This window comes from Demequina sp. NBRC 110057 (genome assembly GCF_002090175.1).
Lineage (GTDB): Bacteria > Actinomycetota > Actinomycetes > Actinomycetales > Demequinaceae > Demequina.
The window spans coordinates 966142-1021423 of the sequence record NZ_BBRN01000003.1 but is presented as its reverse complement, the minus strand read 5'-3'; the positions used below and the strand labels follow the sequence as shown (position 1 = coordinate 1021423).

The 55282-nt window shown below is 71.2% G+C and carries 57 protein-coding genes and 1 tRNA gene (2 of these 58 running past the window's edge); 33 read left to right on the top strand and 25 right to left on the bottom strand.

Features of this window, described 5'->3' with window-relative positions; translation table 11 throughout:
• From B7K26_RS04740 to B7K26_RS04730, 3 genes are all read left to right on the top strand, one after another.
• A protein-coding gene (locus tag B7K26_RS04740) for a DUF2332 domain-containing protein (RefSeq protein ID WP_084077478.1) crosses the window boundary here: on the top strand, positions 1 to 9 show its end. It extends 1041 nt beyond the left edge of the window; only the last 9 of its 1050 coding nucleotides appear in the window; its start codon lies beyond the left edge, outside the window; its stop codon occupies positions 7 to 9.
• A 3-nt stretch (positions 10 to 12) separates the two neighbouring features.
• Positions 13 to 1860, top strand: a complete 1848-nt coding sequence (locus B7K26_RS04735; RefSeq protein ID WP_084077477.1) for a cytochrome c oxidase assembly protein — start codon at positions 13 to 15, stop codon at positions 1858 to 1860.
• 640 nt (positions 1861 to 2500) lie between these two features.
• Positions 2501 to 3127: a DUF4190 domain-containing protein gene (locus tag B7K26_RS04730; protein WP_143340457.1), complete on the top strand. Its 627-nt coding sequence runs from the start codon at positions 2501 to 2503 to the stop codon at positions 3125 to 3127.
• Positions 3128 to 3193: 66 nt separating this feature from the next.
• Here the strand turns inward: B7K26_RS04730 and B7K26_RS04725 are convergent, their stop codons facing one another.
• The 3 genes from B7K26_RS04725 to B7K26_RS04715 all read right to left on the bottom strand — a co-directional run bounded on the left by B7K26_RS04725 (position 3194) and on the right by B7K26_RS04715 (position 5988).
• Positions 3194 to 4576, bottom strand: coding sequence for a UTP--glucose-1-phosphate uridylyltransferase (locus B7K26_RS04725; RefSeq protein ID WP_084077475.1), 1383 nt, complete (start codon positions 4574 to 4576; stop codon positions 3194 to 3196).
• 80 nt (positions 4577 to 4656) lie between these two features.
• A complete protein-coding gene (locus tag B7K26_RS04720; protein ID WP_159449608.1) occupies positions 4657 to 5463 on the bottom strand; it encodes a DUF2690 domain-containing protein in 807 nt (268 codons plus the stop codon).
• Between the two features lie 451 nt (positions 5464 to 5914).
• A tRNA-Gly gene (locus B7K26_RS04715) sits at positions 5915 to 5988 on the bottom strand.
• 217 nt (positions 5989 to 6205) lie between these two features.
• Here B7K26_RS04715 and B7K26_RS04710 point away from each other — a divergent pair.
• Positions 6206 to 6472, top strand: coding sequence for a DUF6458 family protein (locus B7K26_RS04710; protein ID WP_084077473.1), 267 nt, complete (start codon positions 6206 to 6208; stop codon positions 6470 to 6472).
• Here the strand turns inward: B7K26_RS04710 and B7K26_RS04705 are convergent.
• Together B7K26_RS04705 and B7K26_RS04700 are read right to left on the bottom strand one after the other, a co-directional pair.
• The gene (locus B7K26_RS04705; protein ID WP_084077472.1) at positions 6469 to 7797 is read right to left on the bottom strand and encodes an MFS transporter; all 1329 of its coding nucleotides are present in this window, start codon (positions 7795 to 7797) and stop codon (positions 6469 to 6471) included. The two genes, B7K26_RS04710 and B7K26_RS04705, sit on opposite strands and share 4 nt — an antisense overlap.
• A gap of 68 nt (positions 7798 to 7865) precedes the next feature.
• The gene (locus B7K26_RS04700) at positions 7866 to 8333 is read right to left on the bottom strand and encodes a MarR family winged helix-turn-helix transcriptional regulator (protein ID WP_084077471.1); all 468 of its coding nucleotides are present in this window, start codon (positions 8331 to 8333) and stop codon (positions 7866 to 7868) included.
• Positions 8334 to 8468: 135 nt separating this feature from the next.
• Between B7K26_RS04700 and B7K26_RS04695 the strand changes: the two genes are divergently transcribed.
• The gene (locus B7K26_RS04695) at positions 8469 to 10115 is read left to right on the top strand and encodes an MDR family MFS transporter (RefSeq protein WP_084077470.1); all 1647 of its coding nucleotides are present in this window, start codon (positions 8469 to 8471) and stop codon (positions 10113 to 10115) included.
• 107 nt (positions 10116 to 10222) lie between these two features.
• Complete coding sequence (locus B7K26_RS04690; protein ID WP_084077469.1) at positions 10223 to 10705, top strand: hypothetical protein; 483 nt, start codon at positions 10223 to 10225, stop codon at positions 10703 to 10705.
• Here B7K26_RS04690 and B7K26_RS04685 read toward each other — a convergent pair.
• A complete protein-coding gene (locus B7K26_RS04685) occupies positions 10669 to 10992 on the bottom strand; it encodes a DUF4333 domain-containing protein (protein WP_084077468.1) in 324 nt (107 codons plus the stop codon). The genes B7K26_RS04690 and B7K26_RS04685 overlap by 37 nt on opposite strands.
• 128 nt (positions 10993 to 11120) lie before the next feature.
• Between B7K26_RS04685 and B7K26_RS04680 the strand changes: the two genes are divergently transcribed.
• Together B7K26_RS04680 and B7K26_RS04675 are read left to right on the top strand one after the other, a co-directional pair.
• Positions 11121 to 13118, top strand: coding sequence for a GMC oxidoreductase (locus B7K26_RS04680; RefSeq protein WP_084077467.1), 1998 nt, complete (start codon positions 11121 to 11123; stop codon positions 13116 to 13118).
• A gap of 47 nt (positions 13119 to 13165) precedes the next feature.
• Positions 13166 to 13798, top strand: a complete 633-nt coding sequence (locus B7K26_RS04675; RefSeq protein ID WP_084077466.1) for a DsbA family protein — start codon at positions 13166 to 13168, stop codon at positions 13796 to 13798.
• A 5-nt stretch (positions 13799 to 13803) separates the two neighbouring features.
• Here the strand turns inward: B7K26_RS04675 and B7K26_RS04670 are convergent, their stop codons facing one another.
• Positions 13804 to 15690 carry a sodium:proton antiporter gene (locus B7K26_RS04670; RefSeq protein WP_159449607.1) on the bottom strand — a complete coding sequence of 629 codons (1887 nt, stop codon included), beginning with the start codon at positions 15688 to 15690 and terminating at the stop codon, positions 13804 to 13806.
• Between the two features lie 70 nt (positions 15691 to 15760).
• On the opposite strand from B7K26_RS04670, the gene B7K26_RS04665 reads away from it, so the two are divergent.
• The 6 genes from B7K26_RS04665 to B7K26_RS13165 all read left to right on the top strand — a co-directional run bounded on the left by B7K26_RS04665 (position 15761) and on the right by B7K26_RS13165 (position 18437).
• A complete protein-coding gene (locus tag B7K26_RS04665) occupies positions 15761 to 16267 on the top strand; it encodes an SRPBCC domain-containing protein (protein ID WP_159449606.1) in 507 nt (168 codons plus the stop codon).
• Between the two features lie 45 nt (positions 16268 to 16312).
• Positions 16313 to 16663, top strand: coding sequence for a helix-turn-helix transcriptional regulator (locus tag B7K26_RS04660; RefSeq protein WP_084077464.1), 351 nt, complete (start codon positions 16313 to 16315; stop codon positions 16661 to 16663).
• A 20-nt stretch (positions 16664 to 16683) separates the two neighbouring features.
• Entirely contained in the window at positions 16684 to 17661 is a 978-nt protein-coding gene (locus tag B7K26_RS04655) for an SRPBCC family protein (protein ID WP_084077463.1), read from the top strand.
• A 29-nt stretch (positions 17662 to 17690) separates the two neighbouring features.
• Positions 17691 to 17909, top strand: a complete 219-nt coding sequence (locus B7K26_RS04650; protein WP_143340493.1) for a DUF4287 domain-containing protein — start codon at positions 17691 to 17693, stop codon at positions 17907 to 17909.
• 100 nt (positions 17910 to 18009) lie between these two features.
• Complete coding sequence (locus B7K26_RS04645; protein WP_234998687.1) at positions 18010 to 18306, top strand: hypothetical protein; 297 nt, start codon at positions 18010 to 18012, stop codon at positions 18304 to 18306.
• Positions 18306 to 18437 carry a hypothetical protein gene (locus B7K26_RS13165; protein WP_255376046.1) on the top strand — a complete coding sequence of 44 codons (132 nt, stop codon included), beginning with the start codon at positions 18306 to 18308 and terminating at the stop codon, positions 18435 to 18437. Before B7K26_RS04645 ends, B7K26_RS13165 begins: the two co-directional genes overlap by 1 nt.
• 7 nt (positions 18438 to 18444) lie before the next feature.
• Here B7K26_RS13165 and B7K26_RS04640 read toward each other — a convergent pair whose 3' ends face one another.
• Entirely contained in the window at positions 18445 to 19056 is a 612-nt protein-coding gene (locus tag B7K26_RS04640; RefSeq protein WP_084077461.1) for a DUF6518 family protein, read from the bottom strand.
• Positions 19057 to 19282: 226 nt separating this feature from the next.
• On the opposite strand from B7K26_RS04640, the gene B7K26_RS04635 reads away from it, so the two are divergent.
• Positions 19283 to 20872, top strand: coding sequence for an ABC-F family ATP-binding cassette domain-containing protein (locus B7K26_RS04635; RefSeq protein WP_084077460.1), 1590 nt, complete (start codon positions 19283 to 19285; stop codon positions 20870 to 20872).
• Between the two features lie 149 nt (positions 20873 to 21021).
• Positions 21022 to 21876, top strand: a complete 855-nt coding sequence (locus B7K26_RS04630) for a MerR family transcriptional regulator (RefSeq protein ID WP_159449605.1) — start codon at positions 21022 to 21024, stop codon at positions 21874 to 21876.
• Positions 21877 to 21929: 53 nt separating this feature from the next.
• Here the strand turns inward: B7K26_RS04630 and B7K26_RS04625 are convergent, their stop codons facing one another.
• Positions 21930 to 23366: a cell wall metabolism sensor histidine kinase WalK gene (locus tag B7K26_RS04625; RefSeq protein WP_084077458.1), complete on the bottom strand. Its 1437-nt coding sequence runs from the start codon at positions 23364 to 23366 to the stop codon at positions 21930 to 21932.
• Positions 23363 to 24046 (bottom strand): response regulator transcription factor, encoded by a 684-nt coding sequence (locus B7K26_RS04620; protein WP_084077457.1) that lies wholly within the window; start codon positions 24044 to 24046, stop codon positions 23363 to 23365. Before B7K26_RS04620 ends, B7K26_RS04625 begins: the two co-directional genes overlap by 4 nt.
• Positions 24047 to 24215: 169 nt before the next feature.
• On the opposite strand from B7K26_RS04620, the gene B7K26_RS04615 reads away from it, so the two are divergent.
• The 5 genes from B7K26_RS04615 (at position 24216) to B7K26_RS04595 (ending at position 29452) form a co-directional block, all read left to right on the top strand.
• On the top strand, positions 24216 to 24845 hold the full coding sequence (locus tag B7K26_RS04615; RefSeq protein ID WP_084077597.1) for a DUF4956 domain-containing protein: 630 nt from the start codon (positions 24216 to 24218) through the stop codon (positions 24843 to 24845).
• Entirely contained in the window at positions 24842 to 25651 is an 810-nt protein-coding gene (locus B7K26_RS04610) for a polyphosphate polymerase domain-containing protein (protein WP_084077456.1), read from the top strand. Before B7K26_RS04615 ends, B7K26_RS04610 begins: the two co-directional genes overlap by 4 nt.
• A 13-nt stretch (positions 25652 to 25664) precedes the next feature.
• Positions 25665 to 27308, top strand: a complete 1644-nt coding sequence (locus B7K26_RS04605) for a carbohydrate-binding domain-containing protein (protein ID WP_084077455.1) — start codon at positions 25665 to 25667, stop codon at positions 27306 to 27308.
• Positions 27309 to 27462: 154 nt separating this feature from the next.
• Entirely contained in the window at positions 27463 to 28998 is a 1536-nt protein-coding gene (locus B7K26_RS04600; protein ID WP_084077454.1) for an AlkA N-terminal domain-containing protein, read from the top strand.
• The gene (locus B7K26_RS04595; protein ID WP_084077453.1) at positions 28967 to 29452 is read left to right on the top strand and encodes a methylated-DNA--[protein]-cysteine S-methyltransferase; all 486 of its coding nucleotides are present in this window, start codon (positions 28967 to 28969) and stop codon (positions 29450 to 29452) included. Before B7K26_RS04600 ends, B7K26_RS04595 begins: the two co-directional genes overlap by 32 nt.
• A gap of 3 nt (positions 29453 to 29455) precedes the next feature.
• Here B7K26_RS04595 and B7K26_RS04590 read toward each other — a convergent pair whose 3' ends face one another.
• Positions 29456 to 30325 (bottom strand): LysR substrate-binding domain-containing protein, encoded by an 870-nt coding sequence (locus B7K26_RS04590; protein ID WP_159449604.1) that lies wholly within the window; start codon positions 30323 to 30325, stop codon positions 29456 to 29458.
• A 78-nt stretch (positions 30326 to 30403) separates the two neighbouring features.
• Between B7K26_RS04590 and B7K26_RS04585 the strand changes: the two genes are divergently transcribed.
• From B7K26_RS04585 to B7K26_RS04565, 5 genes are all read left to right on the top strand, one after another.
• On the top strand, positions 30404 to 31441 hold the full coding sequence (locus B7K26_RS04585) for an aminotransferase class V-fold PLP-dependent enzyme (RefSeq protein WP_084077595.1): 1038 nt from the start codon (positions 30404 to 30406) through the stop codon (positions 31439 to 31441).
• 54 nt (positions 31442 to 31495) lie between these two features.
• Positions 31496 to 33361: a glycoside hydrolase family 6 protein gene (locus B7K26_RS04580; RefSeq protein ID WP_084077451.1), complete on the top strand. Its 1866-nt coding sequence runs from the start codon at positions 31496 to 31498 to the stop codon at positions 33359 to 33361.
• 88 nt (positions 33362 to 33449) lie between these two features.
• Positions 33450 to 34136, top strand: a complete 687-nt coding sequence (locus tag B7K26_RS04575) for a 2-C-methyl-D-erythritol 4-phosphate cytidylyltransferase (RefSeq protein ID WP_084077593.1) — start codon at positions 33450 to 33452, stop codon at positions 34134 to 34136.
• Positions 34129 to 34836 carry an SDR family oxidoreductase gene (locus B7K26_RS04570; protein ID WP_084077450.1) on the top strand — a complete coding sequence of 236 codons (708 nt, stop codon included), beginning with the start codon at positions 34129 to 34131 and terminating at the stop codon, positions 34834 to 34836. Before B7K26_RS04575 ends, B7K26_RS04570 begins: the two co-directional genes overlap by 8 nt.
• A gap of 7 nt (positions 34837 to 34843) precedes the next feature.
• On the top strand, positions 34844 to 36565 hold the full coding sequence (locus tag B7K26_RS04565; RefSeq protein WP_084077449.1) for a CDP-glycerol glycerophosphotransferase family protein: 1722 nt from the start codon (positions 34844 to 34846) through the stop codon (positions 36563 to 36565).
• A 4-nt stretch (positions 36566 to 36569) separates the two neighbouring features.
• Here the strand turns inward: B7K26_RS04565 and proC are convergent, their stop codons facing one another.
• On the bottom strand, positions 36570 to 37409 hold the full coding sequence (gene proC, locus B7K26_RS04560) for a pyrroline-5-carboxylate reductase (RefSeq protein WP_084077448.1): 840 nt from the start codon (positions 37407 to 37409) through the stop codon (positions 36570 to 36572).
• Positions 37410 to 37454: 45 nt separating this feature from the next.
• A complete protein-coding gene (locus B7K26_RS04555) occupies positions 37455 to 38627 on the bottom strand; it encodes a hypothetical protein (RefSeq protein WP_084077447.1) in 1173 nt (390 codons plus the stop codon).
• A gap of 81 nt (positions 38628 to 38708) precedes the next feature.
• Between B7K26_RS04555 and radA the strand changes: the two genes are divergently transcribed.
• Positions 38709 to 40079 carry a DNA repair protein RadA gene (gene radA / locus B7K26_RS04550; RefSeq protein WP_084077446.1) on the top strand — a complete coding sequence of 457 codons (1371 nt, stop codon included), beginning with the start codon at positions 38709 to 38711 and terminating at the stop codon, positions 40077 to 40079.
• A gap of 15 nt (positions 40080 to 40094) precedes the next feature.
• Here the strand turns inward: radA and B7K26_RS04545 are convergent, their stop codons facing one another.
• The gene (locus B7K26_RS04545; RefSeq protein ID WP_084077445.1) at positions 40095 to 40697 is read right to left on the bottom strand and encodes a hypothetical protein; all 603 of its coding nucleotides are present in this window, start codon (positions 40695 to 40697) and stop codon (positions 40095 to 40097) included.
• 52 nt (positions 40698 to 40749) lie between these two features.
• On the opposite strand from B7K26_RS04545, the gene B7K26_RS04540 reads away from it, so the two are divergent.
• Positions 40750 to 41649, top strand: a complete 900-nt coding sequence (locus B7K26_RS04540) for an A/G-specific adenine glycosylase (protein WP_375537571.1) — start codon at positions 40750 to 40752, stop codon at positions 41647 to 41649.
• Positions 41650 to 41721: 72 nt separating this feature from the next.
• On the opposite strand, the gene B7K26_RS04535 is transcribed toward B7K26_RS04540, so the two are convergent.
• Complete coding sequence (locus B7K26_RS04535) at positions 41722 to 42738, bottom strand: aldo/keto reductase (RefSeq protein ID WP_084077443.1); 1017 nt, start codon at positions 42736 to 42738, stop codon at positions 41722 to 41724.
• Between the two features lie 135 nt (positions 42739 to 42873).
• Between B7K26_RS04535 and B7K26_RS04530 the strand changes: the two genes are divergently transcribed.
• Both B7K26_RS04530 and B7K26_RS04525 read left to right on the top strand, forming a co-directional pair.
• On the top strand, positions 42874 to 43257 hold the full coding sequence (locus B7K26_RS04530; protein ID WP_084077442.1) for a DoxX family protein: 384 nt from the start codon (positions 42874 to 42876) through the stop codon (positions 43255 to 43257).
• Positions 43258 to 43437: 180 nt separating this feature from the next.
• Positions 43438 to 44352 carry an endonuclease domain-containing protein gene (locus B7K26_RS04525; RefSeq protein ID WP_084077441.1) on the top strand — a complete coding sequence of 305 codons (915 nt, stop codon included), beginning with the start codon at positions 43438 to 43440 and terminating at the stop codon, positions 44350 to 44352.
• A gap of 162 nt (positions 44353 to 44514) precedes the next feature.
• On the opposite strand, the gene B7K26_RS04520 is transcribed toward B7K26_RS04525, so the two are convergent.
• On the bottom strand, positions 44515 to 47139 hold the full coding sequence (locus B7K26_RS04520) for an ATP-dependent Clp protease ATP-binding subunit (RefSeq protein WP_084077440.1): 2625 nt from the start codon (positions 47137 to 47139) through the stop codon (positions 44515 to 44517).
• 120 nt (positions 47140 to 47259) lie between these two features.
• On the opposite strand from B7K26_RS04520, the gene B7K26_RS04515 reads away from it, so the two are divergent.
• Positions 47260 to 47976 carry a hypothetical protein gene (locus B7K26_RS04515; protein ID WP_143340455.1) on the top strand — a complete coding sequence of 239 codons (717 nt, stop codon included), beginning with the start codon at positions 47260 to 47262 and terminating at the stop codon, positions 47974 to 47976.
• Positions 47973 to 48212: a helix-turn-helix transcriptional regulator gene (locus B7K26_RS04510; RefSeq protein WP_084077438.1), complete on the top strand. Its 240-nt coding sequence runs from the start codon at positions 47973 to 47975 to the stop codon at positions 48210 to 48212. Before B7K26_RS04515 ends, B7K26_RS04510 begins: the two co-directional genes overlap by 4 nt.
• Here the strand turns inward: B7K26_RS04510 and B7K26_RS04505 are convergent.
• Both B7K26_RS04505 and B7K26_RS04500 read right to left on the bottom strand, forming a co-directional pair.
• Entirely contained in the window at positions 48202 to 48882 is a 681-nt protein-coding gene (locus B7K26_RS04505; protein ID WP_084077437.1) for a response regulator transcription factor, read from the bottom strand. The genes B7K26_RS04510 and B7K26_RS04505 overlap by 11 nt on opposite strands.
• Positions 48879 to 50129, bottom strand: coding sequence for a sensor histidine kinase (locus tag B7K26_RS04500; RefSeq protein ID WP_084077436.1), 1251 nt, complete (start codon positions 50127 to 50129; stop codon positions 48879 to 48881). The genes B7K26_RS04505 and B7K26_RS04500 overlap by 4 nt, the downstream gene beginning before the upstream one ends.
• A gap of 184 nt (positions 50130 to 50313) precedes the next feature.
• Between B7K26_RS04500 and B7K26_RS04495 the strand changes: the two genes are divergently transcribed.
• Positions 50314 to 51162, top strand: coding sequence for a hypothetical protein (locus tag B7K26_RS04495; protein ID WP_084077435.1), 849 nt, complete (start codon positions 50314 to 50316; stop codon positions 51160 to 51162).
• Between the two features lie 106 nt (positions 51163 to 51268).
• On the opposite strand, the gene dtd is transcribed toward B7K26_RS04495, so the two are convergent.
• The 7 genes from dtd to B7K26_RS04460 all read right to left on the bottom strand — a co-directional run.
• Complete coding sequence (gene dtd / locus B7K26_RS04490; RefSeq protein ID WP_084077434.1) at positions 51269 to 51694, bottom strand: D-aminoacyl-tRNA deacylase; 426 nt, start codon at positions 51692 to 51694, stop codon at positions 51269 to 51271.
• A gap of 10 nt (positions 51695 to 51704) precedes the next feature.
• Positions 51705 to 52028: a DUF2516 family protein gene (locus B7K26_RS04485; RefSeq protein ID WP_159449603.1), complete on the bottom strand. Its 324-nt coding sequence runs from the start codon at positions 52026 to 52028 to the stop codon at positions 51705 to 51707.
• 79 nt (positions 52029 to 52107) lie between these two features.
• Positions 52108 to 53277, bottom strand: a complete 1170-nt coding sequence (locus B7K26_RS04480; RefSeq protein WP_234998685.1) for a folate-binding protein YgfZ — start codon at positions 53275 to 53277, stop codon at positions 52108 to 52110.
• 9 nt (positions 53278 to 53286) lie between these two features.
• Positions 53287 to 53817: an FABP family protein gene (locus B7K26_RS04475; protein ID WP_084077432.1), complete on the bottom strand. Its 531-nt coding sequence runs from the start codon at positions 53815 to 53817 to the stop codon at positions 53287 to 53289.
• Positions 53818 to 53971: 154 nt separating this feature from the next.
• Positions 53972 to 54415, bottom strand: coding sequence for a DUF4395 domain-containing protein (locus tag B7K26_RS04470; RefSeq protein WP_084077431.1), 444 nt, complete (start codon positions 54413 to 54415; stop codon positions 53972 to 53974).
• Positions 54416 to 54436: 21 nt separating this feature from the next.
• The gene (locus B7K26_RS13090; protein WP_084077430.1) at positions 54437 to 54871 is read right to left on the bottom strand and encodes a thioredoxin family protein; all 435 of its coding nucleotides are present in this window, start codon (positions 54869 to 54871) and stop codon (positions 54437 to 54439) included.
• Between the two features lie 31 nt (positions 54872 to 54902).
• Positions 54903 to 55282: the 3' portion of a hypothetical protein gene (locus B7K26_RS04460; RefSeq protein ID WP_084077429.1), read on the bottom strand. Its footprint extends 355 nt past the window's final position; the window shows 380 of its 735 coding nt (coding positions 356-735); its start codon lies beyond the right edge, outside the window; its stop codon occupies positions 54903 to 54905.

Sequence of the window (55282 nt, the reverse complement as noted above, 5' to 3'; positions counted from 1 at the left end):
TACCCTTGACGCATGTCCGTTGACGCCCTCGTCACGATGACGGGCGCCCTCCGCGACGTCTTCCTCGGCCTCACGGCCGGCGCGCTCGTGGTCCTCGCCGCCGTGATCCCCCCGCGCCACCCCGCAGCCGAACGCGCATCGCTCGTCGCGCGCGTCTCGTCGGGCCTGTGGGCGCTGTCCGCCGTCGCCTACATCTTCGTGTCCTACGCCTACATCAGGAACGACGGGGTCGAGGCCGAGCGGTTCGTCGAGGAGGTGTGGTCCTTCGCGACCACCATCGACCTGGGCAAGGCCTACCTGCAGATGGCCGTCGCCGCCATCGTCGTCTCCGTCCTCGCCGGGCTGGTGCGCAGGCCGGCTGCCGCCGCCTGGACGCTCGTGCCGGTCGTGTGGGCGCTCGGCTGGCAGGCGCAGACTGGCCACGCCGCCGGGGCCAGCGACCACCACCTCGCCACGTCGGCGATGTTCCTCCACCTCGCGGGCTCCGCGCTGTGGATGGGAGTGCTCGGCACCCTGTTCCTGATGCGCGGGCCGCTCGGCCTCGAGGCCAAGACCGCCGTGCGTCGCGGGTCGCGGATCATGATCTGGGCGGCGATCGTGCTCATCGTGTCCGGCATCGCCAATGCGTACATCCGCATGGAGGGGCCCGCCGACCTCGTCACCACCACGTACGGGTGGCTGCTACTGCTCAAGATCGCCCTCATGACGCTCGCTATCGTGCTCGCCGCGTGGCACCGGCGCTCCGCTCTGCCGCGCCTGAGCGAGCAGCAGGTGCGCGACAGGTTCTGGCGCGTCATGGCCGTCGACGTCGCTGCCATCGTCGCCGTCATCGTCATCGCGGCGGTGCTGTCCGGCACCGCGCCGCCCCTGCCCATCGTGGCCCTCGAGGACCCGAGCCCCGCCTACTACCTCACGGGCTACGAGCTGCCGCCCGCGCCGTCGTTCCTCAACTGGATCGTGCTGTGGCGCCTCGAGATCATCACCGCCTTCGCCTGTGCCGCTGCCGCGGCCGTCTACCTGCGGTGGGTGGTGCGCCTGCGCCGCCGCGGCGACAGCTGGCCCTGGTACCGCACCGCGTGCTTCATGGTGGGCATCGCGACCATGGTCTGGATCACCCAGGGCGCCCCCATGATCTACGGAATGGTGACGTTCTCCGGCCACATGGTGGAGCACATGATGATCGTGATGCTCGCACCCCTGCCGCTGACCTTCGGCGCTCCCATCACGCTCGCGCTGCGGGCGCTTCCACCGCGCACCGACGGCTCCCGGGGGCCGCGCGAATGGGTGCGCGCCATCGTCGAGTCGCGCTTCATGGGTTTCCTGTCCAACCCCGTCGTGGCCGCGGTCAACTTCGCCGGCTCGCTGTTCATCTTCTACTACTCGCCGCTGTTCGAGTTCGCGCTGCGCAACCACGTGGGCCACCTGGGGATGATCGTCCACTTCACCCTCGCGGGCTACCTGTTCGCGAACGCCCTCGTGGGCATCGACCCCGGCCCCAAGCGGCCCGGCTATCCGCTGCGCGTGGTGCTACTGTTCGCGACGATGGCGTTCCACGCGTTCTTCGGCGTCTCCCTGCTGAGCTCCGAGGTGCTGCTCGCCCCCACCTGGTTTGGGCTCATGGGCCGCACCTGGGGGCCCGATGCGATCTCCGACCAGCAGTACGGCGCCCAGATCGCGTGGGGCCTGGGCGAGCTGCCCGTCCTCGCGCTCGCGATCGGCGTCATCGTGGCCTGGCGCATCGCGGACGACAAGGAAAGCCGACGCAAGGATCGTCAGGCCGAGCGCGACGACGACGCCGAGCTTAAGGCGTACAACGCGATGCTCGCGCAGGCCGCCGAGAACGACCAACGGTTGGGTTGAGTTTCCACAGATTTCATCCACAGGGGTGTGAAGGAACGGTAAACGCGCACCAACAGCTGTGGATAAACCTGGGGGAAACCGGTGGACAAAAAAGGGGCCCCTCGCCGGGTTGCGCCGCGCCCCGCGGGGGAGTACGACTAGTCGCATCGAAACTCCGGCGCAGGCGATGCGTGGCGGCCCTCGCGAGGGGGCGAGAGCCGATCTGGACTGACGGGGGCGACCCGCCGCAAGGCGGAAACCCCTGGTAGATCGAAAGATGGCGAGCATCGTCAGAGCTGGGGTGACGGGCGATCAGGACAACGGGAGACCACGGAAACCGCCGCCGCACCGGCGTCGGGATCCGCCACTGCGGGTGACGTCGCAGGGCCTCGCGGACCCGGTCGTCGGTCGAGAGGTCGTCTGTCCACAGTGGCGGCGAAGCCGGAGCGTCAATCACGGCCGTCGCGCGGGGGAGTTTTCCCCAGGCGCGTAAACTCTCGGTCCACGGCAAGGCCCCCCGGACCCGAATTCCGGGGGGCCTTCGCCTTGCGTGGACCACCCCGCGGGGAGGCCGGCATCCACGCTAGGCGGCGCCGGCATCGGCCCTCCGTACCGACACGCCCTCATTCACCTGTGAGCCGCCGCGGCGTACCGTGGGCGCGTGGACAGCAACCGAGATGACGACGTGGTGCGGGCCGATGCGCAGGCCCCCACCGAGGTCATGGAGCCTGCCGATGCGGATGCCGAGGCTCCCGACGATCCCGCTCTCGGCTCGCCCGGCGCGCAGCCCCAGTCGCGGCTCGGCATCGCGGCCTTCGTCACGGGCGCGCTCGGGGTGTGGGTCGCGGCGATCCCCCTAGGTCACCTGGGGATGAACGCGGCGCGGCGCGGCCGCGAAGAGACGCGGTCCTTCGCGATGGCGGGCACGATCCTCGGTTACCTGGGCCTCGCGCTGACGGCCGTCCTGGTGTGGTTCCTGGTGCGCGGCCCGCAGCCGGAGACGGTCGATGCGTACGCCCACCACGACGTGGTGGAGGTGGGCAACGCCGTCGGCGCCGCGCTCGCGGCCCAGGGCGACCTGCCGGCGGTCGAGGTCGCCGGCGAGGGCTACGCGGTGGGCGACGCGTCCTTGGCCGGAGCGCTCGACACTCAGCGGACCGTGACGCTCACGGAAGTGGGTGACGACGGCTGGTGCCTGGAGCTCGACTACGTGGGTGGAAACGCCGGGTCGTGGTCCTTCGACTCCGCGCAGGGAGTGACCGAGGGCGGGACCTGCGCCGCCGCGTAGAGAGACCTGACATGGGAGGAGCCCCGGGCCGTCATCGGCCCGGGGCTCCTCCCATGTCGGACGGGGTCAGCCGGCGAGCGTCGACCCGTCGCCGAGCGTGCGGGCGTCACCCTCGTCCGCGAGCAACGCATCGCCCGTGACGGTGACATTCGCGCCGAAGGTCCAGTCGCCCTTCACCGTGAGCGAGGAGGCGTCCTTGAGCGACGGCGCGCCGTGCGGGAAGCGCGCGCCGAACTTCGCCATCGTCTTGAAGTGCTTCGAGTCGAGGTCGATCAGCGGGGCCGTCTCGACCGCGAGGCGCAGGCCCGCATCGTCGCCCAGCTCGTAGGCGTCCGAGCGCAGCAGCAGCAGGTCGTTGGTGGTCTTGACCGGCAGGAAGCGCTCGCGGCCCACGACGATGGCGGTGGCGCCCTCGAAGACCTCGATGGCGGCGCCCATGGCGGACTCGAGCTGGTAGACCTTGGGCGAGTTGCCGTCGGTCGGGTCCACGGTCTTCTCGTTACGGATGAGCGGCAGGCCCAGCACGGCGCCGCGCTCGGTCAGCGCCTTCTTGATCGCGACAAGGTCGAACCACAGGTTGTTGGTGTGGAAGAACGGGTGGCGGAACTCGTCGGTGAAGTAGTCCATCTCCTCCGGCGCGGTCTGCGCGGTGTCGCGCAGGATCAGCTGGCCGTCGGCCTTGCGGATGGCCAGGTGGCCGCCCTTGCGGTCGGCGGGGGTGCGGGGGCACAGCTCGGCGGCGTACGGGGCGCCGGACTGCGCAAACCAGCCGGCGATCTGCGCGTTGGGGACGGCGCCGAGGTTGTCCGAGTTGGACACGCTCGCGTAGAGGAAGCCCGCGTCCAGCAGGGCGTCGAGGACGCCGGAGGACAGCAGGGCCGTGTAGATGTCGCCGTGGCCAGGGGGGCACCATTCGAGGCTGGGGTCGGCGGGCCAGTCGACGGGGGTGAGGTCGTCGACGCGGATCTTGGGCTCGCGATTCTGGAGGAAGTCCAGCGGCAGGCCGTCGACCTCGATGCCCGCGTGCTTGCCGAGCTCGGCAAGCGAGTCGTCCTGGGTGCGGAACGAGTTCATCAGCACCAGCGGCAGGCGGGCGCCGTAGGCCTCGCGAGCGTGCAGCACCTGCGCGGCGATGATGTCGAGGAACGACTTGCCGTCGCGCACCGGCAGCAGCGACTTCGCCTTGTCCATGCCCATCGAGGTGCCCAGGCCGCCGTTGAGCTTGATGACGGCGGTCTTCTGGATGGCGGCCGCGGCAGCCTCCTCGGAGATCTCGACGTCCGCGAGCTTGTCGGGGTCGAGCAGCGGCTCGATGGTCTCCTCGAGGACCAGGCCGGTCGCGCCGGCCTCCAACTCCCCGTAGTAGTGGGTGAAGACGTCGATCGCGGCCGGGGCGACGCCCGCCTCACGCATCTTGTCCTGGGCCTGGGCAAGTCCTTCAGCGCTCATGGCGTTCAGCCTAGCCGGGACCGCGCACAGGCGAACCGGGACCCCGTGTTGTGCACCGGGAGTTCACTCGGGGTGCGGTGTCAGATGCACAGGGGGTCGCCGAGGTCGATGCGCTTCCCGTCGACAGTGAAGCTGCCCTCGGCGCACAGCAGGGTGTCGGCGCTCGGGCGCACCAGCAGCGTCGTGTAGGCGCTCTGGACATCGTGCTCGGTGGCCTCCTGGCGGTCGGCGCCGTCGGGGGCAGTCTGCGGGTATAGCGCGATGGTCACGGTGTTGCCATTGCCCAGCCCGTCGTAGCGGGTGATCCGGCCCCACCCGGCGTAGCACTTGTTGGACCACACGATCTCGAGCAGCGAGTTGTCGGCGCGGGTGTCGCCGGTGGCCACCTGGGCGTCCTCCACGCACGTGGTCATCGCGGGGTCCTGGCCATTCGCCACCGCGATCTGGGGTCCCTCGGAGACGCCGGCCGCGGCCAGGCGCTCGTCGATGACGTGGTGGGCGACCAGCGTCGCGGTGACTCCCGCCACGGCCGCGCCGGCGACAAACATCGCCGCACCCACCAGCGCCAGGCGTGTGCGGGCGGAGCGAGCAGTGGCGGTGGGGTCCGCCTCGCCGGGGCTCGCGGCGGGCGCCGGGCTCGCGATACGGTCGCGCCGGTCGATCCACTCGCGCGGGTCCTCGCCGCAGGCGCGCACGATGCCCTCGACGGTGCGGGCCGAGGGCAGGGAGCGGCCCTTCATGGCGTCGGACAGGACGCTCTTGGAGATCTGCGTCTCGCGGTGGAGCCGATCGAAGGTCGGTGACCCCGCCAGGACTCGCAGCCTTCGCAGGTCCGCGGCAAACGCGGCGACCTCGTCAACGCCCTCGCCGTTACTCGCGTCCGTCATGCCGCCCCCTCCGCTGGCTTGCGCTCGCCCGGTCGAGGCCATTTCTACCCGGTCCAAGGCGCCAGGTGCCAGCCCCGATGCACCTTCGGGCGGGTTGTCCGATTCGCGCACCGCACGCGCGGCCTCCGATTTCCCCCGAAAGGGTCCGCTCCGGTGGTTTCCGTGTCGACTCGTGCGCGCGTCGCCGATTGAATCGTTGCCGTCGTCACCGTGAGTCGGCGCGCGGCCGATGCCATCTCGGCCGGGCGTACTGCCGCGGTGGCGCGCCTTCCCCGTCAAGCCATCACTTGGGGGAACGCGGGTGCCGCCGTCCTCCCCTTCTGAGGGGACGTCCCGGCAGCGCGAGGCGACTCGTGCGTCCGGTGCGAGCGGGAGACGCGCGGCGGCGCCCGCATCGGCCCTGTGCCGAAACGAGACGAGGCCCCGGCAGCTGCCGGGGCCTCGTGTCACGTGGAGCGGGTGACGGGAATCGAACCCGCGCTATCAGCTTGGGAAGCTGAAGTTCTACCATTGAACTACACCCGCGCGCGGCGCCTGAGGCGCTGCAGTCACCCATAGTAGCGGCCCTCGGCGAGCACGCGACCAGGCCCGCCTCGAGCGGCGCCAAGGCGGCTCCCGGTCCCTCCCGCGGAATACTTCGTGGCGCGCGTGCCGTTGGAGACGGTGCAGGCGTCGCCAGGGGACAGTCCCCGGCGCACATGCGCTTCAGGAGCAGCGGCGCCCCTCACGTCAGGAGAAGCACATGGCCATTGGTTCCGGAATCTTCCTCATCGCCGTCGGCGCGATCCTCGCGTTCGCGCTCAACGAGTCCGTCGACGCCATCGACCTCGGGATGGTCGGCTGGATCCTGATGGCGGCGGGAGCGCTCGGCATCGCCATCTCCCTGATCATGAGCGGGCAGCGCCGCAACACCACTCACACGCAGGTCACCGAGGAGCACGTGGACCACCACCAGGTGCGCGACACCCCTCGCGCCGAGGGTGACGCGGGGACCGCGCCCCGCGCCTAAGGCTGCGAGGACGAGTCCTCGATCTGCTGGGCGCGCAGTCGCAGCACGGCATCGTCCCTGGAGTTCACCCGGTTCGGGTAGGTGAACTCCAGGACGGGCCGATGCCGGTGGTAGGTCACCTCGAAGTTCCAGTGCTGGACGGCCCACATGGTGCAGGCGATCGCCACCGCGATCGCGGCGATGGAACCCACTCCGATCGACCAGCGCGGGCCGACATTCTCGCCCACCCAGCCGATGATCGGGGCGCCGATGGGCGTGGAGCCCATCAGCAGCATCGAGTACAGCGCCATCACTCTGCCGCGCATGAACGGCTCCGTGGTGGTCTGAACGTAGGCGTTCGCGCTCGTCAGCATCGTGAGTTGCGAGAACCCCACGGCGATTGAGGCCGCCATGTACAGGTGGTACGTCGGCATCGACGCCATGACGGCGCTCGAGAGCCCGAACAGCAGGGCCGCGCCCAGCACCAGCCGGAGCCGTGGCCGCTCGCGCCGCGCCGCGAGCAGCGCTCCTCCGAGCGACCCGATGGCGAGCACCGAGCCCATGAGTCCGTAGTCCTCGGGGCCGCGCCCAAACTCAATGCGCGCCATGAGCGCGCTGGTCATCTGGAAGTTCAGTCCCAGGGCCGCGACCACCGAGACCACCACCATCACCATGATGATGTCGCTGCGGCGGCGCACGTAGCCCAGCCCCTGGCGCACCTGGCCCTTCTCCCGCGGGGCGCGCTCCACCGCGACCAACTCGCTGCGACGCATGACCACGAGCGCCACCACCGTCGCGGCGAAGGTCAGGCCGTTCACGATGAACACCCAGCCGATGCCGATCCACGCCACCGTGAGGCCGGCGACGGCGGGCCCGATGAGCCGGGCGGCGTTGAAGGATGCGCTGTTGAGCCCGACCGCGTTGGGAAGCCCCTCCGCCGGGACCAGCGCCGCGACGAAGGTCTGGCGCGCGGGGACGTCGACGGCGGACACGACGCCGAGCCCAAATGCGAATACGTAGACGTGCCACAACTCGGCGTGCCCGGCAAGCACGATGGCTCCGAGCCCCACCCCGAGTGCGCCCGCGGCCACCTGGGTCGCGATCAGCAGCTTGCGTTGGTCGACCCGGTCGACGAGCACGCCGGCGAACGGGCCCAGCAGCAGGAACGGTAGGAACTGCAGCGCGGTGACGGTGCCCACCGCGATGCCCGAGTCCTGTGACAGCACCGTGAGGACCAGCCAGTCCTGGGCGACGCGCTGCATCCAGGTGCCCACGTTGGACACGAGGGCCCCGGCGAACCAGAGGCGGTAGTTGAAGTAGCCCAGCGACGCGAACGTGCGGCTCATGCGAGCCCGATGCGGATCCGGGGCATGCCTCTCACCCTACGCCCGCGCCCGGCGGGGTCCGCGGCCGGTCAGGCGTCGAGGGCGCCCGTCTCGCGCTCGAGGCTGTCGATGACCTTGGTCAGCGCCGTGGTGATGGCCTCGAGCTCCCCGGGCTCGAGGACGCCGAAAAAGTGCTCCCGCACGCGCGAGAAGTGCTCGGTGTAGACAGCATCACGCAGGGCACGGCCCGCGGGCGTGCAGCGCGCGACGATGGCGCGCTCGTTCCCGGCGCTGGACTCGCGGGTAACCAGGCCGGCCTTCTCCAGCTGAGCCACCTGGTAGGTGAGGCCGCTGCGCGAATGGACGATGCGATCGGCGAGGGCGTGCATCCGCAGCCCCTCGGGAGCGCCATGGAGCTGGTTCAGGATCTCGAACTGCACGCGGGAGATGTCGCCGTGGTCCGTCAGGGAGTGCTCGACGGCTCGACGCAGCAGTGCGGCGGACTTCACGACCGCGGTGTAGGCGGCGCGCTCCTCGCCGGTGAGCTCTGCATCCATGGCGTCAGCCTATCGACCGGGGATGGAATTCGAATTCGAACTCGCGTGTTACGGTGGGGGCATTGAGTTCGAATTGGAATTCAAGTGTCATGTCCCCGGAGCTTGCGGCTCCGCGACCGATGAGAGAGGCGCACCATGACCACCACGGACCAGCGGGGAGCGGCCGCAGCTCCGCCTCGCTCGGAGAAGTCCACGATCGTCCTGCTGTTTAGCGGGTTGATGGTGACGATGCTGATGGCGTCGATTAGCCAGACCATCCTGTCCACCGCGCTACCGACCATCGTCGGCGAGCTCGGGGGCGTCGACCAGATGACCTGGGTGATCACCGGGTACGTGCTCGCGAGCACGGTGATGATGCCCGTCTACGGGCGCATCAGCGACCTCTTCGGGCGCAAGCCCGTGCTGCTCGCGGCGATCTCGCTGTTCATCGCGGGCTCGATCGTCGGAGGCCTCGCGCAGGGAATGGGCATGCTCGTCGCCGCCCGCGTGCTGCAGGGTCTTGGCGGCGGCGGCCTGATGATCCTGTCGCAGTCCGCGATCGCCGACGTGGTGCCCGCGCGTGACCGCGGCAAGTACATGGGCATCATGGGCGCCGTCTTCGCCGTGTCCTCCGTGGCCGGGCCGCTCGTGGGCGGCTGGCTCACCGAGGGTCCGGGGTGGCGCTGGGCGTTCTGGCTGAACATCCCGCTCGGCATCCTGTCGCTGCTCGCGACCGTCCTGCTGCTGCGCCTGCCGAAGGTGGAGCGTGAGGGCAAGCCGCGCATCGACTACCTGGGCATGGCCCTGATTGCCGGGGCCACGATCGCCACCGTGCTGGTGTGCACGTGGGGCGGCGGCGAGTACGCGTGGGGCAGCTGGCAGATCCTCGGGCTCATCGCGCTCGCGGTGGCGCTCGCGGGCGCCTTCATCGGCGTCGAGCGCCGTGCCGCGCAGCCGGTGTTGCCGCTCGACCTTTTCAAGAACCGCAACTTCACCATGGCCACGCTGGCGGGCCTCTTTATTGGCATCGCGATGTTCGGCGTGGTCAGTTACATGCCCACGTACATCCAGATGGTCACCGGCGTCGACGCGACCGAGGCCGGCATGCTGATGGTGCCCATGATGGGTGGGTTGCTCGCCGCATCGATCATCTCCGGCCAGCTGGTGTCCCGCACGGGACGCTACAAGATCTACCCCCTGGTCGGATCCATCATCATGGCCGCGGGCCTGTTCCTCACCTCGACGCTGTCCATCGACAGCCCCACCTGGCTGCTGTGCACCTACATCGCCATCTTCGGCATCGGCATCGGCCTGGGCCAGCAGATCCTGGTGCTCATCGTCCAAGACGCCTTCCCCGCGACGATCGTGGGCACCGCGACGGCGGGCTTCAACTACTTCAAGCAGGTGGGTGCAACGGTGGGTTCCGCGGTGGTGGGAACCGTCTTCGCGACGCACCTCGCGGACCGGCTGACCGTGCACCTCGCGCAGGCCGATGGCGGCGGCGCCGCGGTCGACACTCACGCGCTGACGCCCGCAGCCGTGGCGCAGTTGCCCGACGGGCTTCGCATCCCGATCCTCGAGTCCTACAACGAGGCGCTCCTGCCCATCCTGCTGTGGCTCGTCCCCGTGGCGATCTTCGCGGCCGTGGCCACGTACTTCGTGAAGGAGAAGGTGCTGTCCACCCGCGTTGAGCACCAGGTGGCCGACGAGGCGCTCGCCGAAGGCGAGCTGCTCGTCATGGTCGACCCCGATGACGCAGGCAACGCGATCCCCGTCGGAGCCGACGCGCACGAGAGGCGCTGACGCGCCATCCTGCTGTGGCCCGTGGCCGTCCGCACGTCGAGAGACGCCGGGCGGTCACGGGCCAGGGGTGTCATGCGCATGGCGCACGATTTGCGAGAATCGTGGGCATGCAGCCCCGCCCCGCCGTTGCCCTGTCCCTGCGCGTGCTCCTCGCCGTCGCCCTCCTCGCCGCCGGCGTGGTCGCGATCGTCGAGGCATGGGGCCAGGCCGGAGGGGCACCGCTCAGCACCATCCTCGGCGTGGTCCTCTTTGCCGCGGTCTTCGCCGCCGGCGGGCTCGCCTTCGGCACCTCGTCCCACCTCATCTGGTGGGGGCTCCTTGCCGTCCTATGGCTCGTCATGCTGAACGCCAATAGCGGCGCCGAGTACCTCGCGCTGCCGCTGTTGGCCGTCGCGGCAGCAAAGGAGCCGCTCATCTACGCGCTCATGGGGCTCGTGCTCGCGGTGGCGCTCGCTTCCGGCGTCGGCTCGATCGGCGCCGCGGGCGCCGGCATCCTCGCCGTGGCGGGACTCGTGGCTCTGGCGCTGGGCCTGGCGCACCGCCGCCTCGCCGGTCAGGACCTCGGGGTGTCGGAGACCTCCGCGTCGTAGGAGTAGTCCGCCCCGTCCACGGCCGTGATCGTCGCGGTCGTGTCGTAGACGGCCTCGTCACCCTCGACACTCAGTGCGCAGATCACCTGCTCGTCTTCGACGATGTCGATGGACTCGTCGCCGCAGTCGATCGTCGGCGCCACCGAGGCGCCCACCTGCTCCTGCAGGGTCGTCGCGACGTCGGCGGCGAACTCGTCGGGGTCGACCGTGAAGTTGGCGCTCGCGGTGCAGCCGGTGAGGGCAAGGGCGACGGTCGCGACCGCGGCGAGCGGCAGGGTGCGGGGCATGGCTTCTCCTCGGAGTGGTCCGTGTGCGCCGGCGCGAGGGGCGCCGCTGCCCACACCCTAAGGGGACACCTCCGTGGCCGCGAGGAGGTGAAACATCGGTGTCACCTGGCGGCCCTAGGCTTGGCCGCATGACCGGGGTCGACGACGATGCCCTCGCCGGCTGGGTGGGGGCGGTGCTGCCAGACAGCGTCTGGTCGCGCGCCTGCGCCGCCGACATCGTCACCGAACTTCGCAGCGTGATCGCCTACGACCACCCCGAATGGGCGCCCCGGATCGACTCCCTCGCCGCCCGCATGGAGCCCGCGCAGCTGCGCGCCCGCCTGGATGACCCCGAGGCCCACTGGTTCGCCTCGCTCGTCGGGCAGATCGGCGTCGCCATGCCGGGATCCTGGACGTCGCTCGGGTGGCGCCCCTCCGTGGAGCCGATGCCCGTGGGCTCGGATCTGCCCGAGGAGGTCACCGCGTGCGTCGTCGACCGCCGCGGGGTGATGCCGCGCTACGACGCGATCGTGGTGGGATCGGGTGCCGGCGGCGGGGTCGCCGCCCAGGAGCTCACCCAGGCGGGCCGGACCGTGCTCGTCATCGAGCGCGGCGGCATGCCTCCCACGCCCGAGCTCGCGAGCGACCACCTGCGCTCCGCGCGGGCCGATGCCGGGCTCGGCGCCCTGGCTGGGCTGCCGATCATGGCCAACCCCCACACGGACCACGAGACCTGGGCGGTGGATCCGACCTCCGCCCGGTGGAGCATCGGCGCCTTCGGCCTCGGTGGCGGCACCCGCGTCTCGGGCGCCCAGGCGTGGCGCTACGCGCCGCAGGACTTCGCGCTCGCCTCGACCTACGGCGTCCCCGAGGGTTCGTCCCTCGCCGACTGGCCCGTGACGTATGAGGACCTCGAGCCGTATTACGCCCACGCCGAGTTCGAGTGGGGTGTCTCTGGCGCCCCCGGCGGCGGCGCGCACGAGGGTCGCCGCTCGGGTCCCTTCCCCCTGCCGCCGCAGCCGCGGACCCGCCCCTCCGGCGTGCTGAGGTCCGGGGCGGAGAGGCTCGGCTGGGCCACCCAGCCCGTGCCGCTGCTGGTGAACTCCGAGCCGTACCGCGGGCGGCCCGCGTGCGTCAGGTGCGCGCAGTGCATCGGCTTCTCATGCCCCGTCGGGGCGAAGGCCGGAAGCCAGAACACCGTGCTGTGGCGCGCGGCTCGCACCTCACGCCTGAGCATCGTGCTCGACGCCCGCGTCGTGGAGCTCTCCGCGGATGCCGACGGCCGCATCGTTGGTGCCCTGGTGCGCGGCGTCGACGCCGACGGACCGTGGGAACGGAGCATCGAGGCCGACGACGTGGTGCTCGCGGCCGGCGCCGTCGAGACAGCCCGCCTCATGCTGTCCACGCGGACCGCGCAGGAACCCGACGGGCTTGGCAACGGCCACGACCAGGTGGGCCGCCACCTCCAGGGAAGGCCGGGCGCCGAGATGCTCGGCATCTTCGAGGACGCCATCAACGACGGGCTGGGCCCGGGCCCGGCGATCGCCACCCTCGACTTCCGCCACGACAACGACGGCTACGTCGGGGGAGCGGTGCTTGCCAACGAATACATCCCGACCCCGGCATCGGCGCTCGCGGTCCTCCAGGGTGCGGGAATGGTGCCGATGGCGGGCAACGAGGTGATGCCCACCCTCGCGCGGCTCATGCCGCGCATGCAGCGCGTCGCGGGAGTGGGCCACGCCATGCCGCGGGCCGATGCGCGGGTCACCCTGGACTGGGCGACCACCGACGCGTGGGGTGTGCCCGCCGTGCGGGTGCGTCGCGACTCACACGCCGAGGACGAGCGCCTGTGCTCGATGCTCGCCGACCGCGCCGAGGAGTGGCTGCTCGCCTCGGGTGCCACCGAAGTCGCGCGGCGTAAGGGTGCGGGGGCCGAGCGCCGCCAGGCCGGCACCGCCCGCATGGGCTCCGACCCCGGCACGTCCGTGGTCGACCCGCTCGGACGCGTGTGGGGCCACGGCAATGTCAGGGTGGTCGACCCGTCCTCGCACGTCTCCACCGGCGGCGTCGACCCGATGCTCACCACGATCGCCAACGCGTATCGCGTCATGGACCGACTCGACGACGGGGATGCCTCCGCGTTCTAGCAGGCCGATGCCGGGAATTGTTGAAGCAACATGTAAGTTGCGTCGGTATGAGCTCTGACACCCAGGTGACGATCGACGTGTGGGCGGACATCGTCTGCCCCTTCTGCTACATCGGCGAGGCGCGACTGCGTAAGGCGGCCGACGCGGGAGTCACCATCGTGCCGCGCGCGTTCCAGCTGAACCCCGAGGGCGGCGAGCGCCGCCCCGCGCTCGAGTACCTCGCGGAGAAGTTCGGCGGGACCATCGAGCAGGTCGAGGCCGGCCAGCAGCGGATCGTCGACCTGGCCGTCGCCGAGGGCCTGCCCTTCACGAACGACCGCATTATCGGCGACACCATGCCGGCGCACCGCCTGGTGGCCGAGGCCGCCACCGCATCGGCCGACCTCGCGCTCGACGTGCGCGAGGCGATCCAGCGCGGCCACTTCGGCGGCACGCTCGACATCACCGACCACGCCGCACTGCTCGACGCCGCGGTCGAGGCGGGCCTCGACCGCGCACGAGGCGAGGCAGTCCTCGCCTCGGACGAGCACGCCGAGGTGGTCACGGGCGAGCACCACCAGGCCGCCGCCATGGGCGCCACCGGCGTGCCGTTCACCGTGGTGGGCGAGCGATTCGGCATCCCCGGCATGGTGGAGACCGACCAGTACGCCCAGGTCATCGCGCGGGTGCGCGAGGGCTAAGGGCCTCACCCCTCGACGAGGGGCACCGCCTCCGTGTGGCTCGCGCGCTCAGCGGCGCGGTCGCGCTTGGAGTGATCGGGCGCGAAGTACAGGACGGTGGCACCCGCGGCCGGGATGAAGTCCTGGTCGTGCGAGTACAGGCGGAACAGGCCCTCGTGGTCCACGGCGCCCACGAGCATCCATTCGACGCCGCGCTCGTCCTGGCGTGCGCGCCACGCGTCCCACCCGAAGTCCTCGGTAAGCTTGGTGGTGTGGATCGACCACCCCGCGGCGACCCGCTCGTCCAGGGCGAACCAGTCGAAGCGGCCGTCGAAGGCGATGGAGCCGCGGCGCTGGAACGTGAGGCGGCGCTGCTCGTTGGTGCTCTCCGAGTGCGTCGCGATCTGGAACGTGCGGTGGTAGCCGAACTCGGTGCCCTCCGAGCGTGACACGAGCGCGTTGTAGTAGTCGTTGTCCGAGGCGCACAGCAGGTAGGACAGGTTCGCCGTCTCCAGGGTGCGCTCGGCGTGCTCGGAGAGGATCTCCCCAAAGTAGGTGGGAACGCCGGCCATGCGCAGGCGCTGGAGGCGCTGGTAGGTGCCGTCGGCCACGAGGACGGACACCTTGAGTCGCTGAAGGGTCCCGGCGAGCGACTGCGCGAACGGCGAGGCGCCCACGATCAGCAGGCCGTTCTTGGCGCCGGCCGAGAGCCCGAGGCGGCGCGACAGCCACCCCAGGGAGAAGCCGTGCGCGAGCACGGTGACGATGATGACGAGGAAGACGGTGGGTAGGAACACCGCGCCGTCCTCGTAGCCCGCCTCGATGAGCTCGGGGCCGAAGACACCGGCGGTCGCGGCGGCGACGATGCCGCGCGGCGCGATCCACCCCATGAGGATGCGGTCGGTCTTGCGGATGGGGGAGCCGATGGTGACGAGCGCGACAGTGAGCGGCCGCACCACGAACATGAGGACGGCGACGAAGCCGATGATGCGCCAGTTGATCTCCAGCAGCTGATCGATGTCCAGCTGCGCGGGGATGATGATGAACAGCGCGGACAGGATGACGACCGACAGGCCCTCCTTGAAGTCCAGCAGCTGCTCGCGTTCGGCGAGGTTCATGTTGCCCAGCACGATGCCCATGAGCGTCACGGCGAGCAGGCCGGACTCGTCGACCACCACGTCAGCGAGGCTCGAGATGACCAGCACCGCGACAAGCAGCAGGGGCGACTTGAGGTGCGCGGGGACCCAGCCGCGCCGGAAGACGATGCCGATCGCGTACCCCAGGCCGGCGCCGAGCACGACGGCCACGACGATGGCACCCACCAGGGTGGTGATCACCGAGGCGATGCCGAGGCCGCGCGAGATGAACTCGAGGTCGCCGTCGACCCCGGCGTCGGTGATGAGGATGTACTGCAGGGTCAGCATCGCGAGCAGGACGCCGATGGGGTCGTTGATGATCCCCTCCCACTTCAGCAGCGAGGACGACTCCTTGTTGAGGTTCGCCTGGCGCAACAGCGGGATGATGACGGTGGGGCCGGTGACGACCAGCAGGGCGCCCAGCACCCAGGCGACGGGCCACTCGAGGCCGCCCACGTAGTGCGCGGCGAGGGCGCCGAGGATCATCGCGACGGGCGGGCCGATGAGCGTGAGGCGGCGGATCCCCTTGCCCACGCGCTCGATCTCCCCGAACCGCAGATCCATCGCCCCCTCGAATAGCACCACCGCGACGCCCAGGCCGATGAGCGCCGAGACCTCCTCGGAGCCCGCGGGCACCGTCACGATGCCGGAGATGGGCCCGAGGATGAGGCCCGTCGCAATGAGGACGACGATGGCGGGGATGCGCAGGCGCGCAGCGAGGAGCTGCGCGGCGAGCCCGGCCGCGAGGATGACGACGAGCGTCGACGCGATGGTCATGGGGGTGAGCCTAGGGCCGGGGGTGCCCTCTCGCCGTGCGCCGCCACGTGACGCCCGGCACACTGGCGTCATGGACGAGGACGCCACACTCGACCCCGCCGACCAGGGACGGGTCATTCATCAGGACGGGATGGACGTGCTGCGGTTCGAGCGCACGCTCGCCGCGGACCTGCGCGCCGTGTGGGACGCCGTGACGACGCTCGAGGGCACCGGCGCGTGGGCGTTCCCTCTCGACTTCGAGCCGCGCGCGGGAGGCACGGTGACGTCGGACCTGGGGGAGTACGGCACCATGCGCGGCGACGTGCTTGCCTGGGACGAGCTGCAGTTGCTCGAGTACGCCTGGGATGCGCCCGAGGGTCGCTGGCACGTGGTGATCATGCTCGATGCCGAGGGCGAGAGCACCGCGCTGACGTTCGACCACCTGGGGCCCGACCCTCACCACCCTGACTACGCGGCCGGCTGGCACTGGCACCTGGACCGGCTCGCGCAGTACCTGGCGGGAACCATGCCGGCGCAGGTGCCCCAGGACGCCCATTTCGAGGAATTGCAGCGCCTCTACTCCGGCGGCGAGGGCTAACGCATCTGTTGACGAACCCTTGCACCGCGAGTAACGTACAACCACATGGTTGTAAATACGTCAGCCGAGCTGACCGACGACGAGGTGGACCGGATCTTCCGGGCCCTCGCCGACGCCACGCGCCGCGACATCGTCCGCCGCACCCTGGCGACCGAGGCATCGGTCTCGGACCTCGCCGGCGCGTACGACATGTCGTTCGCGGCCGTGCAGAAGCACGTCGCCGTCCTGGAGGGAGCCGGTCTGGTGACCAAGCGGCCCCACGGCCGTGAGCGCATCGTTCGCGGCAACCCCGACGCCATCCGTCGCGCCCAGCGCCTGCTGGACGCCTACGAGCAGATCTGGCGCGACCGCATCGGCCGCCTGGACGCCCTGCTCGACGAACCCCCGCAGAAGTAACCGCGCAGAGAGGCACCACCATGCCCATCACCGAAGTGCTCAAGGACCCCGAGGCCCTCACGATGACCGTGATCGCCGACTTCACCGCCACCCGCCAGCGCCTGTGGGAGGCCTACACCGACCCACGCCAGATCGAAAAGTTCTGGGGCCCGGTGGGCTGGCCTGCCACCTTCACCAGGCACGATGTGTTCCCCGGCGGCCGCTCTAGTTACTACATGAGCGGACCGGACGGCGAGCACTCGGGCGGCTTCTGGGAGTTCCTCGCCGTGGACCCCGGCCACTCGTTCGAGGTGCGCGACGGCTTCGCCACCGAGGACGGCGAGGAGAACGCCGACATGCCCAGCATGCGCATGACCTTCCAGTTCGAGGAGACCGACGGCGGCTCGCGCCTGGTCACCACCACCCACTTCAACTCGGCTGAGGAGCTCGAGAAGCTGCTCGGCATGGGCATGGAGGAGGGCATGACGTCCGCCATGGGCCAGATCGACGAGGTGCTCGCGGACCTCACGTCGTTCGCGGCCGGTCAGGGCGCGGACTTGCAGATCCTGTCGGACACGCAGATCCGCGTCTCGCGCGTAATCCGGGGCTCCGTGGAGCAGGTGTGGCAGGCCCATCACGAGCCCGAGCTCATGAAGCGCTGGCTACTGGGGCCCGACGGCTGGACCATGACCGTCGCCGAGCCCGCGCTCGAGGTGGGCGACACCTTCCGCCAGGAGTGGGCGCCCAACGAGGGCACCCCGGGCGAGCCGTTCGGCTTCACGGGCGAGCTGCTGGAGTCCGACTCCCCGTTCCGTGAGGTCACGACCGAGTCGATGATCGGCGTGCCGGGGGAGCCCAACATCAACGAGCTCACGCTCACCCCCCACGAGGACGGCACGCTGCTGACCCTCGTCATCATCTACGCCAACGCCGAGCTGCGCGACATGATCATCGGCACCGGCATGGTGGACGGCATGGAGGCCTCCTACGCGAGGCTCGAGGCCGAGGTGCTGTCGTGACCGCGGCACACCCGGTGCCCGCCCCCGTCCTGGAGCCTGGCCAGAAGCTCGCGGGCCCCGTCTCGTACTTCCCGTCGATCGAGAAGACGTACGGCAGGCCGATGCAGGAGTGGCTCGACCTTGCGGCCGCCGGTTTGCAGGACGGCAAGGCTCACATGGAGGTCGTGTCCGTGCTGAAGGACGAGCACGGCATGGGGCACGGCCACGCGAACGCCGTCGTCGCCTACGTGAAAAAGAAGCTGGCGTAGGCCTGCTGCGCGCGGCTGGAAGGAGGTTGGTGCTGGTCGGAGGCCCGTTTCCGGCACCAACCTCCTTCCAGGGCCAGTGGCGAGGTGCCAGACTCGGCGCATGAGCGACTACCAGCGGATCGAGATCGGCGGCGTCGACGAATGGCGCGACTTTCACGGCGGCTTCGCCGAGAACACCATGCGCGACGGGCGCCGTGTCCTGGACAACGAGCTCCCCATGCAGTTCGTTGGAGTGACGGCGAATGCGCTGGTGCCGGGGGAGGAGGCGGGCTACTGGCACGCGCACTCGTCCGACGAGGAGCTCATCTCTTCCTCGCCGGCAAGGGGCAGATGGGGCTGGACGATGACGTGGTCGACGTCGCCGCCGGCACCACCATCCGCGTGGGACAGGGCGTAATGAGGACCTGGCGCTGCGTGCCCGAGTCGCCCGAGCCGCTGCGGTGGCTGTGCATCCGCGGCGACGGCGGCCCCCTGCCGCACCACCCCGACGACGCCCTCCGCATCACCGACGTCCCCATGCCGTGGTGAGGGCGCGCTACACCGCCCCGTAGATCAGGAACAGCGCGGGAGCCAGGACGGCGGTGGCGAAGACCGCGACGGCCCGCTCCCGTGCCCCCCGCAGGCGCGTCCCGGCGAGCCACGCGAGGACCGCGACGCCCACCAGTGCCTGGGTCCACCAGTAGGCGACCGGCGTCGAAGTGGAGATGCGGACGAGCCCGTGGAGGGCCTCCCCGAGCGCCACCGCGGGAAAGACGGCGGCGGCGAGCCCGCGCATCGGCCACGGCCCATGACCCCGTAGCGCCCACGCCGCCGCTCCCATCGCGCTGCCGGCCACGAGGCCCGCGACGCACCACAGCACCACCCATGAGGGGCTCGCGGCAAACCCCCGCAGCGTCGCGGTCGCGTAGTAGCCCGCCATCGCGAGGGGACCCGCGAGGGCGCCGAGCGCGACGTGCGACGCCCACCCTCGTCCGGCGAGCGCGACCGCTCCCGACAGCGCGACCACGGGGGTCGCCGAGTTGAAGAACGGAGCCAGCGCGCCAGGCGTGTACGTCTGCCCAAACGACATGGCGACACCGGCGAGGCACGCGGCGGCGAGCGCGAGCGCCGCGCGGGCGGGAGCGGCAAGGACGGGCGGTCGGGGCACCCGTTCACGCTACGGGGCCGTCGGTGCCACGGCATCGGGGATGACCCTGAACACGACCCTGGTCGCGGTGCCGCCGGTGCGGGCCGCCTTGCCGCATCGGCCGTGTGCCGCGTACCCTGAGCGACGTCGCATCCCCGACCAAAGGACACCCCGTTGAAGATCTAGGTTCGCCAGACGCCATGTCTGGCCACGCGCACGCCCGCCACCAGACGCATTGCGAGAACCTATGTCTTCCCTGTCCTTTTCCCACCTTTCCTTTTCCTGGCCCGACGGCACCCGCGTCCTCGAGGACGTCACCGGCGCGGTCGACTCCGGCCTGTCCGCCCTCGTGGGCACCAACGGCGTGGGCAAGTCCACGCTGCTGCGCCTCCTCGCGGGCTCGCTGGCTCCCGATGCGGGCGCCATCCAGCGCCCGCCTCGCCTCGCGTACGTCCCTCAGGACGTGGCGCTCGACCCCTCCCAGGCGGCCGATGCCGTCATGGGCCTCGACCGGGTGCGCGCCGCCATCCGCGCGGTCGAGTCGGGCGACGTGGACCCCGCGCACTTTGACGTGATCGGCGACGACTGGGACGCCGAGGAGCGCGCCGCGGCGACCCTCGCGTCGCTCGGGCTGCCGCCGGACACCCTCGACCGGGTGGTCGGCGAACTGTCGGGCGGCGAGATCACGCGCCTCGCGCTCGCGGCCGCCCTTCACGGCAGGCCCGACGTGTTGCTGCTCGATGAGCCCACCAACAACCTCGACTCCGAGGCGACGGCGCAGGTCATCGACGCGCTCGTGGCGCGACGCGGGGCGACGCTCGTCGTCTCCCACGATAGGCGTGTGCTGTCGCGCGTGGAGGCGATCGGCGAACTGCGGCGGCGCTCGCTGCGGTGGTTTGGCGGCGCCATCGAGGCCTACGAGGAGGCGCTGGCCGTCGAACGCGCCGCCGCGGAGCAGGAGGTGCGGTCGGCGAAGGCCGATGCGAGCCGCCAACACCGCGAGCTGCGCACCTACGTCGAGGGTGCCGCGAGGCGGGCCAGGGTGGGTGCGGCGAAGGCCGAGAACATGCCCAAGATCCTCGCGAGCGCGAAGAAGCGTCAGGCCCAGGCCACGCTGGCGCGCGTCACGGGCATTCACGAGGACCGGCTGGCCGATGCCAAGGAGCGCCTCCAGCGCGCCGAGGACGCGGCGGATCGCGACCGTGAGATCAAGGTCGAGCTCCCTGGCACCGAGGTGCCCGCCAGGCGTGATGTCCTACTGCTCGACGAGTGCCGCCTGCCGACCGGTGCCGAGGTGAGTGCGCGCGTCCAGGGGCCCGAGCGCATCGTGCTCGCGGGCCGCAATGGCGCGGGGAAGACCACGCTGCTGAGGACCCTGTTGGGGGAGGTGGGGCCGCGCGGCGGCGCCGTCGACGTGAGGGTGCCGGTCGGGTACCTACCGCAGCGGCTCGACGTGCTGGACCCGTCGCTGTCCGTCGTGGAGAACGTGCGGCGTCGCGCCCCCGGCGCGAGCCCTCACGAGGTGCGCGAGGCGCTCGCGCGGTTCCTGTTCCGCGGCGCGGCCGGGGACGCGCAGGCGTCGCAGCTCTCCGGAGGTGAGCGGCTGCGGGCCGCGCTCGCGGCCGTCCTGCTCGCGCGGCCGGCGCCGCAGCTGCTGCTGCTCGATGAGCCCACCAACAACCTCGACTTCGCGTCCCGCTCGCACCTCATCGAGGCGCTCGCGGGCTACCGCGGGGCGCTCATCGTCGTCAGCCACGACGACGGGTTTGTGGGCCACCTCGGCGTGACGAGGCGCTGGGAGGTCTCGCGCGAGGGGATGGAGGACACGGCGCTGTAGGGGCCGTGCTCCCTTCGCGGCGCGAATGGCCGCATTTGCGCCTCGAAGAGCCCGTAGGTGCCGCATTTTGGGACACCAGGAGAGTCGAGGAGGCAAGATGTTGCCGAGGGCTTGACCCTCCTCCAGGGGGAGGCCCCAGCATGGCGAGCATGAACGGAAGCCTGTACGGCATCGGCGACTTCGCGGAGCTGACGCGCCTGTCCATCAAGGCGCTGCGGCACTACGACGAGCACGGCCTTCTGGCGCCCGCTCATGTTGACCCGGTCACGAGCTACCGGCGGTACTCGCCGGACCAGATCGCCCGGGCGACACTCATCGGCGACCTGCGGCGCATGGACGTGCCGCTCGCGGTGGTGGCGCGGATTCTCGACGCCTCCCCGGAGGACGGCCTCGTGATCTACCAGGAATGGTGGGTGCGCGAGGAGCGTCGCCACTCCGGCCGCCGCGGCATCGGCCGCTATGTCACCGCGCGCCTGCGCAGAGAGGGGCAACCACCCATGAAGATCGACACCCGCACCGTGCCGCGACGCAAGCTCGCGGTCATCGGCAAGGAACTCTTCCAGCCGGAACTGGAGCAGTTCATCATGTCCGGATTCCATGAACTCTTCGGCTGGGCCGAGCGAAACCCGGGCCTCCGCGACCTCACCACGACGCCCGAGTGGCCCACCTACGTGGTCTTTCACGGGCCCGTCACCCCCGACCACAGCGCATACGTCGAGGTCTGCATCGTCATCGACGGCCCCGCCGAGCCCGAGGGAGGGATCGCGCTCAAGGTCGAGGAGGAGCACGAGGAGGCCTACACCGACGTGACCCGCACCGGCCTCGAGTTCCCCGACATCCTCGCCGCCTACGACGCCGTCGCGATGTGGGTCACTCAGCACGGGACGCCGCACCCCACGATGGCGTCGCGCGAGGTTTACGTGGCCGATGTCATCCAGGCCGCGATGGACGACGTGGTCGCGTCGGTGGCGTTCCCCTACGTGGCGAGTGACGGCGGCCGATGAGGACTCACCTTCCTACAACACACCCCTGAGGCGTCGGCCGAGTACTGAGGTGCCTAGCTTGAGGGGGAAGGCGGGGAGGGCGGGGCAAACGGGCCGCCCGCGGGCGACGCGGCGCTTGTCAGGGGCAGGGAGATCGTGATCGTGGTGCCCTCTCCCGGCGCGGAGGCGACGTCGAGGGTGCCGCCATGCGCGTCGACGATGGCCGCCGTGATCGCCAGTCCTAGCCCCGCGCCTCCGGTGGCCCGTTGCCGCGAGCTATCGCCGCGCACAAACCGCTCGGTGGCGCGTGCCGCGACCTCGGGCGACATTCCCGGGCCGTCGTCGTGCACCTGGACGCGGGCGTCCGAGGGGCCGGCGAGCACCGTGACCGTCACGTGCGGCCCGCCGTGCACGGCGGCGTTCGCGACTACGTTTAGCAGCGCCTGACGTAGCCTGTCGGCGTCGGCCGGGACCGTCGCGTCCCCGCCCGCGAAGGTGAACTCGGTGCCGGGATAGGCGACCGTCGCATTCGCCACGATCTCCGTCGCGACCGTGCCGAGCGAGGTGTGACGCATATCGATGTGCGGCTCGGCGTCGTACTTCGCGAGCGTCAGCATGTCCTCGACGAGGCGGCGCATACGAGCCGCCTCGGCCTCGGTGCGACCCCAGGCGTCGTCCTGGGCGTCGTCGCCGGCGAGTGCGCCGCGGCGGTGGAGCTCGGCGTAGCCCAGCACGGTGGTGAGCGGGGTACGGAGCTCGTGGGAGGCATCGGCGACGAACTCGCGCAGCCTCGCCTCCGACCGCTCGCGCTCGGCAAGGGAGGCCGTGAGTGTGCCGATCATCGTGTTAAGTGAGTGGGCTAACTCATCGGTCTCGGTAGAGCCGGCGCCCGTCTCCAGTCGCACGTCGAGGTCGCCTTCGGCCACCCGCGACGAGGCCGCCACCATGCGCCGCATCGGCGCGATTCCCAGGCGGTTGACCCACCAGGCCGCCACGGCAAGTCCGGCAACCATGAGCGCGATGCCGATGGCCTCGATCAGGACGAGGCGTCCGGTCGCCGACTCGACGTCGTCCATGGGCAGGGCAGTGATGTCCCAGCCGTTGCCGAAGGGCCGCGCAAGCACGCGGAAATCCATCGAGCCGTCGGACGAGGCCACGGTGAAGTGGGTGGTGTCCTCGCCAAGGTCGGCGAAGGTGATCGCCGGGATCGCGTCGGTGGCGCCCTCGACGTTGGGGGAGTTGACGATGATGAAATTGCCGTCGGCGTCGATGTAGCCGCGCAGGGCCTCGGAGAGGCGCTCGTCGTCCGTCTCGTCCTCAAACAAGGGGCGGATCTGCTGATCCATGGCGCCCGGCCCCGCGTAGGAATCCAGGCGGTCGTCGAGCTGCGAGACCAAGAAGGATCGGGTGGTCAACGTGACGATCACCGCCACGGCAACCGCGACGATCCCGACCAACGCGAGTCCCGCGATGAGACGCTCGCGCAGCGACAGGGTGCGGCGACCGATCACGGCGCCCTCAGCGTGTACCCGGCGCCGCGGATCGTGTGGATGAGCTTCGGGTCGGATGCGTCGACCTTGCGGCGCACGTAGCCGATGTAGGTCTCGACCACGGAGGGGTCGTCGTCCGGCGAGTAGCCCCACACGGCCTCGAGCAGTTGGCCGCGCGACAGGACGCGGCCCACATTGCGCATGAGGTGCTGCAGCAGGCGGTACTCGGTGGGGGAGAGCTGAATATCCTCGCCGGCGCGGGTGACGCGGTGGGAGATGTCGTCGAGCACCAGGTCGGCAACCGTGTACGTCGACGAGGCGCTCGGCGCGTGCTCCACGCGGCGAGAGACTGCCTCGACGCGCGCGACCAGCTCGTCGAGGTTGAACGGCTTGTCCAGGTAGTCGTCGCCGCCGATGGTGAGGCCCTCGACCTTGTCGGTCGACGAGTCCCGCGCCGTGAGGAAGATGACCGGCGTCCTGTCGCCCGACTCGCGCATGCGTCGGCACATCTGGAAGCCGTCGACGTGGGGCATCATCACGTCGAGCACCACGAGGTCGGGGCGGTGCTCGCGCACGGCCTTCAGCCCCTCGGCGCCGTCGGCGGCCTGGAGCACGTCGTAGCCCTCGTAGCGTAGGGCGGCGACCAGCATGGTGCGGAGGTTTTCCTCGTCGTCCACCACGAGGATGCGTCGTTCAGCCATGACCCCAGTCAAGCACCCGTGCCTGGGAGAACGCTGGGAGCCCGCGCAGGCGCGAGGCCACGTCCCAGGCGCCTGTGCCGCCGTTCCCAGCCCGTTCTGAGGTTCGGCCGGTCCAATGGAATTCATCAATCGCTCCCCGGAGCCCCGACCCGACCCCGAGGTGAATCCCGTGTCCGTCTTCCTCCTCATCGCCGCCGACCTCGTCGCTATCTGCACGCTGGTGTTCGGCCTGTACTTCCCCCGCCACCGCCGCCGCGACATGATCGTCGCTTTCCTCGCCATCAACGTGGGCGTGATGGGCGTGACCTATGCCATGGCGACGGCGGATGTGTCGCTCGGGTTCGGCCTCGGCATCTTCGCGGTGCTGTCGATCATCCGCCTCCGTTCCACGGAGATGGGACACGAGGAGATCGCGTACTACTTCACCGCGATCGCGCTGGGCCTCCTGGGAGGCTTCCCCGGCATCCATGCGGGCGTCGGCCTGTCGTTGATGGTCGTCATGTTGGTGATGATGACGCTGGGCGACTCGCCAAGGATCCTGGGCAGGTACCGCACGCAGCAGATCATGCTGGACCGCGCGATGACCTCCGAGTCCGAGGCCCGCGAGGAGCTCGAGGAGCTGCTCGGTGCGACCGTCCACCGCGTCCGCCTGGTCAAGACCGACCTCGTGCAGCAGACCACGTTGTGCGACGTGCGGTACGCCATCGACTCGGACGCCACGCCCCGCGCCGCGGGGGTGTCCTTCACCGAGGCCGCCGCCCACACCCCCACTCCCGTCACGGTGGGAGCCCCACGATGAGCGCCCCCACCGGGGACGCCCCCGACTGGGACGGAATCGCCGCCGACCTCGCCCCCGTGGGCCTTGCCGAACTCGACGAGGCGGCGTCGCTCCAGCACCGCGTCGACCGCAAGTACCTCGTGTCTCGCGACACCTGGGCAGCGGTGCTCGCCGACCTCGACGCGGCGCCCCGCATCCTCGAGATGGATGGCCTGCGTCGTTTCCGCTACTCGTCCGTCTACTACGACACCCCCGAGCTCGACTCGTACCGGGCCGCCGCCCACCGCCGCCCGCGCCGCTTCAAGGTCCGCACGCGCCGCTACGTCGACACCGGCGGAGCCGCGGTCGAGGTCAAGCTGCGCTCCCGTGCCGGCGACACTGTGAAGCACCGCCTGTGGCTGCCCGAGACGGAGGTCATCGACCCCGCCCCGCGCGCGCTCCTGCCGGCGGCCGGACGACGCTTTGTCGCTACCTTTCCCGACGTGGCCGACGCGCTTCCCCGCCTGGGCGCGACGCTCACCACCGCGTACGAGCGCTCCACACTGCTGACGGCCGATGCACGGGTCACCGTGGACGATCGCGTCACCGGCACCGGCCCGCACGGAGCGTCGGTGGGGTTCGCGCAGACGCTCATCGTCGAGACCAAGTCCCCGTCGCGCGCGGGTGACGTGGACCGCGCCCTGTGGCGTCACGGCGCGCGCCCGCAGAAGGTGTCGAAGTACTGCACCTCCTTGGCCGCGCTCGAGCCCACCCTTCCGTCCAATCGCTGGTCGCGCACGCTGCGCGGCCACGTGACCCCCGTGCAGCCGGCACTCGCCGGCGCGTAAGAAAGGCCTCGCCATGCGAAGCTCCACCGCGAACGCCCTCGCCGGCCTCGGCCTCGGCGCGCTCCTCCTCACCGGCTGCTCGGTGACCGAGGGCGACGCGGACGCCACCGGCACCGCCGACCAGACCACGGAGTCGACCGACACCACCGCGGAGTCGACCTCGACCGACGAGGCGCAGATCGACGTCACCGCGATCACCGAGGCGACGTCCATCGATGACCTCGGCATCGAGGAGGCCGACCTCGACGCCGACACGTCCGATGCCACCACGATCACGCTGGCCGACGGTGCCTCGAGCGTCGACGGCTCGGGTGCGGGCGTGGAGGGCGACACCGTCACGATCACCGAGTCCGGTACGTACGTGCTGAGCGGAACGCTGTCCGCCGGCCAGGTCGTGGTGGACGCCGACAAGGCCGACGTCACCCTGGTGCTCGACGGTGTCGACATCACGGCGGCCGATGTCGCCGGCATCGAGGTCGTGGACGCGGACTGGGTGGTGCTCGACCTCGCGGACGGCACCACCAATGCGGTCTCCGACGCCGCCAACGCCACCGAGTCCGACGACGAGGACGCGGCCAACGCCGCCATCTACGCGACCTCCGACCTGTGGATCACCGGCGGCGGCTCGCTTGCTGTCACGGGCGTGGCCGCGGATGGCATCACGTCGAAGGACTCGCTCGTCGTCGACTCGGGGACCCTCACCGTGACCGCAGCCGACGACGGCATCCGTGGCAAGGACCACCTCGTCATTCGGGACGGCGACGTCGCCGTCGACTCCGGCGGCGACGCGCTCAAGTCCGACAACGACGCCGACTCCGACGACCCCGACACCCTGGTGGGACGCCTGTGGATCGCCGATGGCACGCTCACCCTCACCTCCGAGGAGGACGCGATGGACGCCTCCAACCAGCTGACCATCTCCGGGGGCGACATCTCCATCTCCGCCGGAGACGACGCCGTGCACGCCGACGGCATCCTGCGCATCACCGACGGCACCATCAACGTCAGCACCTCCAACGAGGGTCTCGAGGGAGGCCTTATGTACCTCGACGGCGGCACCGGCCAGGTCGTGTCGACGGACGACGGCCTCAACGCTTCCGACGGCTCCGGCTCCTCCGGCGGCGAGGGTGGCGGCATGGGCGGCGGCATGCCCGGCGAGGAGGCGACCGACGCGTACCTCGAGATCAACGGCGGCACCTGGTTCATCAACGCTGGCGGCGACGGCCTCGACTCCAACGGCTCCGTCCTCATGGCGGGAGGCACCGTCGTCGTGGCCGGCCCCACGAACGCCGGCAACGGCGCGGTGGACTACGCGGGAACCTTCGAGATCGACGGCGGCACGTTCGTCGCGACGGGAGCCTCGGGAATGGCCCAGGAGCCCGATGAGGGATCTCAGGCCGTCATCGGCATCTCCCTCGGGGACACCGTGAGCAGCGGCACCGCTATCACCGTGACCGACGCTGACGGCACCGTCGTCGCGTCGATCGATCCCGCGAAGGACACCCAGACCCTCGTCCTGTCGTCCCCCGATCTGGTCTCGGGCGACACCTACACCGTCACCTTCGGCGGCGACGTGTCCGGGACGGACACGTTCGGCCTGATCACTGACGGCACCCTGTCCGGCGGCGAGTCCGCCGGCACCATCGAGGCGAGCTAAGCCCGCCCGCCTCGGCACCTGGGGGCAGAGCCCGCCCCCGCCCGCGACGCCGCCACCGACCCTCCCCCTCCGTCCGGTGGCGGCGTCGTCATGCCCGCACGGCGGTGTCCGAAAACCGCCAGCGAGTACCCGCGGGAGGCGTCATGCTGGTCCCATGGACGCCCCCACCGACTTCGCCGCCCGCTACGCGGCGGTGCACGGCAGGGACGCGCGCTTCGACGGCCAGTTCTTCACCGCGGTGCGCTCGACGGGCATCTACTGCAGGCCCTCGTGCCCGGCGCGGACTCCCAAGCCTGAGAACTGCACGTTCTACGTGACGGCCGCCGCCGCGCATCAGGCGGGCTACCGCGCGTGCCGGCGGTGCCTGCCCGAGGCCACCCCCGGCAGCCCGGCCTGGAATCTCCGCCAGGACGCCGCCGCGCGGGCCATGCGCCTCATCGCGGACGGCGTCGTGGACCGCGAGGGCGTGACGGGCCTGTCGGCGAGGCTCGGCTATTCGTCGCGGCAACTGGGTCGCATCCTCCACGACGAGCTCGGCGCCGGCCCTCTCGCGCTCGCCCGTGCCCAGCGCGCGCAGACCGCCAGGCAGCTCCTGGTGTCCACCGCACTCCCCGTCGCCGATGTGGCGCATGCCGCCGGCTTCGCCTCGCTCAGGCAGTTCAACGACACCGTCCGCGAGGTCTTCGGCATGACGCCGTCCGAGGTGAGGCGGCGCGCCCGTGCGACGGAGCGTCCCGCTGCCGCCGACGCCCCCGGGCCCGATGCCGTCGTGGCCGGGCACCTCACGCTGCGCCTCCCGGTGCGTGCGCCCTTCGACGGGGCGGGTCTGATCGCCTGGCTGGGCAGGCGCGCCATCCCCGGCGTCGAGGACGCCGACCACGCGCGCTACTCGCGCGGCATGAGGCTCGCACACGGCCCCGCCGTCGTGACCCTGGAACCCGGCGGCCGCGACGTCGTGATGACAGCGCGCCTGACGGACCTGTCCGACCTGCCCGAGGCGCTCGCCACCGTGCGCAGGCTGCTCGACCTCGACGCCGACCCCGAGGCCATCGACGCCGCCCTTGCCGCGCACCCCCGCGTCGCGGGCGCGGTGGAGGCCACCCCGGGGATCAGGATCCCCGGCTCGGTCGACCCCGCGGAAATGGTCGCGCGCGCCATCCTGGGCCAGCAGGTCACGGTGGCGGCGGCGCGGACCGCGGTGTCCCGGCTGGTGGACGCCCTCGGGACACCGCTGCCGCCCGCGATCGCGACCGAGCGGGTCACCCGGCTCTTTCCCGATCCCGCCGCGCTCGCCGAGGGTGCCGAGGCCGCCATCGGTGGCCCGCGTGCCAGGCGGGCGGCCCTCGCCGCTGCCGCGACGGCGCTCGCGGAGGGCGCGGTGGTGCTCGACCCCGGCCGAGCCGTCGCCGAGGCGACGGCCGACCTCCAGTCGCTTCCCGGCATCGGCCCGTGGACCGCCGGCTATGTCGCGCTGCGCGCCCTGGGGGCGAGCGACGTCCTGCTGACCGGAGACGTGGCGGTGCGGGCCGGCGCGCGGTCGCTGGGGCTGCCCGATGCCCCCCGCGAGCTCGTGGCCGCGACCGCCGGCCTGGCGCCGTGGCGCAGTTACCTGATGATGCACCTGTGGCGCGCGGCGTCACCCGAGAAAGGACAGCCCGATGCGCACGCACGACACCCTCGCCACCCCTGACGGACCCTTCGTCGTGATCGAGGACGACGGCGCCGTCGTCGCGGCCGGCTGGACCGATGACCCCGCCGCGCTCGCCGCCCGCTCGCGCCTCGCGGGCGGCCCCGGCACGCCCGGCACCGTGCGCGCGGCCGATGCCGTGGCGGCCTACTACGCGGGTGACGCCTCGCGCGTGGCCAGGGTGCCGGTAGCGGCGCCCGGCACCGCGTTCAGGGAGCGCGTCTGGGAGGCGCTGCGCGCGATCCCCGCGGGCGAGGTGCGCACCTACGGGGCCGTCGCGCAGGCGCTCGGCTCGCCCGGCGCGAGCCGAGCGGTAGGCGCCGCGTGCGGGGCGAACCCCGTCGCCCTGTTCGTGCCCTGCCACCGGGTGACCGGGGCATCGGGCTCCCTCACGGGGTTCGCGTGGGGCGTCGACGTGAAGCGGTCCCTGCTGGCCCGCGAGGCCGGCGACAGCTAACCCTCAGGCCAGCAGCGAGGCGAAGGCGGTGGCCGCCGACGAGGCGTCCCGCGGCAGCGCGAGGAACACCTCGCGGTACGACGTGGGCAAGGTGGGGACGGTCACGATGCCCGCCACGTCAGGGCTCGCGGCGAGCGCCATCCGGGGAAGAAGCGCGACCCCCAGCCCCTCCGCCACGAGCCGCTGCACCGTGACGTAGTCCTCCGTCTGGAAGGCGATCTGCGGGGCGAAGCCACCCTGGGTCGCGAGCTCGTGAAGGTGGGCCCGGCAGCGCGGACAGCCCGAGATCCACGTGTCGTCGGCAAGCGCGCCGATGTCGACCGCGCGCGATCGTGCGGCGGCGTGACCCGTGGGGAGCACCGCGAGGTACTCGTCGGAGTCGAGCATGCGGACCTGCACGTCCGTCGGGGCCGGCGTCGCGTCGTCCGCGAAGCCGATGACGAGGTCGACCTCTCCCGCCGCGAGCAGGGCGAGCGCATCGTCGGTCTCCGTCTCCACGAGACCCACGTCGACGCCCGGGTAGCGGCGCGCGAACTGCGCGAGGGGGCTGGGCAGGGCGACCGCGCAGAACGACGTGAACGCCGCGATCCTCAGCCTCCCGCCGGACAGGTCGGCGTGCTGGGCGAGGGCGCGCTCCGCGCTCGCGAGCGACGCGGCGATGGCGTCGGCATGCTCCAGCAGCGCCTGGCCCGCGGGGGTGAGGCGCGTCACGCGGCCGATGCGGGTGGTGAGCGGCACTCCGGCGCGCCTTTCGAGCGCCTTCAGGTGGTGCGCCACCGTTGGCTCCGCTAGCCGCAGGGAGCGGGCGGCGGCGGCCTTGGAGCCGTGGCGCGCGACCTCGCGCAGGATGAGCAGCCGCTCGACGTCGATCATGAGACCTCGAAATCGTGGAGGGTAGGACTCTAAATATGCCATCTTGTCGTGGTCTGGCTCGCGCCCCACGATGGAGTCATGCTGAGCGACACCCTCACCCGGGGCTTCGATGCCGCCCGCGGCTACCTCGACACCGCGAGCTACGGCCTCCCCGCGCGCGCCACTGCGGCCGCCCTCCACGCGTCGATCGACGCCTGGTCGACCGGCCGGTTTGACCCGCGGGAGGCCGATGCCGCCGTCGGGCGCTGCCGGCGCGCGTTCGCGACGCTCGTGGGCGCCAGCGCCCAGGACATCGCCCTCGCCAGCGCGACGTCCGCGATGGTGGGCACGGTGGCGGCCTCCCTTCCCGTCGGAGCCCGCGTGCTCGTCGCCGACGGCGACTTCGGGTCGCTGGTGCGTCCCTTTGTCGCCGACCCCCGCCTGACCGTCGAGTCGGTGCCGCTCGACCGACTCATCGACGCGGTGCGTCCCGGCATCGACCTCGTGGCCGTCTCCGCGGTCCAGTCGCGCGACGGGCGGATCCTCGACCTGACCGCGCTCGCGGACGCGGCCGATGCCGCCGGCGCACGCACGCTCATCGACGTCACCCAGTCCTGTCCATGGCTCGCGATCGATGCGCGCCGCTTCGATGTGGTGGTCGCCTCCGCCTATAAGTGGCTGAACGCGCCGCGCGGCATCGCGCTCGCGGCGGTGAGCCCGGCGGCCCTCGGGTGGGTGCGCCCCGTGGGCGCGTCCTGGTACGGGTCCGACCTGCCCTGGGAAAGCCTCTATGCCCCGGAGGGTCTGGCGGACACCGCGCGCCGGCTCGATACCTCTCCGCCGTGGCAGCTGTGCGATGCCGCCGCCGTCGCGCTCGAGGCCCACGCGGCGGAGGACCCCGCGGCGCTGCATCGCCACGGCCCCGCTCTGGCCGACGCCCTGCGTGCCGAGTTGGGCCTCGCTCCCACCGGTAGCGCGATGGTGTCGCTCGCCGCCCAGCCGTGCGACCTCGCCGCCGCCGGCATCACCGCCGCCTCGCGGACCGGCCGCGTGAGGGTGGGCTTCCACGTGCACAACGACGAGATCGATGTGCAGCGCGCCGTGGCGGCCCTGCGTCCGGCGGTGCTCGCCGCCTGAGCCGCGCGTGTCCGTCCCTGTCGATAGCCTGAGCGCATCGGGGAAGGGGGCACCATGGCGAGCCGCAGGGGTGAGGATGCGCGACGGAGCGCCGCGACGACGGCGCGAGCGGCGCTGCGCGGCGGAGCCGTCGCGTGCGTGGCCGCCGCCGCGGCCCTGACGCTGGCGTCCTGCGACGGAGACGACTCCGGCCCGGACCCCACGGCATCGGCCACCGCGAGTGCTCCCGCGCACGAGGTTCCCGTCGTCGAGGGCGAGCACGTCGACAACGCCTACGAGGGCGCCACCATGTACGTGGATGACACCTGGGCCGCGCTCGTGAACGAGACAGCGGACGCGACGGAGGACGCCGAGCTCGCCAACGCGATGCGGGTGGTGTCGCGTGAGCCCACGGGCGTGTGGATGGACCGGATCAGCGCGATCGAGGGAAACGCCGACGGCCCCGGGCTCCGCCACCACCTCGACGCCGCGGTGGAGCAGGCCGAGTCCGGCGACGCGCCCGTGGTCCTCACCGTCGTCGTCTACAACCTTCCCGGACGCGACTGCTACGCGCTTGCCTCGAACGGAGAACTTCCCGCCACCGACGAGGGTCTGGACACGTATGAGCACGACTACATCGACGTGATCGCGAGCATGCTTGCCGAGGAGGAGTACCGCAACCTGCGCATCGTCACCCTGATCGAGCCCGACTCGCTTCCCAACCTCGTCACCAACGCGAGCGAGCAGGCCTGCCAGGACGCCGACCCGTACTACCGCGAGGGCGTCGCGTACGCGCTCGACGCGTTCGCGCGCCTGGACCACGTCTACGCCTACCTCGACGCCGCGCACGCCGGCTGGCTCGGGTGGGACAGCAACGCCGGTCCCGCGGCCCAGCTGTTCGCCGATGTCGTGACGAGCACGGACGCCGGGTACGACGCCATCGATGGATTCATCACTAACACCGCCAACTACACGCCGCTCGACGAGCCCTACCTCACCGACCCCGAGCAGCAGGTGGGCGGCCAGCCGGTCAAGGCGGCCTCGTTCTACGAGTACAACGCCAACTTCGACGAGGCCGACTGGACCGCCGACCTTTACGCGCGGCTGGTCGCGGCGGGCTTCCCCGACTCCATCGGCATGCTGATCGACACCTCGCGCAACGGCTGGGGAGGACCGTCGCGTCCCCTCGCCGAGGCCTCGAGCGCGGTGCTCGACTCGTTCGTCGAGGCGTCCAAGGTGGACCGACGCGGCCACCGCGGCGCATGGTGCAACCAGGCGGGAGCTGGGCTGGGGCGACTTCCCCAGGCGCTTCCTGCCGGCTTCCCCGACTCCCACCTCGACGCGCTCATCTGGGCCAAGCCGCCGGGCCAGTCCGACGGCTCCAGCTCCGAGGTGGCGAATGACGAGGGCAAGGGGTTCGACCGCATGTGCGACCCGAGCTACACCACGGATCGGTTGGGCGGGCGTCCCACCAACGCGATGGGCAACGCCCCCGTCTCGGGCCAGTGGTTCGCCGCCCAGTTCACGCAACTGGTGGAGAACGCCAACCCGGCGATCGGCGCGGCGCGGCCGCTGCCCCGCGACCCCGACGACGATGAGCAGTCCGCATCCGCAACCCCGACCGCCGAGGCCACCGCCGGCTCCGCTGGCGCGTGCACGGCCGACATGGTGCTGCGCGACGTGTGGTCCACGGGTTTCGTGGCCGACGTCACCGTGACCGCCACCGCCCCGCTCGAGGGATGGGAGGTGAGCGTCGCGCTGCCCGAGGGCACCACGATCGTCAACCAATGGACGGCCGAGTTCTCCGCGACGTCCGGCACCCTCACCGTGGGAGACGTGGGATGGAACGGGACGCTGGAGGCCGGGGCCACGGCCACATTCGGCTTCACCGGCCAGGGTGATGCGCCCGCGGCGGGCGCGCTCGCCTGCGTCTCCCCGTGAGGGGGACGACGCCGCCACACGTCCCGGTAGCGACCTCCGCGCCGCAAACTAGACTGTGGGCGACCTGTCCACATACTTCGGAGCGAACGTGATCTCCCTACTTCTGCTGAATGGCGGCGTGGGTGCCCGGGCAAAGACGGCCGGCCCCAAGCAGTTCGTCAAGATCAATGGCGTGCCGATCCTGGTGTACTCACTCAAGGAGGCCGACGAGGTCGAGGCGATCACCCAGATCGTCGTCAACTACCCCGAGGGGCACCGCGACACCGTCGAGCAGATCGTCAAGGACTACGCGATCGCCACCCCCGTGGCCTACGTCGAGGCGGGCGAGACCCGACAGGAGTCGGTGGCCCGGCTCCTCGACGAGGCGACCAACGACGTGGTGATGATCCACGAGTCGGCGCGCCCGCTGGTCAGCGCCGCCGACTTCCGCGAGCTCGCCGAGTCGACCCACGCGAACGTGGGCTTCATGCGCGAGATCTCCTTCACCGTCGCGCCCGTGGACCCCGACTCTCAGCGCGTGACGGGCTCGCTGGAGCGCGCCCGCCTGCGCAACGTGCAGCTTCCCCAGAAGTTCGCGAAGGCCGACCTGCGCGCGGGGCACCAGTTCGCCCTGTCGAGCGGCCGCACCTACACCGAGGACGCCACCATGTGTGCGGACGCGGGAATCGACGTCTTCTTTACCGAGGGCGACGAGCGCAACCTCAAGGTGACGACCCCCGGCGACGTCAACCTTGCCACGCACCTGCTGCGCCACGAGGGGCAAGAGGATGTCTAAGACCGCTCTCGTCACCGGCGCGTCCAAGGGCATCGGCCTGGAGACCGTGCGCCGCCTCGCCACGTCCGACCTCGGCATCGACACCATCGTCCTCATGGCACGCGCCTCGCAGGCCTACGACGACAACGTCGCCGCCCTCGAGGCGGAGCTCCCCGCGGGCGTGACGCTCGTGCGCGAGACGGTCGACGTGGGAGACCGCGACGCCCTCATCGACGTCATCGCGCGCGTGCACGCGCAGGTGGGCAACATCGACTTCCTCGTCAACAACGCCGGGTACACCAACCCCGTGCCGATCCACCAGGTGGACTTCGCGGACTTCGAGCGGACCATCGCCGTCAACGTGTACGGACCCTTCACGCTGGTGCAGGAACTGCTGCACCTGGGCAACCGGTTCGAGGTCATCGTCAATATCGCCTCGACCGCCGGCATGAACGGCCGCTCCGGATGGCTGACGTACTCGGCGTCTAAGGCGGCGGTCATCAACATGTCCGAGGTCATGCGCGAGGAACTCAAGATCTACGGCACCAGGGTGGTGTGCCTGTCGCCCGGCCGCACGGCCACGGACCTGCGCAAGGTGCTGGCGCCCGACGAGGACCCCACGACCATCATGCAGCCGCAGCACGTGGCGCAGGTGATCGAGACGATGCTGGGCCCCACCGGCCAGTACGTCGACCAGCAAAACGTCATCGTCCGTCAGTAACGCGCCGATGCTGTCGTCCCTCAAGGGCCTGCTGAGGCCCGCGCGCCTCATCGCGCTCGCGCTCGCCGCCCTCGCGGCCACTGCAGTCGCGCTCGAGGCGTCGTGGCTGGTGTGGGCGGTCATCGCCCTGTCCGTCGCCCTCGTGGCGCTGCCGTGGTGGCAGCCACTGACGCCGGCGATGGAGGCGCGCCTTCCCGGCGTGCACCCCGCCGTCGCGCGGCTTGTCGCGGGTGCGGGGCGCTCGGCCGCCGCCATGTGGCTGGCGCTCGGCGCCCTCGGCACGGACGCCGCGCTGCGGGAAGACAGCCGGGACTGGGCGGTCGCGCTGGTGTTCCTCATCGGTGCCGGGTCGGCCGGCTTCACCACCCTCGCGGCGGCGCCCGCGCTGCGCCACGACCTCAGGGTCAGCACCCTGGCCGCCCGAGCGTCGCGCGCCGTCCCGTGGGGGATCGCCGCCATCTACGTCGCAGGCGTTCTCACGCTTCCGGCGCTCGCACGCTGGCCGCAGGCGCCGTCCACGGCCCTCGCCGTCGCGGCGGGCCTCCTCGCGGCCTCCGGCGCCGCGGTCGTCCTGCGCAGCCTCGCCTCCCGGGGTCGTCAGAGGAAGCGGGCGCTCGACGAGGTGGCGCGCCTCGCACCCGCCTTCGTGGTCTACCAGTCGGGGCCGCACGGCTCTGCCTACCAACTCGCGATGTGGCTGCCCTTCCTTGAGCGTTCAGGCCTCCCCTTCGTCGTGGTCGCCCGCCAGGAGGCGCTGTACACCGAGCTCCGCGGCATCACCGACGCGCCCGTGGTGTACGCCGGGTCGCTGCAGGCCGTCGACGACGTGCTTGCCCACAGCGGCGGCACGGTCATCTACGTCAACAATGCGGCCGCCAACACTCACGCGGTGCGGCTGTACCAGCTGCACCACGTCCAGATCCTCCACGGCGACTCCGACAAGGCGTCGAGCCGCAACCCCATCAGCGCGATGTACGACGAACTGTGGGTCGCGGGCCAGGCAGCGATCGATCGCTACGGGGACCATGGCATCGTCATTCCGCAGGAGCGCTTCAGGATCGTGGGCCGCCCCCAGGTTGCGGGCATCGACGGCGCGAGTGGAGCGGCGACGCCGCGCGTCGCGCTGTACGCCCCCACGTGGAACGGATTCTTCGGCGACGCCAACTACTCGTCGCTACCCCACGGGCTCGCTATCGTGCAGGCCCTGCTCGACGAGGGGCTCACGGTGATCTTCCGCGAGCACCCGTACTCCTCGGGATCGGCGCAGTTGCGCGCCGCGATCGCGGATATCCACGGCCTACTGGCCGATGACGCCGAGCGCACCGGACGCCAGCACCGCTACGGCCCGGGGCTGTTCGCGGAGCTCGATCTCATCGGCTGCTTCAACGCGTCCGACATCGCGGTGACGGATATCTCTGCCGTGCCCAACGACTACCTGTTCAGCGGCAAGCCCTTCGCCATCATGGAGATGCAACCCGACACGCTTGCGAGGAAGCCCGGGCGCCCCACCCTCGCGGCGGCGGCCTATACGGCACGCCCCGGCGACGACATTCCCGCGTGGATCGGTCGCCTGGTGCGTGACGACGGCAAGGCCACGTCCCGTGCCGAGGCGCGAGAGCACTACCTTGGCCCGTTCGCGCGCGAGGGGTACGAGGACGTCTTCGTGCAGACCCTGCGGGAGACGGTCGCGACGCACCGCCTGGTCGGCGAGCTCGACACCGAGGAGTAGCGGCCTAGCCGAGTTCGTCGGCGAGCTGACGCGACCGCCGCGCGGCGGCATCGGCCCCCGCGGCGACCACGCCGTCGAGGCCGGCATCGGACAGCGCCTTGAGCGCCTCGATGGTGGTGCCTCCCGGCGACGACACGCGCTTGCGCAGGACGTCCGGGGTGTCGCCGGTGTCCACCAGCAGTCGTGCGGCGCCGAGGAAGGTTTGGGCGGCGAGCTGCGTGGCGAGGTCGCGGTCGAGGCCTTGGCCCACCCCCGCCTCGGTGAGCGCCTCGACGAAGGCGTAGAAGTAGGCGGGGCCCGAGCCTGCGATGGCCGTCACCGCGTCCATCTGGCTCTCCTCGACCGTCACCACGAGACCCGTAGCCTTCAGCATGTCGACCGTGAGGGCCATGTGGCCCTCATCGGCGTGGGCGCCGCCCGCGATCGCGGTGGCACCGTGGCCGATGATCGAGGGTGTGTTGGGCATGGACCGCACGACAGGGGCGCCCTCGGGCAGTCGCTGCTCGTAGAACGCGGTGGTGAGGCCGGCGACAACCGTGAGGACCAGCGCCCCGGGCTTGTAGACGGGGGCGAGCCGCGCCAGGGCATCGGCCGTGTCATAGACCTTGACCGCGATGACGATCACGTCGGCATCCATCACGGCCGCGGCAACGTCGGTGCCGACCTGGATGCCGTGCCCCTCGCGCAACCCGCGCGACCGCGCCTCGTCACGCTCGACGACCACGATGCGGTCGGTGGGCCAGCCCGCGACGCGCAGCGCGGTCACGAGCGTGCCTCCCATCACCCCACCCCCGATGATCGCGACACGAGGGGCGGTGGACGGCGACACGGTGGGCTCGGTCATGGCGCCAGGGTAGTACGGAGCCCGGCCACGGGCCGGGACCCCGCCTTACATGGGGAACTGGATCCAGAAGTCCTCGAGCGCATCGGCCGGACCCGCCAGCACGAAGACGGCGGTGCCGTTACGCCACACGTACTGCGTGGGGTCCCCCTCGAGAGTGGCGCGGGTGCCGACCTCGGTGCCGGCCACGGTCACCGGCTGGGAGTCGGTGCCATCGGCGGCGAGTGCGTCGTACTGCTCGGTCGCATCGGTCTCGTCGTAGTGCTGAATCGCCCGTAGCGTGAGCGTGGTGTCGCCGTCGCGATAGACCAGGTCGTCGACCTCGGCCACGCGAGTGTCGAGCCCCGCCTCGTCCGGTTCGACTGCCGCGGCCTCGGTCATGGCGAAGGCACCCACGGTCGTGGGCATCGCCGCGAGGAAGTCGCTGGGGTCCTCGAGGGCCACCGGGTCGATGGTGGGCTCCGCCTGCACCTCGACGACCTCGGGGGCGGCGATCGTCACCTCCTCCGGGGAGTCGAGCAGCAGGTAGACGCCGTAGGCGATCGCCGCCAGGACCACCACGCCCATGGCGGTCAGGAAGACGACCCCGCGGTACCAGGGGGTGGGCTGCTTGTCGTCCTGGGGGGCCAGGGGTGGGATTTCGGAGCCATCGCCCGCAGCTGCGGGCTCCGCCGGGGTGGACGATGCCGTGGCGGCCCCCGCGGCCCCCGCGGCCACGACGGGCCGGTAGACGGGGGCGTCCGTCGCCCACTGTTCCGCGGGCGGCGTCGATGCGCTGGGAACAGAGGAGTCGGGGGTGGCCGCCGACTCCGGGGCGTTGCCGCGCGGATCGCCAGGGGTCCACGCGGGGCGGGCTTCGCTCTCGGATTCGGACGTGGCGGTGCGCTGCGAGCGGCGGGTGACGATGGGGGTGGCGCCGGACGCCGCGAGCGACGCGTCGCGCACCGCCTGCGCGCCGAGCTCGTGCACGGGGTCTCCCAGAGGCGCCGACGGGGTGGCCGATGCCGCGTCCGGCTCGGGCGGAGTCACGCGGGTGGGCAGGATCTCCTCGTGGTCGGGCTGGGCGACCGGGGCGATGATGTCGCCGTCCTCGCCGGGCACGTCCTGCGGCACCGCGGGGGTCGCCCCGGTGGTGGGGAACGCGGGCTTCGAGGGGGCGACGGGCTCGCGCGCGTCGCCGCGCTGCGTGGGGTCCTCGCCGGGCAGTGTGTCCTGGGCCATGGCCACAGACTACGGCGGCGCCACGGGGCGCGGTAAGACCACCGCGTGGGGAGTGTCACACCGCGGCGCTAGCGTGGGGCTATGCCCGCCACGCGTACCTCTCGCCCCGCCTACCGCTGCACCGAGTGCGGGTGGACCGCAGCCAAATGGGTGGGGCGATGCGGCGAGTGTCAGGCCTGGGGGACGGTCGAGGAGGCCGGAGCCGCGCCCGCGGGACCGGCGACGAAGGCGACCGCCGCGACGCGGCCCGCGACCCCCATCGCCGAGGTATCCGTGTCGGCCTCGGCGCGCCGGGGCACGGGCGTGAGCGAGTTCGACCGCGTCCTCGGAGGCGGGGTGGTGCCCGGAGCGGTCATCCTCTTGGCGGGAGAGCCGGGCGTCGGCAAGTCGACGCTGCTGCTCGACGTCGCGGCGCGGGCGGCCCGTGAGGGCCAGAGCGTCCTATACGTCACCGGCGAGGAATCGGCGGGGCAGGTGCGCCTGCGGGCGGAGCGCATCGGCGCGCTCGAGCCCGGCCTCCTGCTGGCCGCCGAGACGGACCTGGGTGCCGTCCTCGCCCAGATCGAGCAGACCGCGCCCCAACTACTCATGGTCGACTCGATCCAGACCATCGCCTCCGCCTCCGTCGACGGCGCGCCGGGAGGCGTCAGCCAGGTCCGCGAGGTCGCCTCGGCCCTTATCCAGGCGGCCAAGACCACCGGCTTCCCCATGGTGATCGTGGGGCACGTCACGAAGGATGGCTCGATCGCCGGTCCCCGCATCGTCGAACACCTGGTGGACGTCGTGTGCCAGTTCGAGGGCGAGCAGCACTCGCAGCTGCGCCTGCTGCGGGCCATCAAGAATCGGTTCGGCTCGGTGGACGAGGTCGGATGCTTCCAGCTCCACGACACGGGGATCGAGGGCGTCGCGGACCCGTCGGGGCTGTTCCTCTCGCGCGAGGGCACCCCCGTCCCCGGCACCTGCGCCACCATCACCATCGACGGCAAGCGGCCGCTGCCCGCCGAGATCCAGGCGCTCGTGGCCCCGAGCGCGCTGTCGAATCCCCGGCGAGCAACCAGCGGCATCGACTCGGCGCGCGTGTCGATGATCCTTGCCGTCCTTCATCGGCGCGTGGGGCTCGCGGTGGCGGCCGACGACGTCTACGTGTCGACCATTGGCGGGGCACGCGTCACCGAGCCGGGCGCGGACGTGGCGCTGGCCCTCGCCCTTGCCTCGGCCCGTGCGGATCGCCCGGTGCGCACCGGCTTCGCCGCGATCGGGGAGGTGGCGCTGTCGGGAGCGATCCGGCCCGTCAACGCGATGTCGCAGCGCGTCGCAGAGGCGGCGAGGCTGGGCTTCACGGACGTGGTGGTGCCGGAGGCGGCGGGCGCGGACAAGGACCCGGTGGGCGTCAGGGTGCACAGGGTCGCGACCCTGCGCGACGCCGTGAGGCTCGCGATCCCCGCGGAGTAGGGCGGGGTTCGCGGGTTAGGACGTCAGCGTGAACTGGACCTCCTCGGCGGGGACGCCGCCGATGGCGACGGCGACCCAGTAGGTGCCGTTGGCCCAGTCGCTGATGACCTCGCACGATTCGTTGTAGCGCTCGCCCGACCAGGTCAGCTGAAGCGTCTTGCGGTCGCCGGGCGAGAGGATCCATTCGGTGTCGCCGAAGCCCGGGTCGTCCTGGCACCAGGTCGACGAGTAGTACTCCTCGTTGCCGGAACGGATCGCGAGCTCGGTCCCGTCGGCGGCCGCGGAGAACGTGCACGGCGTCTCTCCGGTGTCCTCGACACCCACCTCAAAGGCCGGTGTCGTGCCCGCCGCCACCGTTGCGGGTGTCGCCGCCACGGTCAGCGTGACGTCTTGTGCCACGCACGCGCGCGTCGGGTCAGGCGCGGCGTCAGCGGTGGCCGTCGGCGAGGTGCTGGGGTCGCCCTCGGGGGCCTCCGCCTGGTTGCCGCCGCCGAACAACGAACTGACGACGAACCACAGCGCCACGACCACCACGGCGAGGATGACGAGCACGAGGACGCGGCGCACCCAGTACACGCCGGCGGGCTGGTCTCCCACCGGCTTGCGGATCCCATCCATGGCGACTCCTCACTCGTTCACCGTCACGGTATCCCCGTCCCGCGCTGGAATGATGGAGGGCATGCCGCCCGCCGCACCCATGGACCCCCGAGTCGCGACCGTGGTCGACTGGTTCGCGCGCGAGGCGAGGGACCTGCCGTGGCGGCGCGAGGACTGCACCGCCTGGGGAGTGCTGGTGTCCGAGGTGATGCTTCAGCAGACGCCCGTGGTGCGCGTGGAGCCGGTGTGGCGCGAGTGGATGGCGCGCTGGCCCACGCCCGCGGACCTCGCCGCAGCCTCCCAGGCCGACGCCGTGCGGGCGTGGGGAAGGCTCGGCTACCCGCGCCGCGCCAAGCGCCTGTGGGAGTGCGCGGCCGCCCTCGTCGACCGCCACGGCGGTGAGGTCCCCCCGGGCGAGGAGGCGCTCCTGGCGCTGCCGGGCATCGGCGCCTACACCGCTGCCGCCGTGCGCGCCTTCGCCTTCGGCGAGCGCGACGTGGTGCTCGACACGAACGTCCGCCGGGTCATCGGCCGTGCGTGGAGGGCGCAGCCGCTGCCGCCCGCGCACCTCACCCGTACCGAGCGCGAGCATGCTGCGGCGCTGGTACCCGCGGACACGACCGCCTCGGTGGAGTGGAACGCCGGGTCCATGGAGCTGGGCGCGCTGGTGTGCACCGCGCGCGCTCCCCGCTGCGACGAGTGCGTGATCGCCGCTGACTGTGCCTGGCTCGCGGCGGGGTCGCCTGGGCTGGACGCCGCCCCGCGACGCACGCAGGCCTGGCACGGCACCGATCGGCAGGTACGTGGGCGCATCATGGCGCTGCTGCGCGCCGCCCACGCCCCGCTCAACATCACGGGGCAGGCGTCCCTCGAGGACGTGGAGCCGGGCCAGCTCGACTCATGCCTGGCGTCGCTGGTCGCCGACGGCCTCGTCACCGTCGCGGACGACCGGCGAGGCCTGTACTCCCTCTAGCCCCTCGGAGGAACGTCAGCACGCACGCCGCCGTGGCATCGGCCGTCTGTGGGGCCGATGCCACGGCCACTCTCAGCCCTGGCGGTGCGTGCCGTCGACGGCGTGCGGCTCGATCGCCGCGATCTCGGCGTCCGTCAGCGCGGGGAAGTCGAGCGACGCGACGGTGGTCCGCAACTGCTGCGCCGAGCTCGCGCCCACGAGTGCCGACGTGATGTGGTCGCCGCGCAGCACCCACTGCACCGCGAGCTGAGCGAGGGTCTGACCGCGGCCGGCGGCGATCTCGTTCAGGGCGCGCGTGCGCTCGAGGTAGGTGTCGGTGATCTGGTTCTCCGACAGGAACCGCGAATGCGTGGCGCGCGAACCCTCGGGGACGCCGTTGAGGTAGCGATCCGTCAGCATGCCCTGCGCCAGCGGCGAGAACACGATGGAGCCGACGCCCTCGTCCTCGAGCGTCTCGATGAGACCGTCCTCGGGGCCGCGCTGGTACATCGAGTAGGGGAACTGGTGGATGAGTAGCGGGGTGCCGAGCTCGCGCAGGATCCTCGCGGCCTCGCGGGTGTCCTCGGGACCGTAGTTCGAGATGCCCGCGTACAGGGCTTTGCCCGAGCGCACCGCCTGGTCGAGCGCCGTCATCGTCTCCTCGAGCGGCGTCTCGGGGTCGCGGCGGTGGTGGTAGAAGATGTCGACGTAGTCGAGGCCCATCCTGCCGAGCGACTGGTCGAGCGACGCCAGCAGGTACTTGCGCGAGCCGAAGTCGCCGTAGGGGCCGGGCCACATGTCGTAGCCGGCCTTGGTCGACACGAGGATCTCGTCGCGGTACCGCTTCAGGTCCTGGGCGAAGATCCGTCCGAAGTTCTCCTCGGCGGAGCCCGGGGGCGGGCCGTAGTTGTTGGCAAGGTCGTAGTGCGTGACGCCTAGGTCGAAGGCGGTGCGGATGATGTCCCGCATGGTGTCGTCCTGGTTGGCGCCGCCGAAGTTGTGCCACAGGCCAAGGCTGACGCCCGGGAGCTTCAGGCCGGAGCGGCCGGAACGGCGGTACTGCATCGTCTCGTAGCGGGCGGCGTCGGCCACATAGGGATCGTGAGTCATGTCCTCAGCGTAGGGCCGATGCCCGGGCCGGCATCCGCGGCGGCCAGCACCAATGTCGGGGGCGCCGGGGCCGTCTGCCCTAGGGTGGTGTCACCGGTCCGCCGCCAGCGGACGACGTGAAGCAGGAGGTACGCCATGGATGCAGCGCTCTGGGTGGCAGTCATCGCCCTCGCCGCGGTCTTCATCCCGTCCGGTTTCGTGCACGCCGTCCGCGGCAAGAAGCGGGCCGTGGAGCTGGGCCAGGAATGGGCCAACGACTTCACCGACCAGCAGGTACGGCTCATCGGCGCCGCGGAGATCGTCGGTTCGTTGGCCGTGCTGGTGTTCCCCATGATCGGCTTCATCCCGTGGATCGTGCCCGTCGCGGCCCTGGGGCTGTTGGTGATCGGGTTCGGCGCGGCCTTCGTGCACATCCGCCGCGGCGACGCGCTCGCGAACATCACCGTCCCCGCGCTGCTGGGCGTGATCGCGCTGATCGTCTTCGTGGGGCGTATCGGCGAATTCAAGCTCGGGGGCTAGCGCGGGCGCGGTGTCGCTCCGCCCGCCCGCCCGCCCCGCCCGCGCGCTGGGAGGAGGTTGGTGCCTGAATCGGGCACGAAACCCACACCAACCTCCTTGAGGAGGGCCGCGGGCGGCGACGCCATCCACAGAATGACGGCGCGCGGCCAGCCGCGGCTCGCAATCTGGTGACATGACTGGGTGAGTCTCGTGCGTGATTGCCCCGAACCGGGCGAGCCGCTGCCGGCGTTTCTCGACCGTTCGCCTCACGCGTACACGCGAGAGGCCCTGATCGCCTGGTTCTCCCGGTGGCGACTCGACCGTGCCATGTCGTCGGGCAAGGTGGTGCTGGTGAGGCCCGGCGTGTATGCGGGTGTACGCCATGCGAGCACCGCCATCGTGCGTGGCGAGGCCCTCAACCTGTGGCGACCGCGCGCGCTCGTGAGTGGCGAGCTTGCGCTGCACCTCTACGACGAGCGTCTGCCTGTGCCAGTCTTTGACGACCTCATTGTGGCGAGCGGCGATAAGCCGTGGCCGATGCCGCGCGTCCGCGTCCGCCAAGTCGGGCCGCCGACCGCATACGCGGATGGGCGCGGGGTGAGGTGTGTCCCGCCGGCGACTGCCCTGCTCGATGCGTGGCACCGTTCCGAGCCGCATCGGCGCGAGCGAGTCCTGTACGCCGCGCTGTGGACGCGAGTGTGTTCGTGGAAGCAACTGCGCGCGGAACTGCGGCGTATCGCCAGGGTCAGGGGGCGCCGGCAGTTGCTCGCGATCCTCGCGTGGTTCGAGCGCGGCGCGCACTCGCCGCTGGAGATCCGCGCCGCGAGGGACGTGTTCGTCGGTCGCGACTTCGCGGCTTTCGAGCGGCAAGCTGAGCTCGAGGTCGCCGGCCGGCGTGTGCGCGCGGACATGCTCCACCGGGAGGCGAAGGTGGTGATCGAACTCGACGGCGCGGGCTATCACGGAAGCTACGCCGCGACGGTGGCCGACCATAGGCGCGATGCCGATCTCGCCGGCGCTGGCTACGTGACGCTGCGGTTCGGGTGGGACGACATCGTGAGGCGACCCGCGTGGTGCCGCTCCCGAGTGCTGCAGGCTCTGCGCGCGCGGCAGTAGGGCTCACGCCGCGCCCTGGAAGGAGGTCGGTGCAGGATTCGGACGCGAGACTCGCACCAACCTCCTTCCAGGGCCACAGGCGCGGGCGGCGCGGGCCCCCGGGAACGCGACAGGGCCCCGACCACCTTGCGGTGGCCGGGGCCCTGTCGGCGTAACTGAGAGTTACTGGCCGGCGGCCTGGGCGTCTCCGCCCTGACCCTCCGTGCCGGTCGAGCGGGGCACGTCGGCACCCTCGCCGAGCTCCGAGTCGGGGCGGCCGCCCACGCGGACCTCGTCGGACGAGTCGGACGGACGGTCGGCGGGTGCGACCTCCTCGCCCAGCAGCTCGTCGCGGTCCACGCCGGTGAAGGTGAACTCGCCGAGGATTCCCTCGCCCTGAGCGTCCACGCGGACGATCTGGCCCGAGGTCACCTCGCCGAACAGGATCTTCTCCGACAGCGGGTCCTCGATCTCGCGCTGGAGGGCGCGGCGCAGGGGACGCGCACCGAGCACGGGGTCGTAGCCCTTCTCGGCGAGCAGCTTCTTGGCGGCGTCGGACAGCTCGATGGACATGTCCTTGTCGCGCATGCGCTCGTCCAGGCGGGCGACCATGAGGTCGACGATCTGGATGATCTCGTCCTGCGTGAGCTGCGGGAACACCACCACGTTGTCGACGCGGTTGAGGAACTCCGGCTTGAAGTGCTCCTTGAGCTTGCCGTTGACCAGCTTCACCATCTCGTCGTAGGTGTGGCCGGTCTCGGACTGCACCGAGAAGCCGGTCGCCTGACGACGCGAGATCGTGTCCGCGCCAAGGTTGGTGGTCATGATGATGATGGTGTTCTTGAAGTTCACCTCACGGCCCTGAGCATCGGTCAGCTTGCCATCCTCCAGGATCTGGAGCAGCGAGTTGAAGATGTCGGGGTGGGCCTTCTCGACCTCGTCGAACAGGACGACCGAGAACGGCTTGCGGCGCACCTTCTCGGTGAGCTGGCCGCCCTCCTCGAAGCCCACGTAGCCGGGGGGCGCTCCGAAGAGGCGGGCGACGGTGTGCTTCTCGCCGTACTCGGACATGTCGAGCGAGATGAGCGAGTCCTCGTCGCCGAACAGGAACTCCGCGAGGGCCTTGGCGAGCTCGGTCTTACCGACACCGGTGGGGCCGGCGAAGATGAACGAACCGCCGGGGCGCTTCGGGTCCTTCAGGCCGGCACGGGTGCGGCGCATGGACTGGGAGAGGACCTTGATGGCCTGCTCCTGGCCGATGACGCGCTTGTGCAGCTCCGACTCCATCGACAGCAGTCGCGAGGACTCGTCCGAGGACACGCGGGTGACCGGCACGCCGGTCGACATCGCGAGCACCTCGGCGATCAGGTCCTCGTCCACGACGGCGGCCACGTCGAGGTCGCCCGACTTCCAGGCCTCCTCCTTCGACGCGCGCTCCTCCGACAGGCGGCGCTCCACGTCACGCAGGTTCGCTGCCTTCTCGAAGTCCTGCTCGTCGATCGCGGACTCCTTGTCGCGGCGCACGTCCGCGATCTTGTCGTCCAGCTCCTTGAGCTCGGGCGGCGAGGTCATGCGGCGGATGCGCAGGCGCGCGCCCGCCTCGTCGATCAGGTCGATCGCCTTGTCCGGCAGGAACCGGTCGGAGATGTAGCGGTCGGCCATCTGCGCCGCGGCCACGATCGCGTCGTCCGTGATGGTGACGCGGTGGAACGCCTCGTAGCGGTCGCGCAGACCCTTGAGGATCTCGATCGCGTGGGCGAGCTCCGGCTCCGGCACCTGGATGGGCTGGAAGCGACGCTCGAGCGCGGGGTCCTTCTCGACGTGCTTGCGGTACTCGTCGAGCGTGGTCGCGCCGATGGTCTGCAGCTCGCCTCGCGCCAGCATGGGCTTGAGGATCGAGGCGGCGTCGATCGCGCCCTCGGCGGCACCAGCACCCACGAGGGTGTGGATCTCGTCGATGAACAGGATGATGTCGCCGCGGGTGCGGATCTCCTTGAGGACCTTCTTCAGGCGCTCCTCGAAGTCACCGCGGTAGCGCGAGCCGGCCACGAGCGAGCCGAGGTCGAGCGTGTACAGGTGCTTGTCCTTGAGGGTCTCGGGCACGTCGCCGCGCACGATCGCCTGGGCGAGGCCCTCGACGACGGCGGTCTTACCGACGCCGGGCTCGCCGATGAGGACGGGGTTGTTCTTGGTGCGGCGAGACAGGACCTGCATCACGCGCTCCTGGATCATCTCGCGTCCCACGACGGGGTCGAGCTTGCCCTCGCGCGCGGCCTGCGTGTAGTTGCGGCCGAACTGGTCGAGGACGGTCGAGCCGGCGGGCGTGCCCTCCTGGGGGCCGCCGCCACCGGCGGTCGCGGGCTCCTTGCCCTCGTAGCCGCTCAGCAGCTGGATGACCTGCTGGCGCACCCCGCCGAGGTCCGCGCCGAGCTTGCCGAGCACCTGCGCCGCCACGCCTTCACCCTCGCGGATGAGGCCCAGCAGGATGTGCTCGGTGCCGATGTAGTTGTGTCCCAGCTGCAGCGCCTCGCGCAGCGACAGCTCGAGCACCTTCTTGGCGCGGGGCGTGAAGGGGATGTGGCCGGACGGGGCGTGGGAGCCCTCGCCGATGATCTCCTGGACCTGCTCGCGCACGCCGTTGAGGGAGATGTCCATGGCCTCGAGCGCCTTCGCGGCGACGCCCTCGCCCTCCCGGACAAGGCCGAGGAGGATGTGCTCCGTCCCGATGTAGTTGTGGTTGAGCATGCGCGCCTCTTCCTGCGCGAGCACGACCACTCGACGGGCCCGATCGGTGAACCGTTCGAACATGGTTTCCTCCTCACTTCGTCCGGCATGGTGCCGGGGTCGCCGCAGTCACCTGTGGCATTGCACCCAGGCTAACGAGCGGGAGGGGGTCGATATTGCCGTGTTCGCTAGGGGCATGAACGGGTGGCCGATGCGGTGGTCGCCAAGGCATCGGCCGTGCTTGGGGTTGCGGGAAGGCAAGGCGTGGCATATCGTTTTTCGATAACAACGAAAAACGATATGGGGGAAGTCATGGACACGACGCGTCAACTGGACCGCTCCGACCGGATCGGCATGTACCTGTCGGTAGTGATGGTGGCGATCGGCGCGGTGATCGCGGTCATGGCCGCTGCGGCACGACTCCTCGAGGTGGGCGATGGCAGCGATGTCCCCGTCCTTGTGCCGCTCGCCGGGGAGGAGGCGACGCTCCCACTGGGTCCGGATGGTGCAGCGGTGTCCGCGACGGTTGAGACCGCGACGGTGGCGGTCGTGGATCCCGCACCCGCGACCCTGTTTGCTCTCTACGCCCAACCCGTGTGGATCGCGGTGGTGGTCGTCGCTGGACTCGTGATTGCCGCGTTGTTCTTCCTGCGCCTCGCGCGGGGCCGCGCCTTCGACGGCGGCGCGGCGCGGCTCGCCTTCGTCGCTGCCGGTCTGGTGACCGTCGGCTGGTTGGGCGACTCGATCCTCACCAACATGACGACCAACGGTGCGCTCTCTGCCATCAGCGACTACACCTACGAGTCGTTGACGTTCGAGGTGAGCCTGGCGCCCGCGCTCGCGGTCCTCGTGATCGCCGCGATCGGGGCGGCATTGCAGATCGGCGAGAAGCTGCAACGCGACACCGAGGGGCTCGTGTGACCCCCGCGGAGCCGGTCGACGACTCGGGGATCCACTGCCGCCTGGACGAGCTTCTCGAGGCCAAGGGGATGACCTTGACCGCGCTGAGCGAGGCTGTCGGGGTGTCGGTCGTGAACCTCAGCGTGCTGAAGAACGACCGCGCCAAGGCGATCCGCTACTCGACGCTGGCAGCTATCTGCGACGCCCTGGACTGCGAGGTCGGCGACCTCCTCACCCGGCAGAGGGCTAGTGGGTAAGCGTCTCGCCGGCGCGTTCCACGAGCACGGCGATCTCCTCGCGGCTCGACACGTCGAGTTTGGCGCGGATCGACTCCAGCTGACTCTTCACCGTGGACTCGGACACATACAGCGTGCCGGCGATGTCTGCCGTCTTGGCTCCCGTCGCGACGAGCCTGGCGACCGCTCGCTCGCGCTCGGACAGCGCATCGAGACGGCGCGCCGCATCGTCCCGCACCGTGTTGCCCCGCTGGCCGGCGAGGTGACGGAACAGCGCGGGCTGAGAGAACGGCGAGACGTAGCCGCCACCGCGCGCGACGCTCGCGACGGCCGCAAGGAGGTCCTCGCCCGCGTACTCCTTGGGGACGAACCCCTGGGCTCCGGCCTCGAGCATGGCGATGACGACCGCATCGGAGTCCATCGCGGTCAGCGCGATGACGCGGGTGCGGCTGCCGCGCGCGGTCAGCGCCGTCGTCGCCTCGACCCCCGTCATGCGCGGCATCGACACGTCCATGAGCGTCACGTCGGGGTCGAGGCGCGCGACGCCGTCGAGCGCTGCCTCGCCATCCGCGGCCTCCCCGACGACCGTGATCGTCGGCTCGGAGGCGAGCACGAACCGCACCTGCTGGCGCACCAGCGGGTCGTCGTCGACGAGTAACACGGTGAGCGAGTCGGGAGCGGAGCCGGTCATGGTGTCACCGTAGACGCCCGGCCGGCGCCGGCGCCGTCGGCCTCCACCGTCCACGGGAGCGTCACGTCGACGATGAACTCCCCCTCGTGGGCGCCCGTCCACGCGGTCCCGCCGAGGGCCGCCGCCCGTTCGCCGATGCCGATGAGGCCCATACCGGAACCGCCGAGCTCGCCGCCGCCGTGGGTCGCGAGCGGGTTGGTGACCCGCAGCCGGACGCCGGTCGCCGGCGAGGCCTCGAGGTAGAACGACACCGGCATGTCCGGCGCGTGCTTGACAGCGTTGGTGAGCGACTCCTGTGCCATGCGATGGACCCCGGCGTCGAGGGCGGCGGGCGCCGTGTCGATGCCGTCGAGGATCACGACCGCGGAGACGTTCGTGCGGGCCGCCCGCGCATCGGCGATGAGGGACGGCACCGCGCGCATGGACCCGCGTGGCACCGTGGGGTCGCTCGGTGCCTGCCTGAGGTCGTGGACAAGGCCGCGCAGGTCGCCCAGCGCCTCCCGTGACTGCGCCTGGAGCGTCCTGGCGAGCTCCGCTGAGGCGGGGTCGCCGCGCTCCACGGCGCGCGCGACGTTGCCGCCCATCATCGACAGCAGCGCGAGGCGGTTGGTGAGACCATCGTGAATCTCGCGGGCGAGGTCCTGCCTCTCGGCCTGGCGCGCCAGCTCGTCACCCAGAGTGGACGCGCGCCGTTGCTCGGCATCGGCCCGCTGCCGCTGCGCCGAGGTGGCGCGCCTGCTGAGGCTGAGCGCGACCGACCCCGCGGTCACCACGAGGCTCATCGCCGCGACGGCGATGGTCGCCACCCACGGCGAGACCCCGCTCCCGTCGTCGAGCCCGAATACGTCGTAGCCCCAGCTGGTGGTGGTCGCCCGGACTACATAGAGGGTCACGACGGTGACCGTTCCCACCGCGACGGCCAGGCGTCGCCGACCCTCGGTACGGATAAGGACGTGGAACGCGCCAAGGAGGAACAGCAGATACTCGGTGCCCAACGCCGCGAGCGCGAGGCCGGCGAGCAGGGTGAGCCAGGGGGCGCGACGACGGAAGAACACCGTGACCCACGCGAGAAATGTCAGTAGCCAGACCGCGGCGCCGAGATCCGTGAGCGAGTCCTCGACCTGCGTCCCCGGCACGTTTCCCGTCGCCATGACGGTCACGAAGAACCCCAGGATGAACAGCGCCACGTCCCACGCGCGCCGCAGCCACCACCTGGCGGTGGGGGAGAGCACGGGTGCTGGCGTCATGCCCGTCACCCTAGGGCCAGCGCAGCCCCGGGCACATCGGCAACCGGCCGGGATGGACTGGCCGATCGGCCATCGGCCCTGGCTGATCGGCCGATGCGGCGGGGGAGGCCGTCGCGAGAGCGTGAGTCATGCCACCGATACCGGTGGACGCGGCCACCGCCGCATCCGACGAGACGAGGACACCATGACGCACCACGACCTTCCGCCTGAGGCCCCCGCCGGGGCACCGCAGCCCCTGCCCGCGAAGCCGCGGGCCAACACGATGGGGCGCATCGCGCTCGGTCTTGCCATCGCCGGGTTCGTGTTCGCGTGTATCCCCGGCGCCCTCATCGTGGGGTGGGTGCTGCTCCCCGTCGGCTTCATCCTCGGCATCGTGGGGGCGACTCGGCGGGGTCAGCGCAAGGGTGCGGCGGTGGCGGCCATCATCACCTCGGTGATCGGCACGATCGTGGGCGTGGTGGTGTTCCTTGCGGTCACCGTCAACGCCGTGGATGAGGCCTTCGACGAGGCCGCCGGCGGGGACACCACCGTCGTGTCGAGCGAGGCCCCGTCGTCCGCCGCGTCGGGTGATGAGGCCGACGACGCCGCGGCCAGCGGCCCCGAGGGCACCCGCGACGACCCGTACCCCTTCGGATCGGTGGTCGCCAACGACGACTGGACGGTGGAGCTCACCGCCTTCGACGCGGACGCCGACGCCGAGGTCGCTGCCGCGAGCGACGTGAACGACGCCCCCGGTGACGGATTCCGTTGGATCACTGTCGACGCCGCCGCCACCTACACCGGTGCGGACACCGGCAATGTGCTCGAGCTGTCGATCGACTACGTCACGGCCGACGGCACCGTGGTGAGTCCCCACGACGAGTTCGTGATGGGCATCGAGCCCGAGTTCGACACGCTCGCCGAGCTGTACGAGGGAGGCTCCGAGGACGGCCGCGTGGCGATGCTCGTGCCCGACTCGCTCGACGGCGAGCTGCGCGTCACGCTCGGCCTGTTCGCCGACGACGTCTTCCTCGCGCTGCCCGACGCCTCGTAGCGTCGGCGGCCGCGAGGCGGCGGTGGGGCCGGGAGGTGCGCTGAGGGCGCCGCCCGGCCCTGTCGTCGTGGCCGCGAACCGGGCGAGCGTCAGACCTCGGCGATCGTCAGGCCTCGACCAGGATGGTCATCGGCCCGTCGTTGACCAGGGCCACGTCCATCATGGCGCCGAACACGCCTGTACCGACAGTCAGCCCGCGCGCTCGCAGCGCGTCGACCACCGCGTCGACCAGGGGCTCGGCCACGGGCCCAGGCGCCGCGCCATTCCAGGAGGGGCGGCGACCCTTGCGCACGTCGGCGTACAGCGTGAACTGGGACACGACGATGACCGGCGCCCCGGCATCGGCCACCGAGGTCTCGCCGTCGAGGAGGCGCAGCTCGGCGATCTTGCGGGCGATCGTCTCGACCTGCTCGGGCCCGTCGTCATGCGTGACACCCACGAGGGCGACGATCCCCTGGCGGTCGAAGGATGACACGACCTCGCCGTCGACGGTCACGGACGCGCTTGAGGCGCGCTGCAGCACTGCCCTCATGCCGCGAGACTCACCAGCCGCCGGACTGCTGGCGCGGGGTGCGCCGCCCGCGGCCGCCGTACTGCTGCAGCTTGGGGCGCACGTCGACGAAGTAGAGCAGCACGATCACCACGGACGCGATGCCGAACAGGCTCATCACCCCGCCGCCCAGCAGCAGGAACGACACCAGGGTCGAGGCACCCAGCAGCACCGCCCACAAAGTCCTGGTCTGCTTTCCCGCAGCCTGGTAGGACGACTCCGGGTAGCGCAGGGCGTCGATGAGGCCCCAGACGGCCGCGACGAACAGCGCCACGGACAGCGCGACGAGGATGAGGTTCTGCAGGGAATCGAGCACGGTGGCCTCCGCGGGTGAGGTGGGGGTCGGGCTCAGGCCAGTCTAGGGGCGCGCGTGCGGACGGCCGATGCCGCGGGACTCACGCCGGCATGTCGCCGCCGTCGGCGGCGCAGCCCTTGCCCATCAGCAGGCCCTTCATCGTGGGACCGGGCTTGTCGGGGCGGTCGGCGGAGAAGCCGTCGGCGTTCACGATGAGCTCCTGATTGGCCGCGAGGTCGCCGCCGTCCGAGGGGACCGTGAGGGTGGCCGACGGGTCGGTGGACCGCTTCAGCACTGCCAGCGCGACGGGCCCGTACTCGTGGTGGCGCGCCACGGACGTCACGTGGCCCACCTCCTTGGCGGCGTCGCCGTCGCCCAGCATCACGGGGGCGCCGCGGTCGGGAAGCGTGTGTGCGGAACCGTCGAGGTGCAGCAGCGTCAGCCGACGCGGGGGGCGGCCCACGTTGTGGACCTTGGCGACGGTCTCCTGGCCGCGGTAGCAGCCCTTGTGGAGGTGCACCGCGGTGCGCAGCCAGTCGAGTTCGTGGGGAAGCGTGGTGGCGTCGACCTCGTACGCGGCCCTGGGGCGGTAGGCGGCGATGCGCTCGGCCTCGCTCGCCCAGGTGCCCGCGAGCGTCCAGCCCGCCTCGAGCCGGGCGTCCACCTCGGCCTCGAGGCTCCCGCGCGGCACCAACACCAGGCGCCAGGCGCGGTCGGCGCCGGGGTGCGAGGAGGCATCGGCCGCGTAGGTGGTGCCGCCCTCGGTGACGCCGGGCCACGGGTCCACCCAGGTGACGGGCTCGCCGTCGGCGGCGGGAGCCGCCACTGCCTCGCCAAGCGCCGCCCAGCCGGCCGTCGCATCGGCCACCTCGACGCGCAGCATGAAGCGCATGCGGTCGAGGAAGGTGGCCAGGCCCTCGGCGGTCTCGGTGATGAGCCACGTGGTCTCGCCGTCGTCGACGGCGCCCGCGACGTGCTCGATCCGCCCCTGCGGGGACAGGATCATCAGCTCGCTGGACTGACCGGGAGCGAGGGTCCCCACTGCCTGGGTGCTGAGCGAGTCGAGCCAGCTCAGGCGGTCGGGCCCTGTGACCGTGACGATGCCCAGGTGCGACTGGTCCACCACCGCGCGGCCGGCCTGAAGGGCACGCTGCTCGGCGGTGGGGTCACCGTAGTGCCAGGCGACGGCGGCATCGGCGGCCGTGTCGGACACGGCGCCATGGCGGGACAGCAGGGGGGAGGTCATGGTGGCGGAACGCGTGGCGTCCATCGGGGATTCCTATTCGACGCGCTTCAGGCGTGCACTCATGTACGACTGGAGCTCCTGGCCGAACGCCGCGAGGTCCCACGCCCACATGAGCTCGCCCTCGACAAGCCCATACATGCGGGTGCCGCCGCGCACGGACGGGCCCGTCTCGGTGGCCGCGGCGAACCGGGTGGCGAGGTCGATGCGGCCGTTGCCCACCGCTCCCATGTAGCAACTGAGGACGCCGGAGGCCTCGGACATGACGATCTCGAGGGGGTGCTGGAAGTCCTCCAGCTCGACTCCCTCGGGGGCGTTCGGCGCGACGCGCCAGAAGCCGGACTCGACGGACCAGACGTCGCCCGGCACCTCGTCGGTGCCGCGCAGGCTCGTGGTGCACGTGTACGTCAGGTACGGCCCGCCGTCGTGGTCGAAGACGATGTCCTGGACGATCTCGGCCTTGGGGATGCCGGGGTAGTCGATCTCGCCGTGGCCGGACCAGCGTCCGACCAGCCAGGCGAGCGGGTATGCCTCGGGCGCGAGGTCGTCGGGGATGACGAAACTCAACGCTGCGGGCTCTTCAGCAGGCGCCAGCCCACGATGCCGCACGTCCAGGCGGCACCACCGAAGGCCAGCACGGCGAGGGCCGTGAAGACGGCTTCCAGTGCAGTCATGGCGCCCAGGCTACTACGGCCGATGCGGTGGCTGGGTCGAGCGGGCGTCAGGCTGCGCGCGTGGTCGCCTTCTTCACACCGAGGTAGATCTCGCACCCGAGGCAGAACCCGAACACCGAGTTGAGGAACGAGGCGATGAGGACGAAGACCGCGAATACGTAGAAGCCCACGGCGAGGTTCGCGAGGCCGAAGACGAGGGCCAGCACCGCCATGGCGAGCCCCATCTGCTGCGCGAAGCGCGGCGGGCGGAAGGACTCGGTCTCGGTCGAGGGCGCGAGGCGCGGTCGGATGACGCGCTTGAACAGCCACGACTGCGGGGTGGCCTGGGGGCCCACGATCGCGCCGGGCAGGAACAGCACCACCAGGATCGCCATGGCGACGGTGCCCGCCGTGCCCGGGCCGAGCAGCACCGCGAGCAGTGCGAAGGCGAGGGTGACGGCGGCGCCGAAGCGGACGCCGCGCGGGTCGATGCGGATGTCGGTGCTGGTCATGAGTGCCTCCTCAGGCGGAGTCTAAATCGTGTACTCGGTGCCGGCGGTGTGGACCTTGGCGAGCGCCTCGCGCGCCTGCGCGGCCGTGGGCGCGCCGTCCATACGGGCGACGATGGTGCCGTCGCCGTCAAGCACCAGCGTGGTCGGGGTGCGCATGATGGACAGCTCGCGCGCAAGATCAAGCCGCACCGACGCGTCGACCTCGACGTGGCTCACGTGAGGCTGCTCGGTGGCCACCTCCTTGAGGAGGCGGGCCGTGCCGGGGCACTTGGCGCACATCGGCGTGGAGAACTGCACGAAGGTGGCGTAGTAGCCGCGCTGGGCGCCGATCTGCGCGCTGGTGAGAGCTCCCGCCCGCTCGACCTCGCGCACCTCGCCCTGGCGGCGCTGCCACCACAGGTAGCCGACGCTCACGACGGCGAGGAGCGCCGCGATGAGGAGGATCTTGACGAGCACGAGGATTCCCTGGGGTGAGAGGGCGGCCGGGTTAGCCGACCAGGAGCCTGCCGCCCAGGTACACCAGGGCGCCGACGGCAAGAACGGGCGTGACGCCAGAGGCTATTCCCGCCCACAGCGAGGTGGCGGGGGGCTCGCGCCTGGCGAGCTCGTTCATGAGCACCACGGAGGCGGCCCCGATGCCACCCACGAGCACTCCCGCGTACCAGGGAAGGGAGTCGAACAGGTAGGCGAGCGCGGCGCCGGCGCCGATGCCGACGGCGAACGCGATGATGGCGTTCGCCGTGCCGTTGCGCGTGAGGACCGAGGCGACAGCAGCGAGCGCCATGGCGGCGGCGGAGGCGACGACGAGGTCCTCGGCTCCCACGGTGCGGCCGGCCGCGAGCCACGCGGCGCCGGTGGCGGCGATCG

Coding starts and splice junctions, on each gene's coding strand:
- B7K26_RS04735 (WP_084077477.1), top strand. CDS start 13: ATGTCCGTTGACGCCCTCGTCACGATGACGGGCGCCCTCCGCGACGTC.
- B7K26_RS04725 (WP_084077475.1), bottom strand. CDS start 4,576: ATGAGCGCTGAAGGACTTGCCCAGGCCCAGGACAAGATGCGTGAGGCG.
- B7K26_RS04720 (WP_159449608.1), bottom strand. CDS start 5,463: ATGACGGACGCGAGTAACGGCGAGGGCGTTGACGAGGTCGCCGCGTTT.
- B7K26_RS04710 (WP_084077473.1), top strand. CDS start 6,206: ATGGCCATTGGTTCCGGAATCTTCCTCATCGCCGTCGGCGCGATCCTC.
- B7K26_RS04705 (WP_084077472.1), bottom strand. CDS start 7,797: ATGAGCCGCACGTTCGCGTCGCTGGGCTACTTCAACTACCGCCTCTGG.
- B7K26_RS04700 (WP_084077471.1), bottom strand. CDS start 8,333: ATGGATGCAGAGCTCACCGGCGAGGAGCGCGCCGCCTACACCGCGGTC.
- B7K26_RS04695 (WP_084077470.1), top strand. CDS start 8,469: ATGACCACCACGGACCAGCGGGGAGCGGCCGCAGCTCCGCCTCGCTCG.
- B7K26_RS04690 (WP_084077469.1), top strand. CDS start 10,223: ATGCAGCCCCGCCCCGCCGTTGCCCTGTCCCTGCGCGTGCTCCTCGCC.
- B7K26_RS04685 (WP_084077468.1), bottom strand. CDS start 10,992: ATGCCCCGCACCCTGCCGCTCGCCGCGGTCGCGACCGTCGCCCTTGCC.
- B7K26_RS04680 (WP_084077467.1), top strand. CDS start 11,121: ATGACCGGGGTCGACGACGATGCCCTCGCCGGCTGGGTGGGGGCGGTG.
- B7K26_RS04675 (WP_084077466.1), top strand. CDS start 13,166: ATGAGCTCTGACACCCAGGTGACGATCGACGTGTGGGCGGACATCGTC.
- B7K26_RS04670 (WP_159449607.1), bottom strand. CDS start 15,690: ATGACCATCGCGTCGACGCTCGTCGTCATCCTCGCGGCCGGGCTCGCC.
- B7K26_RS04665 (WP_159449606.1), top strand. CDS start 15,761: ATGGACGAGGACGCCACACTCGACCCCGCCGACCAGGGACGGGTCATT.
- B7K26_RS04660 (WP_084077464.1), top strand. CDS start 16,313: ATGGTTGTAAATACGTCAGCCGAGCTGACCGACGACGAGGTGGACCGG.
- B7K26_RS04655 (WP_084077463.1), top strand. CDS start 16,684: ATGCCCATCACCGAAGTGCTCAAGGACCCCGAGGCCCTCACGATGACC.
- B7K26_RS04645 (WP_234998687.1), top strand. CDS start 18,010: ATGAGCGACTACCAGCGGATCGAGATCGGCGGCGTCGACGAATGGCGC.
- B7K26_RS13165 (WP_255376046.1), top strand. CDS start 18,306: ATGAGGACCTGGCGCTGCGTGCCCGAGTCGCCCGAGCCGCTGCGGTGG.
- B7K26_RS04635 (WP_084077460.1), top strand. CDS start 19,283: ATGTCTTCCCTGTCCTTTTCCCACCTTTCCTTTTCCTGGCCCGACGGC.
- B7K26_RS04630 (WP_159449605.1), top strand. CDS start 21,022: ATGAACGGAAGCCTGTACGGCATCGGCGACTTCGCGGAGCTGACGCGC.
- B7K26_RS04620 (WP_084077457.1), bottom strand. CDS start 24,046: ATGGCTGAACGACGCATCCTCGTGGTGGACGACGAGGAAAACCTCCGC.
- B7K26_RS04610 (WP_084077456.1), top strand. CDS start 24,842: ATGAGCGCCCCCACCGGGGACGCCCCCGACTGGGACGGAATCGCCGCC.
- B7K26_RS04605 (WP_084077455.1), top strand. CDS start 25,665: ATGCGAAGCTCCACCGCGAACGCCCTCGCCGGCCTCGGCCTCGGCGCG.
- B7K26_RS04600 (WP_084077454.1), top strand. CDS start 27,463: ATGGACGCCCCCACCGACTTCGCCGCCCGCTACGCGGCGGTGCACGGC.
- B7K26_RS04595 (WP_084077453.1), top strand. CDS start 28,967: ATGCGCACGCACGACACCCTCGCCACCCCTGACGGACCCTTCGTCGTG.
- B7K26_RS04590 (WP_159449604.1), bottom strand. CDS start 30,325: ATGATCGACGTCGAGCGGCTGCTCATCCTGCGCGAGGTCGCGCGCCAC.
- B7K26_RS04585 (WP_084077595.1), top strand. CDS start 30,404: ATGCTGAGCGACACCCTCACCCGGGGCTTCGATGCCGCCCGCGGCTAC.
- B7K26_RS04580 (WP_084077451.1), top strand. CDS start 31,496: ATGGCGAGCCGCAGGGGTGAGGATGCGCGACGGAGCGCCGCGACGACG.
- B7K26_RS04570 (WP_084077450.1), top strand. CDS start 34,129: ATGTCTAAGACCGCTCTCGTCACCGGCGCGTCCAAGGGCATCGGCCTG.
- B7K26_RS04565 (WP_084077449.1), top strand. CDS start 34,844: ATGCTGTCGTCCCTCAAGGGCCTGCTGAGGCCCGCGCGCCTCATCGCG.
- proC (WP_084077448.1), bottom strand. CDS start 37,409: ATGACCGAGCCCACCGTGTCGCCGTCCACCGCCCCTCGTGTCGCGATC.
- B7K26_RS04555 (WP_084077447.1), bottom strand. CDS start 38,627: ATGGCCCAGGACACACTGCCCGGCGAGGACCCCACGCAGCGCGGCGAC.
- radA (WP_084077446.1), top strand. CDS start 38,709: ATGCCCGCCACGCGTACCTCTCGCCCCGCCTACCGCTGCACCGAGTGC.
- B7K26_RS04545 (WP_084077445.1), bottom strand. CDS start 40,697: ATGGATGGGATCCGCAAGCCGGTGGGAGACCAGCCCGCCGGCGTGTAC.
- B7K26_RS04540 (WP_375537571.1), top strand. CDS start 40,750: ATGGAGGGCATGCCGCCCGCCGCACCCATGGACCCCCGAGTCGCGACC.
- B7K26_RS04535 (WP_084077443.1), bottom strand. CDS start 42,738: ATGACTCACGATCCCTATGTGGCCGACGCCGCCCGCTACGAGACGATG.
- B7K26_RS04530 (WP_084077442.1), top strand. CDS start 42,874: ATGGATGCAGCGCTCTGGGTGGCAGTCATCGCCCTCGCCGCGGTCTTC.
- B7K26_RS04520 (WP_084077440.1), bottom strand. CDS start 47,139: ATGTTCGAACGGTTCACCGATCGGGCCCGTCGAGTGGTCGTGCTCGCG.
- B7K26_RS04505 (WP_084077437.1), bottom strand. CDS start 48,882: ATGACCGGCTCCGCTCCCGACTCGCTCACCGTGTTACTCGTCGACGAC.
- B7K26_RS04500 (WP_084077436.1), bottom strand. CDS start 50,129: ATGACGCCAGCACCCGTGCTCTCCCCCACCGCCAGGTGGTGGCTGCGG.
- B7K26_RS04495 (WP_084077435.1), top strand. CDS start 50,314: ATGACGCACCACGACCTTCCGCCTGAGGCCCCCGCCGGGGCACCGCAG.
- dtd (WP_084077434.1), bottom strand. CDS start 51,694: ATGAGGGCAGTGCTGCAGCGCGCCTCAAGCGCGTCCGTGACCGTCGAC.
- B7K26_RS04480 (WP_234998685.1), bottom strand. CDS start 53,277: ATGGACGCCACGCGTTCCGCCACCATGACCTCCCCCCTGCTGTCCCGC.
- B7K26_RS04470 (WP_084077431.1), bottom strand. CDS start 54,415: ATGACCAGCACCGACATCCGCATCGACCCGCGCGGCGTCCGCTTCGGC.